This window comes from Cellulomonas sp. NPDC057328 (assembly GCF_042667215.1).
Taxonomy (GTDB): Bacteria; Actinomycetota; Actinomycetes; order Actinomycetales; family Cellulomonadaceae; genus Cellulomonas.
The window spans coordinates 1-44,295 of record NZ_JBHUZW010000023.1 but is presented as its reverse complement, the minus strand read 5'-3'; the positions used below and the strand labels follow the sequence as shown (position 1 = coordinate 44,295).

The following is a 44,295-nucleotide window of genomic DNA, read 5'->3' as shown; positions in this document are numbered from 1 at the left end:
ACAGTCCGCACACCGCGGACGGGCGCCGGCGGCGTCCGGGCCACGTCAGCCGATCTCCAGGGTGGTGACACGCCAGCCGCCACGGTGCGCCTCCAGGCGCAGCGCCACCGCCCGCACGCGTGCGCCGTCGTCGACGACGAGGCACGCCTCGGCGGTGCGGGCGTTCACCGCGCACACGCGGACGCGGCGCACCTGCGGGCGGCGCGGCGGTGTCGGGACGCCCGCACGCCGGGCGAGCGCCGCGCGTTCCTGCACGGCGACGAGGACCCCGGGCGCGAGCCACCGGGCGAGCTGACCCCACGGGCGGCGGCCGAGCACCACCTCGACGCACGCCAGCCCGACCCCGTGCGCGAAGCGGCCGGCGTCCACGGCGGGCTCCGGCCCGGGCTCCTCGTCGGCAGCGTCCGCCACCAGTGCCCGGTCGCTGACGACCAGCCGCACGCGCTCCGCGAGGCTCGGCGGCGCCCCGAGGGGCCGCTCGGCGCGGGGGCGCGGCTCCGGCGGGACGGCGGGCACGAGCCGCAGGCGCGGGGCGCGGAGGATCGGCGCCGGTGTCGGCGCCGGCGCCGGCACCGATGCCGGCGCGGGGGTCGGCGTCGGGGCGGGGTCAGCCGCGTCCCGGGCCGCGTCGGTCGCCGCGGGCACGGGGGTCAGGGTCGTGCGGGCGGGACGCAGGCGGTGGAGCACCGCCTCCACCCCGGTCGGCTCGGCGTCGTGCAGCAGCGTGGTCATCGGGAGCTCCCGTCGGCGTCGGCCGGCACGACGAGCACCTGGCCGGGGCGGATGAGGTCGGGGTCGGGGCCCACGGTCGCGGCGTTCGCCGCGTACCAGGCGGGCCAGGCCGCGGCGACGGCGGCGTCGGACGCGTCCGGCCCGAGGTGGCGCGCCGCGACCGCCCAGAGGGTGTCGCCCGGCTGGACGACGACCGTGCCGGTCGACGTGCCGGCGGCCACCTCGGCGGCCTGACCCGCGCCTGCCGGCTCCGCGGCGGCCGGCTCCGCGGCGGCCGGCGTGCCGACCGGGGAGGACGTCGCCGACGCGGCGGCGTGGGCAGCGGGCACGGAGGACCCGCGCCCGGCGGCGGGTGCGGCGTGCGAGGCGTCCGTCGGTGGCGGGACGGGCGACGCGGCGTCGTCGGCGGCCGGCGTCGCCGGGAGCGACGTGGCCGGGGCCGCTGCGCCGGCGTGGTCGGGTCCGGCGTCGTCGGCGCCGCCATCAGCACGCGCGGTCGCGGCGGCGGGCGCGTCGTGCGCGCCCTGCGGACCGGGGGTGGCCCCCGTCGCCGGACCGTCGGCCGCGGGCGCCGCGGAGGTGGGTGCCCAGCCGAGGTCCGTGACGTCCAGGACGACGCCGCCCTCGGCGACCGCGGTGCCGGCGCCGCCGGCCGGCGCGGCGTGGGCGCCGGTCGCGGTGCCCACCCCCACGGCGGCGACGACCGCGACGGTGAGGGCCCTGCGGACCACCGCCGGGGCGCACCGGCGCACGACGGCCTCGCCGCGGCTCCAGGCGCGTCCGCCCGCCCGCACCAGGGCGCACGCCCCGGCGAGGACGGCGGTCGCGCCGATCCACGCGGCGGCGAGGGCGCCGACGAGGAGCACGGCCGCCGCGACGGTCCCGTCCACGCGCCGCAGCGGCGGCGCGAGGAGGGCAGGCAGGGCGTGGGTGGCGGCGAGCACGGCGACGGCGGTCGCGAGGAGCCCGCCCACCAGCAGCATCGTCGCGAGCACGGTGGTCCGGCCGGACGAGCCGGTGGGCGGACGGGACGTGGGGCGGGTCATCGGCATCCTCGTGATCGTGCAGTTTGATGTCGTTTGATGCAGGAAGAGTGCCCTAGGTGTACCGATGTGCGCGTCGTCTGTCCACAGATGTCCGATCTGTGGCGCTCGCGCGGGCCCTCGTCGACGGGGCGTTACCGTCCGCGCATGCGGTGGGAGCGGCTGTTCGCCGACCTCGAGGGCCAGCTGGCCGCCGGCGCGGCCGAGCAGGGGCGCTGGGACGTCGCGGACCTCGTCCGCGCGGAGCGGGCGCAGGTCGGGCTCGTGGACCGGCTGCGCGCCGCCGTGGGTGCGCGCGTGCGGGTACGTCTCGCCGACGGCGGAGAGCCGCTCGAGGGTGAGGTCGTCGACGCCGGGACGGACTGGCTGCTGCTCGGCGTGGCCGGCCACCGCCGTGCCGTCGTCCCCCTGACTGCGCTCGACGTCGTGTCAGGTCTGCCGGTCGCGGTCGCGCCGCCGGCCGGGCGCGTGGAGAGCAGGCTGGGGCTGGCTCACGTGCTGCGCGCGCTCGCCCGAGACCGCGCCACGGTGACCGTGCGGACCCGCGGCGGGATGCTCACCGGGCGCGTCGAGCGCGTGGGGGCGGACCACGTCGACGTGACGCCCGACGCCGCCGGGTCGGGGTGGTCGACGGTCACGTTCGGCGCCCTCTGCGCGGTCGTGTCCGCATGAGCCGGCGAGGCGGCCGCCCGCGCGGCGGCCGGCGGGGGACGGAGCCGTCCGCGGGACAGGGTCAGCCGGGCGCGTCGCCGGGGGTGCTCGCGTGCGCGTTGCGTGCGCGGGTCTGCTCGTACATGCGCTCGATGTACCTCTCCAGCTCCGTCGCCTCGACGCGCCACTGCAGACGTCCGCCGATCTGGATCGCCGGCAGCTCGCCGGAGCGCACCAGGGCGTACGCCTGGGGCGCCGAGACGTTGAGGATCTCGGACACGTCGGCGAGCGTCAGGAACCGCGGGGCCATGGCGGCAGTCTGGCACGCAGGGCAGCGCCCGCCCCGTCGTCCACAGGCCCCGCCCGGCGCCCGCCGCGCCGGTCCCGCGGTGCGCCACACTCGGCTCGCCCGCACCGCCGCCGACCCGTACCGCCGCTGACCCGTACCGCCGCTGACCCGTAGCGCCGCTGACCCGTACCGCCCGCCCCGTCCTCCCGTGGAGACCCCGTGGACACCACCGTGCTCGACCTCCCCGCACCGACCGCGGTGCGGCTGCGCCGCCCCGGCTGGCGAGACCCGCGCCTGCTCGTCGGCCTCGTGCTGATCGCCGGGTCGGTCGCGCTCGGCAGCTGGGCCGTCGGCGCCGCCCAGCGGACGGTGCCCGTGTGGGTCGCGCGCGACGTGCTCGCACCGGGTGACGCGCTGGGTCCGGACGACCTCGTGCTCGCGGACGTGCGCCTGGGCGCCGCGGCGGACCGCTACCTGCGCGCCGACGCGGACCTGCCGCCGGACCGCGTGGTGCTCCGGACGGTCGACGCGGGCGAGCTCGTGCCGCTGGCCGCCGTCGGCTCGGCGGACGCGCTCGCGGTGCGGCCGGTGGCGGTGCCCCTGGCCGGTCCGGCGTCGCGCGGCCTCGTCGCGGGTGCGTCGGTCGACGTCTGGTGGACGCCGTCCGGTGCGGACGCGGCCACCGACGCCGCGCCGGCCGACGCCGCGCCCCGCCAGCTCTCCTCGGCGCTGACGGTCGCGGAGGTCAGCGCGCCCGACGGCGCGTTCGGCACGGGCGGCAGCCGCACGGTCCACGTGCTGGTGCCGACCGACGACCTGCCCGCGGTGCTGGCCGCGCTCGCCGGCGACGGCGTGGTCGACGTCGTGCCCGTGCCGGGCAGCGGGGGCTGACGTGGGCGTCGGTGTGCTGTGCGCGGTCCAGGGCGCCGCGGAGTCGGCGATCGTGCAGGCGGTGGAGGGGTCGGGCGGCCGCCTGTCCGTCACCCGCCGCTGCGCCGACCTCACCGAGCTGCTCGCCGCCGCCGAGGCGGGCCTCGGGGGCCTCGCGGTCGTGTCGGCGGACCTCGAACGGCTCGACCGGGAGGCGGTGGCGGTCCTGCACCGCTGCGGCGTGCGCGTCGTCGGTCTGGGCGACCCGACGCGCCCGTGGCTCGCCGAGCGCCTCGCGGCGCACGGCGCGGACCTGGTGGTCGACGTGCCGGCCGACGCCGACGCGGTCGTGCGGGACGCCCTCGGCGTGCTCGCGGGCGACGCGCCGGCGCGCCCCGCCGCGGCCCCCGACCCGGTACCCGTGAGCCGACCCGGCGCGACCGTGGCGGTGTGGGGGCCGACCGGGGCGCCGGGGCGCACGTTCGTCGCGGTCAACGTCGCCGCGGAACTCGCCGCGCTGGGCCTCGACGTCCTGCTCGTCGACGCCGACACCTACGGCGGCGTCGTCGCGCAGGTCCTCGGCGTGCTGGACGAGTCGCCGGGGCTCGCCGCCGCGGCGCGCGCCGCCGGTCAGGGGGCGCTCGACCTCCCGACGCTCGCGCGGCTGGCTCCCGTCGTGCTGCCGCGACTGCGGCTGCTCTCGGGCGTCGCGCGCGCGGACCGGTGGCCCGAGCTGCCCGGGTCGTCGCTGGAGGAGGTCCTGCGCGTCGCCCGCGGCCTCGCCGACGTCACCGTGGTGGACACCGGCTTCGCGATCGAGCAGGACGAGGTGCTCAGCTACGACACGCGCGCGCCCGTGCGCAACGCGGCCACCCTGACGGCGCTCGAGCAGGCGGACCTCGTGCTCGTCGTCGGCGCCGCCGACCCGGTGGGCGTCCAGCGGCTCGTCCGTGCGCTGGGGGACGCGTCCGAGAAGGGCCTCGCGGTGACGCGGCGCGTCGTCGTCAACCGGCTGCGGCCCACCGTGGCGGGTCCCCGCCCGGCGGAGTCGGTCGCCGCCGCGCTGGCACGGTACGCCGGGGTGCACGACGTGGCGCTCGTCCCCGACGACCGTGCGGCGGCCGACGCGGCGCTGCTCGAGGGGCGGGCGCTGCGGGAGGTCGCGCCGGGCTCGCCGGCGCGTCGCGGCCTGGCCGCGCTGGCCGCGGAGGTCGCGACGACGGTCGGTGCGGAGGCGCGCACGACCGTCGCGTGACGCCCGTGGACGGCACACTGTGTGCGTGCGCGTCTACCTTCCCGTGACCCTCGACGAGCTGCAGGACACCGCCCCGGTCCTCCTCGCCCCCCGCCCGGCCCACGCCGTCACCGCCGCCCTGCGCTCCGCGTGGGCGGAGGAGGAAGAGGAGGGCTGGGAGTACGCCGCGCAGGCGAGCGCCGCCGACGGGAGCCTCGTGCTGCTCGCGGGTCGCCCGGCCGCGCCGCGCCTGCGGGTCGTCGTCGCCGCCGACGTCCCCGACGCGTGCGTCACCGCCCCGTCGACCACCACCGTGCCGTCGGCGGTCGAGGTCGTGTGCGGGGTGGCCCTGGAGCAGGTCGCGAGCATCCACGTCGACGAGCCGGAGGCCGTGCCGGACGTCGCCGCGGCCGCCGACGGCGACGAGGAGGCGCTGGAGCGCCTCGAGGAGCGGGACCTGCTCTGGTACGACGTGACCGAGGTCCTGGACATCCCGCGCGGGTGAGGTCGGTCACGAACGGCCGTCCCGCACCGCCCGGAGCCGTGACCGGTTGGACCGACCGGCCGTCGCTCGGGTAGTGTCCACTGCCGGTGCGGCACCCACGGGTGCGGCACCGGAACTCTGCGACAGCACCCGTCCCGATGTCCGCATCGGGGCCCGGAGACGGTATCGGTGCAGGTCACAGGCCATGGGGTATGGTGTAATTGGCAGCACGACTGATTCTGGTTCAGTTAGTCTAGGTTCGAGTCCTGGTACCCCAGCGCAGCTCACGGAGTCATCCGCGAGCGGCTCGGACACCCGTCGTACGCGGCGGACCCGGCTCCGGCCCGAGTTTTCGACTCGGACGGGATGTCGGGTAGAGTGTTCACTCGGCACACAGCCCACGGGTTGTGCGCAAGGCCCCCGTTGTGTAGCGGCCTAGCACGCCGCCCTCTCACGGCGGTAGCGCCGGTTCGAATCCGGTCGGGGGTACAGACGAGGCCCGGTCACCATCAGGTGGCCGGGCCTCGCTGCGTCGTGCCCGCCTGCGTCGTGCCCGCCTGCGTCGTGCCCGCCTGCATCGTCGCGGCGTGCGTCGTCGAGGTGCGGTGTCGTCGGGGCGGTGTCGTCGGGGTGCTGCGTCGTCCGCGACGGCCGGTGCCGTCCGCGGGCAGCACGACGCCCCGGTCGCGCGGACCGGGGCGTCGAGGGGAGCGGCGACGGTGCTGCGGCGGTGCCGCTGCGTCAGTCCGCGGTGCGGCGCAGCACCTCGGTGAGGCGGTTCGCGGCGGACACGACGGCGGCCGCGTGCAGCCGGCCGGGCTGGCGCGACAGGCGCTCGAGCGGCCCGGACACGGAGACGGCCGCGACGACGCGGCCGGACGGGCCCCGGACGGGCGCGGAGACCGACGCCACGCCGACCTCGCGCTCGGAGACCGACTGCGCCCACCCGCGGCGCCGCACGCCGGAGAGGATGGTGGCGGTGAACTTCGCACCCTGCAGCCCGCGGTGCAGCCGGTCGGGCTCCTCCCACGCGAGCAGCACCTGGGCGGCGGAACCGGCCTGCATCGTCAGCGTCGCGCCGACCGGGATCGAGTCGCGCAGCCCGATGGGACGCTCGGCGGCGGCGACGCAGATGCGCTGGTCGCCCTGCCGGCGGTACAGCTGCGCGCTCTCGCCGGTGTGGTCGCGCAGCAGCGCGAGGACGGGGCCCGCGGCAGCCAGCAGGCGGTCCTCGCCGGCGGCCGTCGAGAGCTCGGACAGGCGCGGTCCGAGGATGAAACGGCCCTGCAGGTCGCGTGCCACGAGCCGGTGGTGCTCGAGTGCGACGGCGAGGCGGTGGGCGGTGGGGCGCGCCAGATGGGTCGCCGCGACGAGCTGTGCGAGGGTCGCCGGACCGGCCTCGAGAGCGCTCAGCACCGACGCGGCCTTGTCCAGGACGCCGACTCCGCTAGAGTTGTCCATAGGTCGATATTGACGTCTCGCAGGCTGAGATGCAAGACGGCGCGCGAGACAGGGCCCGAACGCCGGGCCACGACGAACCGGGACCCCCGCCCGGAGGAGAGGAACTGACGAGATGGCCGGCACGCTGGCGGAGAAGGTCTGGGACGCGCACGTCGTGCGCCGCGGCACGGACGGTGCGCCCGACCTGCTGTACATCGACCTCCACCTGGTCCACGAGGTGACGAGCCCGCAGGCCTTCGAGGGGCTGCGGCTCGCGGGCCGCCCGCTGCGCCGCCCGGACCTCACGATCGCGACCGAGGACCACAACACCCCGACGCTCGACATCGACCGCCCCATCGCGGACACGACGAGCCGCACGCAGATCGAGACGCTGCGCCGCAACGCCGCGGAGTTCGGCGTCCGCATCCACTCCCTGGGCGACGCGGACCAGGGCATCGTGCACCAGGTCGGCCCGCAGCTCGGGCTCACGCAGCCGGGCCTGACGGTCGTCTGCGGCGACTCGCACACCTCGACGCACGGCGCGTTCGGCGCACTGGCGTTCGGCATCGGGACGAGCGAGGTCGAGCACGTGCTGGCGACGCAGACGCTGCCGCTCGCGCCGTTCAGGACCATGGCGATCACCGTCGACGGTCAGCTGCCGCCGGGGGCGACGGCGAAGGACATCATCCTCGCCATCATCGCGAAGATCGGCACGGGCGGCGGGCAGGGCTACGTGCTCGAGTACCGCGGCGAGGCGATCCGGTCCCTCTCGATGGAGGGCCGCATGACGATCTGCAACATGTCGATCGAGGCCGGCGCCCGCGCCGGCATGATCGCGCCCGACGAGACGACGTTCGAGTACCTCAAGGGCCGCCCGCACGCGCCCGAGGGGGCCGACTGGGACGCCGCCGTCGAGTACTGGCGCACGCTGCGCACCGACGACGACGCGGTGTTCGACGCCGAGGTCGTGCTCGAGGCGGCCGACCTGGAGCCGTTCGTCACGTGGGGCACCAACCCCGGGCAGGGTCTGCCGCTGTCGGGCTCGGTCCCGGTGCCGGAGGAGATCGCCGACGAGAACGAGCGCGTGGCCGCCGAGCGCGCGATCGAGTACATGGGCCTCACGCCGGGCCAGCCGCTGCGCTCCATCCCCGTCGACACGGTCTTCATCGGCTCCTGCACGAACGGCCGCATCGAGGACCTGCGCGCGGTCGCCAAGGTCGTCGAGGGCCGCAGGAAGGCCGACGACGTGCGCGTGCTCGTCGTGCCGTCCTCGGCGCGCGTGCGCCTGCAGGCCGAGGCCGAGGGGCTCGACCGGATCTTCCTCGACTTCGGCGCCGAGTGGCGCAACGCCGGCTGCTCGATGTGCCTGGGCATGAACCCCGACCAGCTCGCGCCGGGGGAGCGCTCGGCGTCGACGTCGAACCGCAACTTCGAGGGTCGGCAGGGCAAGGGCGGCCGCACGCACCTCGTCTCGCCGCTCGTCGCCGCCGCGACCGCCATCCGCGGCACGCTGTCGTCCGTCGCGGACCTCGGCCCCGACGTCCCCGTGCCCGACGGCAGCCCGCTCGTGCGCACCGACGCCGCCCTCCAGTCCGCCTGACGCCCCGCACCGAACAGGACCACCGTCATGGAGAAGTTCACCCAGCACACCGGCGTCGGCGTCCCGCTGCGGCGCAGCAACGTCGACACGGACCAGATCATCCCGGCCGTCTACCTGAAGCGCGTCACCCGCACGGGCTTCGAGGACGCGCTGTTCGCGGCCTGGCGCGGCGACCCGGCCTTCGTCCTCAACCAGGACGCGTACCGCGCCGGCTCGGTGCTCGTGGCCGGCCCGGACTTCGGCACGGGCTCGTCGCGCGAGCACGCCGTGTGGGCGCTCAAGGACTACGGGTTCCGGGTCGTGATCGCGTCGCGGTTCGCGGACATCTTCCGCGGCAACTCGGGCAAGCAGGGCCTGCTCGCGGCGCAGGTCGCGCAGGAGGACGTCGAGCTGCTGTGGAAGGTCCTCGAGACGCGGCCGGGCACCGAGGTGACCGTCGACCTCGAGGCCCGCACCGTCACGGCCGACGACGTCGTGGTGCGCTTCCAGGTCGACGACTACACGCGCTGGCGCCTGATGGAGGGCCTCGACGACATCGGCCTCACGCTGCAGCACGTCGACGAGATCACCGCGTTCGAGGAGCGCCGCGAGCCGTGGCGCCCGCGGACGCTGCCCGCCAAGCACCTGCCGCCCGTCGAGGTGCGCCCCGCGCGCCCCGTGGTCGGTGTGGAGCTCGGCTCGACGCGGCTGGCCTGAGCCGCACGGTCGAACGGCGCGTCCGCGCCCCCTCCCGGACCCGCCCGCTACGGTGGCCACCAGGCGCGCTGAGCGCACGGGTCCGGGAGGAGCGTCGGACATGGCGGGCAAGCACGAGATCGTGGAGCGGGTGGCGGCGCGGACCGCCGACGGCGGCGGCACGCGCACGCGGGCGTCGGAGGCGGTCGAGGCGGTGCTCGCGGAGATCACCGCGGCGCTCGTCGCGGGTGAGCGCGTCACCCTGACCGGCTTCGGGACCTTCGAACCCGTCGCCAGGCCCGAACGGTCCGCCCGGAACCCGCGGACCGGCGAGACGGTCCGCGTGGCCGCCACGACCGTCACGCGGTTCCGGCCGGGCGCCGGCCTGCGCGCCGCGGTCGCCGGGCACGACGCCGGCACGTCCGCCACCGCCGGCGCGTCCGGCGCGTCCCCGGGTGGTGCGCCGTCGTCGACGGCCGGCGCGGCGGGGAGCCCGCGGGCGGTGGCGGTCGTCGACACGCCCGCGACGGTGGGGAAGCAGGGCAAGAAGGAGCGGAAGGCGGCCGCGAAGGCCGGCACGAGGGCCGACAGCGCGCTGACGACCGGCAAGAAGGCCGAGGTCGCGAAGAGCGGCAAGAAGACCGACTCCGCGAAGACGGGCAAGAAGGCCGAGGTCGTGAAGACCGGCAAGAAGGCCGAGGTCGCGAAGAGCGGCAAGAAGACCGACTCCGCGAAGACGGGCAAGAAGGCCGAGGCCGTGAAGAGCGGCACGAAGGCCGAAGCCGCCAGGGCCGGCAAGAAGCCCGGCTCCGCGAAGCACGGCAAGAAGACCGGCGCCGCGGCGAAGGCCCGCGCCGGGTCCACGACCGCGCGCGCGACGGCCGCGCGCTAGTCCGCAGCTCGCCTGCCACCCGGGCGCCCCGCGTGCCCGACCCGGAGCCCTGCCACGAATGTGAGAGTTTCGCGAGGACCCGGCGCCGCGCCACCGTCGTGGCCGGGCACGGGTCCCGCGTAGGGGAGCATGTGACCATGACCGACCTGCTGTACGTCGACGGTGGCAACCCGCTGCGCGGAGAGATCACCGTCCGCGGAGCCAAGAACTTCGTCTCCAAGGCGATGGTGGCCGCGCTCCTGGGCGAGACCCCGAGCGAGCTGCGCAACGTGCCGCAGATCCGCGACGTGGCCGTCGTCACGGGTCTGCTGGAGCTGCACGGCGTCCGCGTGGACGCCGATGCCGAGGGCGGCGTGCTGCGCCTCGACCCGACGGACGTCGAGCAGGCGCACGTCGCGGACATCGACGCGCACGCGGGATCGAGCCGCATCCCGATCCTGTTCTGCGGCCCGCTGCTGCACCGCCTCGGCGAGGCGTTCATCCCCGACCTGGGCGGCTGCCGGATCGGCGACCGGCCGATCAACTACCACCTCGACATCCTGCGCCAGTTCGGCGCCGTCGTGGACAAGACGGACAACGGCATCCACATCCGCGCGCCGCGCCGGCTGCAGGGCACGAAGATCGCGCTGCCGTACCCGAGCGTGGGTGCCACCGAGCAGCTCCTGCTGACCGCGGTGCGGGCCGAGGGCATCACGGAGCTGTCGAACGCCGCGATCGAGCCCGAGATCATGGATCTCATCAACGTGCTGCAGAAGATGGGCGCGATCATCTCCGTCGCGACGGACCGCGTGATCCGCATCGAGGGCGTGGACCGCCTCGTCGGGTTCCAGCACACCGCGCTGTCCGACCGCATCGAGGCCGCCTCGTGGGCGTCCGCGGCGCTGGCCACGGGCGGCGACGTGTACGTCCGGGGTGCGACGCAGCCCGAGATGACGACGTTCCTCAACACGTTCCGCAAGGTCGGCGGCGAGTTCACGATCGACGACGACGGCATCCGGTTCTTCCACCCGGGCGGCGACCTGAGCTCGATCCAGCTCGAGACCGACGTGCACCCGGGGTTCATGACCGACTGGCAGCAGCCGCTCGTCGTGGCGCTGACGCAGGCCCGCGGCCTGTCGATCGTGCACGAGACGGTGTACGAGAACCGCTTCGGCTTCGTCGACGCGCTCGTCGGCATGGGCGCGACCATCCAGGTCTACAAGGAGTGCCTCGGCGGGCGGCCCTGCCGGTTCGGGCAGCGGAACTTCTACCACTCGGCCGTCATCTCGGGCCCCACGCCGCTGTCCGCGGCGGAGATCGAGGTGCCGGACCTGCGCGGCGGGTTCAGCCACCTCATCGCCGCGCTGACGGCCAAGGGCACGTCGGCCGTCCGCGGCATCAGCCTCATCGACCGCGGCTACGAGCGCTTCACGGAGAAGCTCGACGCGCTGGGCGCGCAGTTCAGCCGGGAGCAGGTCTCCACGCGCTGACGCAGCCCGCACCCGCAGGCACCCACGGGGCCGGTCGCTCGCGCGGCCGGCCCCGCGCGCGTCCGGCGACGGCACGTCCGACCCGGGAGCGCGTGCGACCCCGCGTCCCGGCGCCGCGACGTGGGCGCGTCGGCGGACCCCGTGCGGGCGGCGGCTACGATCTGCCCGTGCCGTCGCCGCTGCGTTCCAACCGTGCCTACCGCACCGTCGCGCGCATCGTGCGGCCCTTCCTCTTCTCCACCACCCGCGCCGACTGGCACGGCGGTGAGCACCTGCCGACGGACCGCGGCTTCATCGCGGCGTCGAACCACATGACCGAGGTCGACCCGCTGACGCTGGCGCACTACCTGTGGGACCACGGGCACGTGCCGCGCATCCTCGCGAAGGCGTCGCTGTTCTCCGTGCCGGTCGTCGGCCCGGCGCTGCGTGCGACCGGCCAGATCCCGGTGCACCGGGAGACGTCGTCGGCGGGGGACTCGCTGCGCGCGGCCGTCGCGGCGCTCGCCGACGGGGAGTGCGTGGCCGTGTTCCCCGAGGGCACGCTGACGCGCGACCCGGACCTGTGGCCGATGGTGGCGCGCACGGGCGTGGCCCGCCTCGCCCTCACCACGCGGGCGCCCGTCATCCCGATCGCGCAGTGGGGCCCGCAGGACCTGCTGGCCCGCTACGGCAAGGTGCTGAGGCCCGTCCCGCGCAAGAAGGTGACGGTCGTCGCGGGACCGCCGGTGGACCTCTCGGACCTGTACGACCGCCCGCAGGACACCGCCACGCTCCGCGAGGCGACGCGCCGCGTGATGGCGGCGATCACCGCGCAGCTCGAGCAGGTCCGCGGCGAGCAGGCGCCCGCCGAGCCGTTCGACATGCGGCGGTCGCGGGGCGGGGACGCCGCGTGACGGCCGTCGACGCGCCGCTGCACGCGGCCGTGCTCGGGTCGGGCAGCTGGGGGACGACCTTCGCGGCCGTCCTGGCCGACGCCGGCTGCACCGTGACGGTGTGGGGCCGCGACGCCGCGACCGTGCGGGAGATCGCCGCCGAGCGCCGCAACAGCCGCTACCTGCCCGGCGTCGAGCTGCCCGCGGGCGTCACCGCCACCGAGGACGCCCGCGCCGCGCTGCGCGGCGCGGACGTCGTGGCGGTCGCCGTGCCGTCGCAGCGGGCGCGCGAGGTGCTGTCCCCGCTCGCCGACGCGATCGGGCCGCGGACCGTCGTGGTCTCGCTCATGAAGGGTGTCGAGCTCGACACCGACCGGCGCATGAGCGAGGTCGTCGCCGAGAGCCTGCGGGTGCCCGCGGACCGGGTGGCGGTGCTCTCGGGCCCCAACCTGGCCCGCGAGATCGCGCTGCGGCAGCCGACGGCCACCGTGGTCGCCTCGACGAGCGACGCGACGGCCCGGCTGGTGGCCCGGGCGTGCGCGTCGTCGTACTTCCGCCCGTACACGAACCCCGACGTCGTCGGGGTCGAGCTGTGCGGCGCCGTCAAGAACGTCATCGCGCTCGCGGTGGGCATCTCGCAGGGCCGCGGCATGGGCTACAACACGATGGCGACGGTCATCACGCGCGGGCTGGTCGAGATCACGCGGCTCGGCCTGGCCCTCGGCGCCGACGCGGACACCTTCCCCGGTCTCGCCGGCATGGGCGACCTCATGGCCACGTGCGCGTCGCCCGACTCGCGCAACCACACCCTCGGCGTGCACATCGGGCGCGGCATGTCGCTCGACGACGCAATCGTGGCGACCGGCGGCACCGCCGAGGGCGTGAAGTCGTGCCGGTCCGTGCTGGAGCTCGCGACGTCGCTGGGCGTCGAGATGCCGATCACCGCGGCGGTCGTGCAGGTGCTGCACGAGGGGCTGCCCGTGGACCAGCTGGCCGGTCTGCTGCTGGCGCGCCCGCACAAGGCGGAGGGCGTCAAGGCGGAGGGGGTCGTGGCGGAGGGCGTGCCCGCGTCCTGACGGCACCGCGCGCCGCCGCGGACCCGACGGCGCGCGACCGCGGTCAGGCGGTGCCGCGCGCGACCTGCTGCGCGGCGTCGAGCGCCGTCCCGAGGTCCGCCCACAGGTCGTCGACGTCCTCGATGCCGACGCTCATGCGCACGAGGTCCTCGGGCACGGTGAGGGACTCGGTCGCGAACCGCCGACGCCGCTCGAGCGTCGACTCGACGCCGCCGAGGCTCGTCGCCGGCACCCACAGGCGCACGGCCGCCACGAACGCGTCGGCACCCGCGGCGCCGCCGACGGGCCGCACCCCCAGGATCGAGCCGTAGCCGTCCATCTGGGCGGTCGCACGGGCGTGCCCCGGGTCGTCGGGCAGGCTCGGGTGGCGGACCTCGACGACCGCGGGGTGCGCGGCGAGGCGGCGGGCCAGCTCGGCCGCGCTGCGCTGCGAGCGCTCGACGCGCAGGGCCAGCGTGCGCAGCCCGCGCAGCGCGAGCCACACCTCGAACGGGCCGGCGATCGCGCCGTGGTTCGTGCGGTGCGCGACGACGCGCGCGTGCAGCGCGGGGTCGTCCGTGACGACGGCGCCGAGCACCACGTCGGAGTGCCCGGCGAGGTACTTGGTCACCGAGTGCACGACGAGGTCCGCGCCGACCGCGAGGGGCCGCTGGCCGAGCGGCGTGGCGAACGTGTTGTCGACGGCGACGAGGGCGGCCACCTCGTGCGCGGCGGCGACGAGGGCCGGCAGGTCGGCGACCTCGAGCATCGGGTTGGTCGGGGACTCCAGCCACAGCATCGCGGCGGGCGGCACGTCGCCGCCGCCGCGGACCGCCGCGGCGACCGCCTCGGTGTCGGCGACGTCGACGAGGTCGACGGTGAGCGCGCCGCGCTCGGCGAGCTCGCGCAGCAGGACGAGCGTCACCTGGTACGCGTGCCGGGGGACGACGACCCGCCCGCCGACGGGCACGAGCGCGAGCACCGCGGCGATCGCGGCCATGCCCGAGGCGAGGACCACCGCGGGCGGCCCGTCGACGTCCCGGCCGGCGGCCGCGTGCCCGGCGCGCTCGAGAGCGGCCAGGGCCTCCTCGAAGGGCTCCCACGTCGGGGTGCCGCTGCGCGCGTACAGGTGGTCGCCGGCGACCGGCTCGCCCTGCGACACGTACGTCGAGGACAGGACGACGGCGGGGTTGACGGCGGCGCCGGGGGTGCGCGCGGGGCGGCCCGCGCTGACGGCGAGCGTGTCGGGGGAGAGGGCGGCGGGGTGCGACGAGGCGTACGGGCGTTCCACCCGCGCAGGGTAGCCCGCGCGGCGCCCCGGTCCGTGCGCGCGCCCGGTAGGGTCGGGCGGCGATGGACGCCACGACAGCCCCCGCGACGGATCCCACGGCCACCGGCCACCCCGACGGGGGAGGTGGCCGGCCCCGGGTCATGGTGCTGTTCGGCGGCCGCTCCGGCGAGCACGCGATCAGCTGTGCCACGGCCGGCGGCGTGCTGCGCGCGATCGACCGCGACCGGTACGACGTCGTCGCCGTCGGCATCACGCGTGCCGGCCAGTGGGTGCTCGCCGACGACGACCCCGACCGGTGGGCCATCCGCGACGGGCGGCTGCCCGAGGTCGAGGACACGGCGACGCGGGTCGTCCTGCCGCAGGGCACCGTCGAGCGCGACGTGCAGGTCGTCGAGGACGGGCGCGTCGCCCGCACGCTCGGCGCCGTCGACGTCGTCTTCCCGCTGCTGCACGGCCCGTTCGGCGAGGACGGCACCCTGCAGGGGCTCCTCGAGCTCGCGGACGTGCGCTACGTGGGCTCGGGGGTGCTCGCGTCGGCGGTCGGCATGGACAAGCACATGATGAAGCTCGTGCTCGCGGGCTCGGGCCTGCGCGTCGGGCCGTTCCGCGTGCTGCCCGGCGGTGCGCCGGCCGACGCGGCCGCGCTCGACGCCGTCGTCGCCGACCTCGGCCTGCCGCTGTTCGTCAAGCCCGCGCGCGCCGGGTCGAGCCTGGGCATCTCGCGCGTCGACGACCGGGCGCAGCTCGAGGCCGCTGTCGCCGAGGCGCGCCGGCACGACCCCAAGGTCGTGCTCGAGGCCGCGATCGTGGGCCGCGAGGTCGAGTGCGGCGTGCTGGGCGGGCGGGGCGGGGCGCCCGCGCGCGCGTCGCTGCCGGGCGAGATCGTCGTCACGGACGCGCGGCACGCCTTCTACGACTTCGAGGCGAAGTACCTCGACGAGGCCGGCGTGCAGCTCTCCTGCCCCGCCGACCTGCCGGACGACGTCGTCGCGCGCGTGCGCGAGGTCGCGGTGCAGGCGTTCGACGCCGTCGGGTGCGAGGGCCTCGCGCGCGTCGACGTCTTCGTCACGGCCGACGACGAGGTCGTGGTCAACGAGATCAACACGATGCCCGGCTTCACGCCCTACTCGATGTACCCGCGCATGTGGGAGGCGACGGGCACGACGTACCCCGAGCTCGTGGACGAGCTCGTCGGGCTCGCGCTCGAGCGGTCGACCGGCCTGCGCTGACCGGCGTCCGTCGGTCGCGTCAGAGGCAGGACCGCTCCTGCCGGGTCAGCGCGACGGCCGGCCCGAGCAGGTCGACGAACGACGTCGTCGCGAACTCCGTGACGGCCTCCGGCACGCGCACCTCGACCGCCGGCACCCGGCCGTACGTGGTGAACGTCCAGTCGCCGTCGTCCTCGACGACGACCCAGTCGGTCGTCGGCCCGTTCGGCGTCTCGACCGACTGGCAGCGGTCCGTCGTCGGGCCCAGCGGCTCCACGCCGCAGCGCAGGACGACGGCCGCGTCGGGGCGTCCCCACGCGGCCGTCGCCTGAGCGTCCGTGTCGAGGCGGGGGAGGTCGTCGGACAGCTGCGGCGGCAGGGCCAGCACGACCGACGCGCACACGGGGTCGGTGGCGTACGGGGCGACGTCGACCGCGACGGTCGGGGCGCACGCCGCGAGGGTGACCACGGCCGCGGCGACGAGGAGCGGGGTGGGGCGGCGTGGCACGGCCCCACGGTACCCGGCGTCGGTGGGCGGGCCCGTCGGCACCGTCGGCCCGTCGCCGCCGCGTCGGCCCGGTCGCCCCACGACCGCGTGCGCGGTGCGGGCGCGCGACCGTCTAGCGTGTGCGCGTGGCCGCCGAGAGCACCCTCGTCCGTGACCTCGCCGAGCAGGACCTGCTCGACCGGATCTTCCCCCACCTGCCCGTCGGGTCGCGCACGCTCGTGCCGCCCGGCGACGACGCGGCCGTGGTCGCCGCGCCCGACGGACGCGTCGTCGTCACCTGCGACGTCCTCGTCGAGGACGTGCACTTCCGGCGCGACTGGTCGACCGGCGCCGACGTCGGCCGCCGCGCCGCCATGCAGAACCTCGCGGACGTCGCCGCCATGGGCGCGCGGCCGACCGCGCTCGTCGTCGGCCTCGTCGTGCCCGGTACGACGCCCGTGACGTGGGTGGAGGGCCTGGCGGCGGGCCTCGGGGACGCGTGCCGGCCGCTGGACGTCGGCGTTGTCGGCGGCGACCTGTCGTCGGGCCCCGTCCTCGTCGTGGCGGTCACCGCGCACGGCGACCTCGAGGGGCGCACGGCCGTGCGCCGCACCGGGGCCCGCCCGGGCGACGTCCTCGCGCTCGCCGGGCGCTGCGGGTGGTCGGGGGCGGGCCTGGCGCTCCTCGCGGCCGGCCGCACGGACGTCGACGCCGGCCTGGTCGCCGCCTACCGGTCGCCGGAGCCCGTCGTCGCGGCGGGACCCGCCGCCGCCCGCGCGGGGGCGACCGCGATGCTCGACGTGTCGGACGGGCTGCTGCGCGACGCACGCCGCCTCGCGCGCGCCAGCGGCGTGACGCTCGACCTCGGTGCGCCGCGCACGGTGCTCGCCGACGACGTCGCGCGCCTCACGCCCGCGGCCGACGTGCTCGACGTGCCGGTCGAGGACTGGCTGCTCGCGGGCGGCGAGGACCACGGCCTGCTGGCCACGTTCCCCCCGGGCGCACCCCTGCCCGACGGCTTCCGGCCGGTCGGCGTGGTGCGGGACCGGGCCGACGAGCTCGTGCTCGTCGACGGCCGGCCGCCGCGGCCCGGCGCCGTGGGCTGGGACCACTTCGGGGACTGAGGCACCCCGGGCCGTGCGGGTGCCGACCCCGCCGGCTCAGCCCCGGCGGTAGCGGATCTCGAGGAGCTCGGCGCCGCCGACGTCGTCGAGCCGCTCGACGCCGTCGGGCTGGAACCCGTGGCGGCGGTAGAAGTGCCGCGCGCGCTCGTTCGCGGACAGCACCCACAGCGTCAGGGGCGTCTGCTCGCCGGCCTCGGCGACGACCGTGCGGATCAGCTCGCGAGCCACCCCGCGGCCCCACGTGCCCGGGTCCAGGTAGATCGAGTAGATCTCGCACTCGCCGCGGCGCGCGTCCTCGTCGCGTGACGGGCCGTAGGAGGCGAAGCCGAGCAGGCGGCCGCCGGCCTCCGCGACGAACGTGCGGACGCGGTCCTCGGGACCGGCCGCCAGCAGCTCGCGCCAGCGGCGCGACCGCGCCTCGGCGTCGAGCGCGCTCAGGTACTCGTCCGGGACGATGCCGGCGTACGCCTCCTGCCAGGAGCGGACGTGCACGTCGGCGATGGCCGGGGCGTCGTCGGGCGTGGCGGGGCGGATGGTGACCTCGTCGATCTGCTCGACCATGACGCCAGCGTGCCACACGGGCCGTCGGCCGCACGAGGGATCGCCAGGTCCGTCACCGGGCCGCCCGCGTGCCGTCCGGGCACAGCACGAGGGCCCGTGAGCGGTGCTCACGGGCCCTCGTCGGGTCCTGCTGTGCGGGTGCGCCGTCGCCCGGGGGCGGCGGCGCGGCACGGAGGCCTCCGCGCGCGTCTCAGACGGCGCGCTGGACCTTGCCGGCCTTGAGGCACGAGGTGCACACGTTGAGGCGCTTCGGGGTACCCGCCACGACGACGCGGACCCGCTGGATGTTCGGGTTCCAGCGGCGCTTCGTGCGCACGTGCGAGTGCGAGATGCTGTGCCCGAAGCTCGGGCCCTTGGCGCAGACGTCGCAGTTGGCAGCCACGATCTTCTCCTGGTTCTGGTCTGTCCCGGGCCGGCGGGCGGTCCGGTTCGTGCACGACCCGCGCACGCGGCCTCGGCCGGGCCCGTCACCAGGGGTCTGATGACAGGCCACGACCGCACGACGATGCGTCGGGAAGTCGGTGGGGATGCCGGACGGGGTCCGGGCAACCGGACAAGGCTAGCCCATCGACGTCCTGGCGCCCAAATGTGGGCGCCGTGCGGCACAGTGCTCCGGTGGACGCGGCGGCGGGGAGCCGCCGGCGGACCCGGTGCGCGGGTCGCACGAGGGGCGTCCCGGGACGACGGCGGAGGGCGGCGACGGATGGCGGTGCGGCCGGGGGACGGCGCCGGGCAGGAGCCCGGGGACGGTGCCGGCGTGCCCGGTGCCGGTGCTGGTGCTGTTGCCGGTCCGGATGCTGCCCCTGCGCGTGCTGCCGGTGGTGACGGCGCCCTCGGCGACCCCGTCGTCCTGCGTGCCTGGGCCGCGGGCGCCCGGACGGCCTGCGCCGCCGCGCGCGAGCGCGTCGACGCCGTCAACGTCTTCCCCGTGCCGGACGCCGACACGGGGTCCAACGTGCTGCTGACCGTCTCGGGCGGGGCGGACGCGGTCGCGGCCCTGCCCGCCGGCGCGGACGCGGTCGCCGTGGCACGTGCGCTCGCGACCGGGGCCGCGACGGCGGCGCGCGGCAGCTCCGGGATCATCCTCAGCCAGTGGCTCGTCGGCCTCGCGGCCGCCGTGGAGGCGGGGGACGACCTCGCGGGGGCGCTCACCCGCGCGGCGGTCGCCGCGCGCGCCGCGGTGCCCGACCCGCAGGAGGGCACCGTCCTCACCGTCGCCGCCGAGGTCGCCGCGCGTGTGGGCCGCGACGCGGCGGTGCCGGTGGGCCGCGACGCGGCGGTGCCGGTGGGCCGCGACGCGGCGGTGCCGGGAGCGGGGGCGCGCACGGCGGCCGACGTCCTCGCGGACGCGCTCGCCGTGGCGCGTGCCGACCTGGGCCGGGTCAGCGCCGGGCACGACGTCCTGCGGGCCGCGCACGTCGTCGACGCGGGGGCGTGCGCCCTGCTCGTCGTGCTCGACGCCCTCGGGCACGCGCTGCGCACGCGGACCCCCGCCGGCGCGGTCGACGTCGACCTCGCGTGGCTGCCGTCCGGCGCACCCGCGCCCGGCACCGGCCGCACCGGTCACGCGGCGCACGCGGCCCACGCGGGGCACGCCCACGAGGGCCACGGCGCGTCGGGCGGCGGCGCGTTCGAGGTGATGCTGCTCGTGCGCAGCGGCGCGGACGCGCGCGAGGCGTCGCGGGCGGACGCCGACGCCCTCGCGGCCGCGCTGCGCACGGTGGGGGACGCCGTCGCGGTCGTCGCCGCCGGCGACCGCTGGCACGCCCACGTGCACACGGACGACCCCGCGGCGGCGCTCGCGCTCGTCCCGGCGGCGGCGCGCGACCGGGTGCTCGTCCGCGCGGTCGAGCCGGGCGTCGTCGCCGGGCCGGGGCTCGTGGTCGTCACGGCGTCGCCCGGGCTCGCGGGATGGTTCGCGACGGCCGGGGCCGTCGCGCTCGTCACGGGGCCGGGGGTGCCGCCGGACCCGGCGCACGTGCGGCGCGCCGCGGTCGACACCGAGGCGGCGACCGTCCTGGTGCTCGACGCGGTCGGCGACGTCCCGGCCGTGGACGTCCCGGCCGCGGCGGCGTCCCCCGACGTCCCCGAGGTGGCGGTGCTGCCGGCGGGGTCGGACGGCGCGGCCGTCGTCGCGTGCCTCGCCGCGCTCGCGGACCCGCCCGCGGCCGGCGACGCGGCCCGCGGCGCGCTCGGGCGCCTGCGCTCCGTGCGGGTCCCCGGCCACCCGCCGGGCGACGTCCCCGCGCTCGTCGCGGCGGTGCGCGACCTCGTGCGCTCGCGCCCCGAGGCGCAGGCCGTGACGCTCGTGCACGACGCCGACGCGGCGCCGGCGGCGGTGGAGGCGGCGTCCGGTGCGCTGCGCGACGCGCTGGCGGAGCAGGAGGTTGTGGTCGTCGGGCCGTCGGCCGCACGGGGGTGGTGGGCGGGTGTCGACTGACCCGCGCCGCGCGCACGGCGGGCCGGACGACGAGGACCACGGAGGGACGGGCACGAGGGTGAGGCGCGGATGCTGACGACGGACCCCCTCGCCGTGCCGCTCGCGCGGGCGACGAACCCGCGGACCGGCAAGGCGCTGGGCAAGCTGGGCCTCGAGACGGCCGAGGACCTGCTGCGGCACTACCCCCGCCGGTACGCCGAGGCGGCGTCGCTGACGGACATGACGCACCTGGCCGTCGGGGAGCACGTCACGGTCGTGGCGGAGGTCGTGCGGACGTCGCTGCGCACGACCGCGCAGGGCAAGGGGCTGCTGCAGTCGACGATCACGGACGGCACGAGCCGGATCGAGCTCACGTTCTTCGCGACGCACCGGCGCAAGCTGGAGTGGCGCGAGAGCCAGCTGCGCACCGGCCGCCGCGGGCTCTTCACCGGCGTCGTGTCGCTGTACCGCGGCACGCTGCAGCTCATGCACCCGGAGTGCCGGCTGTTCGGCGCCGAGGACGACGCGCACGACGAGGAGGAGGCGCTGCTCGACGCGAGCCGCCCGATCCCCGTCTACCCGGCGTTCGCCGGGTTCGAGTCGTGGAAGGTCGCGCAGGCGGTGCGCACGGTCCTCGACCCGCTGCGCGAGGAGGACGTGCCCGACCCCGTGCCGGTGCACCTGCGCGAGCGGCACGGGCTGCCGACCCTGCTCGAGGCCCTGCGGCTCGTGCACGTCCCCGCCGACGAGCAGGAGTGGCGCCGCGGCCGCGACCGGCTGCGCTACGAGGAGGCGCTCGTGCTGCAGGCCGAGCTCGCGCGGCGGCGGGAGCGCGTCGCGCAGGAGGAGGCGGTGGCCCGCCCGCGGCGCGCCGGCGGCCTGCTCGACGCGTTCGACGCGCGGCTGCCGTTCGCGCTCACGGCCGGCCAGCGCACCGTGGGCGAGGAGATCGCGGCGGAGCTCGCCGCGCCGCGTCCCATGCAGCGCCTGCTGCAGGGCGAGGTCGGCTCGGGCAAGACGGTCGTCGCGCTGCGCGCGATGCTGCAGGTCGTCGACGCGGGCGGGCAGGCGGCGCTGCTCGCGCCGACGGAGGTGCTCGCGGCCCAGCACGCGCGGACCCTGCGCACCCTGCTGGGGGACCTCGCGGACGGCGGGTTCCTCGGCGGCGCGGAGGACGCCACGCGCGTCGCGCTGCTCACCGGGTCGCTGCCCGCGGCGGCCCGGCGCGAGGCGCTGCTCGACGCGGCGAGCGGGCGCGCCGGCATCGTCGTCGGCACGCACGCCCTGCTGTCCCAGCAGGTGCAGATCGCGGACCTCGGCCTCGTGGTCGTCGACGAGCAGCACCGGTTCGGCGTCGAGCAGCGGGACGCCCTGCGCGCGAAGGCGGCGCGCACGCCGCACACGCTCGTGATGACGGCGACGCCGATCCCGCGCACGGTCGCGATGACGGTGTTCGGCGACCTGGAGACGTCGGTGCTCGACGAGGTGCCCGCGGGGCGCGCCGGCATCACGACCCACACCGTGCCGGCCGACAACCCGCGCTGGACGGACCGCACGTGGCAGCGCGTGCGCGAGGAGGTCGACCGGGGCGGGCGCGCGTACGTCGTGTGCCCGCGGATCGAGGCGGACGAGGCGCCGGGCGGGCCGTCCGACGACGACGAGGGCGCGGACCTCCTCGCGGAGGCCGTGGAGACGGTCGGCGGGGGTGCGGCGCCGCCGCGCCGTCCTCTGCGGGCCGTCACGGAGGTGGCCGACGAGCTGCGCGCGCGCCCGGACCTCGCGGACGTCGGCGTGGGGGTGCTGCACGGCCGCATGGCGCCCGACGAGAAGGACCGCGCGTTCGCGGCGTTCGCGTCCGGCGCGGCCCCCGTGCTCGTGTCGACGACGGTGATCGAGGTCGGCGTCGACGTCCCCGACGCCACCGTGATGGTCGTGCTCGACGCCGACCGGTTCGGGCTGTCCCAGCTGCACCAGCTCCGCGGCCGCGTGGGTCGCGGCACGCGCCCGGGTCTGTGCCTGCTCGTCAGCGCGGCGGAGCCCGGCACCGACGCGCACACGCGCCTCGAGACGCTCGCGAGCACGACCGACGGGTTCCGCCTCGCCGCGCTCGACCTCGAGCTGCGGCACGAGGGCGACGTGCTGGGGGCGGCGCAGCACGGGCGCGGCAGCTCGCTGCGCCTCCTGCGCGTCACGCGCGACGCGGACGTCATCGACACGGCGCGGGCGGACGCGCGCGGCCTGGTCGCGCAGGACGCCGAGCTCGCGACGTGGCCCGCGCTGCGTGCCGCGATCGAGCAGCAGCTCGCGGGGGAGCGCGAGGAGTACCTCGACCGCACGTGACGCGGCCCGGCCGCCCGCGTCGGCCGCACTACCCTGACCGGCATGGCGACACCCGTGGTCCGCGTGCACGACGTCGAGGTGGGCTACGGGGCGACGCCCGTGTGCCCGCCGGTGACGTTCACGGTCGGGGCCGGCCGCGCCGTCGCGCTCGTCGGCGCCAACGGGTCCGGCAAGTCGACGGTCCTCAAGACCGTGCTGGGGCTGCTCACGCCGCTCGCGGGCCGCGTCGAGGTGCTCGGGCGCCCGGTCGACGAGCGCGAGCCGGAGTTCCGTCGTGAGGTCGCCGGCGTGCTCGACGACGACGCGTACTTCCCGGCGCTGACGGCCGCCGAGCACCTGTACCTGACGGCCCGCGGGCACGGCGTGGTCGCAGCGCGCGACCGCGTCGCGGAGCTGCTCGAGGAGTTCGGCCTCGCGGAGCACGCGCGGGCGCTGCCGGTGGCCCTGTCCTCCGGGCAGCGTCGTCGCCTCCTGCTCGCCGCCGGCTTCGCGCGGCCGCGCTCGCTGCTCGTGCTCGACGAGCCGGAGCAGCGGCTGGACCGCGCCATGCGCGCGCGCCTCGCCGAGCGGCTGCGCGCCGAGACCGCCGCCGGGGGTGCGGTGCTGCTCGCGACGCACGACGCCGAGCTGGTGCGCGAGGTCTGCGACACGGCGGTGCACGTCGACGAGCGTGCCGTCGAGGTGGTCGACGCCGACGAGGCCGCCGCACGGATCGCGCGGGTGGTGCTGTGACGGCCGTGCGCCCGTTCGAGACGGGCCCCGTGCCGGCGGCACGGTCGATCCGGCGCTTCACCGCGGAGGCGGCGCGCGTCCGCGCGGACGCGCACGTCGGCGCCCTGCTCGGCGACGTGTACGCGGCCGTGCTGAGCGTCGCGATCGCGGTCGGCATCGCGCTCGGCGTCGTCCAGCAGCTGCGCGTCGCGCTGCCCCCGCCGCCCGACGTCGCGACCCCCGGCGGGCTGAGCCTGCCCGTGGTGGTCGCCGTCCTGCTCCTGGCCGCGGCCGGTGCGCTCGTGTCGCTCGCGGGCCGGCTCGGGCCGGTCGGGGCGGGCGGCGCCGAGGGTGCGTGGTGGCTCACGCTGCCCGTGGACCGGCGCGGGCTCCTGCGGCCGGCCGCCGTCCGGCTGCCCGTGCTGGCCGCGCTCGCCGGCGCGGTCGTCGTCGTCCTCCTCGAGGCGGGACTGCTCGGACGGTCGGGCGACGCGCTGGTGTGGTCCGTGCTCGTGGGGGCCGCCGGAGGCGCGGCGCTCGTGCTCGCCGCCGCCCTCGTGCAGTCGTCGGGCGTGCCGCGGCGCACGACCGCGCTCGCGGGGGACCTGCTGCTCGTCGCCGCGCCGCTCACCGCGGTCGCGCTCGTGGCGACCGGGGCGGCGCCCGCGAGCCTGCCCGTCCCCCCGTGGGCGCTGGTCGCCGTGGCGGGCGCCGCCGTCGCCGCGCTCGGCTGGCTCGTCGACGCGCGGCTCGGCCGGCTGCCCGCACGCACGGTCCGCGAGAGCGGGTCGGTCGCGACCCAGGCCGTCGGCGCCGTCGTGTCCCTCGACTCGCGCGAGCTCGGGCGTGCGCTCGCGGGCGGGGTCCTGCGGCCGGCGCGGCGCCGGTCGTCGCGCCTGCGGACGGTGCGCGGGCCCGGGTCGGCGCTGGTCACGGCCGACCTCGTGCTGCTGCGCCGCTCGCCGCGCCACCTCGTGCAGCTGGTCGTCGCGGTCCTGGTCCCGGTGCTGACGACGGTCGTGCCGCAGCTCGCGAGCCCGGTCGGCGTCGTGCTCGCCGTCGTCCTGGGCGGCGGCGCGGCGGCCAGCGCGGGCGCGGACGGCGCGCGGTGGGCGGAGATGGCCCCCGTCCTCGACCGGACGCTGCCGCTGCGGCACACGACCGTGCGGCGGCTGCGGATGGTGGTGCCCGGTCTGGTCGCGCTCGTGTGGTCCGCCGCGACGCTCGCGGCCGTGGCGCGCTGGGCCGACGGCCCGCTCGTCGACTGGCTCGTGCTGGCGGTGGCGTCGACGCCCGTGTGGGCGGCCGCCGCGGTGCGCGCCGCCTACCGGCCGGCGCCGGACTGGGGCAAGAACCTCGTCGCGACGCCCGCCGGTGCGGTGCCGACCGGCGCGCTCGCGATCATCGCGCGCGGCCCCGACCTGGTCGCGCTGTGCCTGCTGCCGCTCTGGGTCGCGATCGGGCTCGCGACCGTGACGACGCCGCTGCTGACGGCCCAGCTCGTGCTGTCGGCCGTCGCGGTGGTCGTCGGGTCCTCGACGCACGAGAAGAGCTGGCTGGAGCGGACGATGGAGGGCGCGGGCGACGGCACGTCGGCGCCCCGGGCGGGGGTGCGGGCATGACGCGGATCGTGGCGGGTGCGGCCGGCGGGCGGACGCTCGTGGTGCCCGCCAAGGGCACCCGCCCCACGAGCGAGCGCGTGCGGGAGGCGCTGTTCTCCCGGCTCGAGCACCTCGACGCGGTCGACGGCGCGCGGGTCCTCGACCTGTACGCGGGCTCGGGCGCGCTCGGGCTCGAGGCGGCCAGCCGCGGCGCGGTGCACGTCGTCCTCGTCGACACCGCGCGGGTCGCCGTGGACGCGTGCCGCCGCAACGTCCGGGCGCTGGACCTCGCCGGGCGCGTCGACGTCGTCGCGGACACCGTCGACCGGTACCTCGCGCGGCTCACGGACCCCGCGTTCGACCTCGTGCTGCTCGACCCGCCGTACGACCTCGCGGACGCGGCGCTGGCCACGGCGCTCGACGGCGTCGCCCGGTGCACGGCGCCCGGCGGCGTCGTGGTGGTGGAGCGCTCGACGCGCGCGGGTGCGCCGGTGTGGCCCGCGCCGCTGGTCGCGCTCGACGACCGGCGCTACGGCGAGACGCACGTGTGGTTCGGCGAGCGGCCCGCCTGAGGGCGATCCGCCCGCCCGGGGGACGTGCCGGGCGTCAGCCGCGCCCGTGCATGACCGTCAGCCGCGGCCCGTCCGCGCCGAGCGTGAACGCGCCCGTCGCGGCGAACCCGTGCCGGGCGTAGAACGGCACGTTCGTCGGGTCGCTCGTCGCCAGCCACGGCGTGCCGCGCCACGGCGAGCCGGCCAGCGCGTGCAGCCCGTGGCGCAGCAGGACGCCGCCGAGCCCGCGCCGCTGGTACGCCGGGTGGACCGCGAGGTAGTTGAGGTAGGCGCCGGCGCGGGCGGGCGCGTGCGCGGCCGTGCCGGCGAGGGCCGTGAGGACCTCGTCGGCGCGCGACGGGCCGACGAGCGCCCGCAGCACGCCCGCGGGCCGGGGGAGGCGCGGTGGGGGCTCGGGCGCGTCGTCGGCGTGCCGGGGCCGCCACGCCGCGACGGCGACCACCTCGTCGGCGGGCGCGCCACCGACCCCCGCCGCACCGGCCGTGAGCACGTCGACGTGCCCCACGGCCACGTACCGCTCGAGCGCGGGCCCGAGCCACGCGGCGCACGCGTCCGCGCGCGTCGAGCGGACCGGCAGCACCCAGGCCATGAGCGGGTTCTCGGCGTAGGCCAGCGCGCACACGGTCCGGATGGCGGGCACGTCGTCGGCCCGGGCCGGCCGGGGGTCGTCCATGCGCCCGGACGCTAGCGCCGCCCGCCCCGGCGGGCGACGACCCGGGACGGCGCGGCGCGGCGCCTCACCGGTCCGCGCGTCCGGACGGCGGCACGCGGGGCGTCCGTCGCGTGCCGTCACGGGTCCGTGACGTAGGTTGGCGTGCGTGAGGATCGCGGTGTGCCCCGGGTCGTTCGACCCGCTGACGCTCGGTCACGTGGACGTCGTGCGGCGCGCCCGCGCGCTGTTCGACGAGGTCGTGGTCGCGGTGGCGCACAACTCCACCAAGCAGCCCCTGCTGACCGCCGACGAGCGGGTCGCGCTGGCGGCCGAGGCGCTCGCGGACGTGGACGGCGTGCGCGTCGTCGGGACGCGGGGCCTGCTGGTCGACCTGGTGCGCGATCTCGGCGCGGTCGCGGTGGTCAAGGGCCTGCGGGGCGGCGCGGACGTCGACGCGGAGGTGCCGATGGCGCTGATGAACCGGCACCTGTCCGGGGTGGAGACGGTCTTCGTGCTGGGTGACCCGGCGCTGGCGCACGTCGCGTCGTCGCTGGTGAAGGACGTGGCGCGGCACGGGGGTCGGGTCGACGACCTCGTGCCCGCGCCGGTGGCGGCGGCGGTGCACCGGGCGCTCGGCGCGCGGGCCCGCGAGGGAGGGGACGGACGATGACGGAGCAGACCGGGTCGCAGCAGGGCGCGCACGAGGTCGACGAGGAGCGCACGGGCGGCGTCGCGGGGGTGCTCGACGCCATCGAGCAGGCCGTCGCGGCGGCGCGGGCGATGCCCATGTCGTCGTCGGTGCTGGTGAACCGCGCGGAGATCCTGGAGCTGGTCGAGCAGGTGCGCGACGCCCTGCCGGCGCAGCTGCAGCGCGCCGACGCGGTGCTGGCCGACGCGGACGCCGCCCGGGCGGCGGCGCACGCCGAGGCCGAGGCCCTGCTGGCGCGGGCACGTGCGCGCGCGGCGGAGCTCGTGGAGCAGGAGGCGGTCGTCGCGGAGGCGCAGGCGCGCGCGGCGCGGATCGTCGCGGACGCCGAGGAGACGGCCGACGGCCTGCGCCGCGACGCCGACGACTACTGCGACCGGCGGCTCGCCGACTTCGAGATCGACCTCGGCAAGGTGCTGAGCCAGGTGCAGGCGGGCCGCGCGAAGCTCGCGGGACGGCTGCAGCCGGGCGAGAGCGCCTGACCGCCGGCGACCCTGCGCGACCCGTCGGCCTCGCCCCGCGCGACCGACGGTTTGGGCACCCCGCGACGGTGCCGTACAGTTGTCGGTTGGTCCGGCCGGTCGCGGCGGGGCCGACTCGTCATCACACCGCACCACACCGTCCCGGCGCGCCCGCGCGTCGGACGGGCCACAGGAAACGAGGGGACCGGACCGTGCGTTCTGCCCACCTCGATCCCCGCTCGCCGTTCGTGCTCGACACCCACGAGCTCGGCCGACGTCCGGGATCGACGCGGACGGTCGCGCGGACGGTGCCTGCACCCGACGAGCTCGGCACCGGCATGATCGGCGTCCCGTCCGGGAGCGACCTCGAGCTGGACCTGCGGCTCGAGGCGGTCATGGAGGGTGTGCTGGTCACCGGCTCGATCCGCGGCGAGGCCGTCGGGGAGTGCGTGCGGTGCCTGGAGCGTGTCGTCGAGCCTCTCGACGTGCCGCTGCAGGAGCTGTACGTGTACCCCGAGCGGGCGCAGGCCGCGGTGGCGGAGGGTGACGAGGACGAGGACGTGCGCGAGCTGGAGGACGACCTGGTCGACCTCGAGCCCGCGCTGCGGGACGCGGTCGTGACCGCGCTGCCGTTCCGGCCGCTGTGCGGTCCGGACTGCCCGGGCCTGTGCTCGGAGTGCGGCGCGCGGCTCGCGGACGACCCGGACCACCAGCACGAGACGATCGACCCTCGCTGGGCAGCCCTCGGCGGCCTGACGAGCACTGACGACGAACAGAGAGAGAGCTGACCGTGGCGGTTCCCAAGCGCAAGATGTCGCGCAGCAACACCCGTGCGCGTCGGTCGCAGTGGAAGACCACTGCCACGACGCTCACGACGTGCCCCCAGTGCAAGTCGCACACGCAGCCGCACGTCGCCTGCCCGACCTGCGGTGCCTACAACGGCCGCCGGTACGCGGAGGCCGTGCGCAGCGAGCACGAGGCGAGCTGACCTTCCCGGCCCGATGACCGGCACACCTGACGCCCACCGCGGCGCCCGTGCGGTCTCGGCTGCCGACTCGCTCCTCGAGAAGCTCGGGGTCCGCCTGGACCCCGAGCTTCTCGTGCTCGCGCTGACGCACCGGTCGTTCGCGCACGAGGCGGGTGGCATCCCGACCAACGAGCGCCTCGAGTTCCTCGGCGACACCGTCCTGGGGCTCGTGGTCACCGAGCACCTCTACCGCGCCTACCCGGACCTGTCCGAGGGTGACCTGGCGAAGATGCGGGCCGCGACCGTGTCGCAGCGCGCCCTCGCGCGCGTCGCCCGCACGCTCGAGCTGGGGGCGTACCTGCTCCTCGGCAAGGGCGAGCTCGCGACGGGCGGCGCGGACAAGGACTCGATCCTGTCCGACACGCTCGAGGCGCTGTTCGGCGCGGTCTACCTCTCCCACGGCCTCGAGACGGCGCGCGAGCTCGTCGACCGGCTCGTGCGGCCCACGCTGCAGGCCGCCGCCGACCTCGGCGCCGGCCTCGACTGGAAGACGTCGCTGCAGGAGCTCTCGGCCCTGCTGGGGCTCGGCGCGCCGACGTACGAGGTCACCGGCGAGGGCCCCGACCACGCCCGCACGTTCACGGCGCACGCCGTGGTGGGTGGTGAGGTGCGGGGCAGCGGCACCGGCACGGCGAAGAAGCTCGCCGAGCAGGAGGCCGCCGCGGCCGCGTACACGGCCCTCGCCGCCGCCCGCGACGCCGTGCCGGACGCGCCCGGCACGGGTGCCGCCGGGGCCTGACCGTGCCCGAGCTGCCCGAGGTCGAGACCGTCCGGGACGGCCTCGCCCGGCACGTCCTCGGCCGTACCGTCGTCGACGTGGCGGTGCACCGCGACTACTCGGTGCGTCGCCACGACGGCGGGCCCCGCGACTTCGCGGCGCGGCTCACCGGCCGGCGGCTCGAGGCCGCGGTGCGCCGCGGCAAGTTCCTGTGGCTGCTGCTCGACGAGGGCGCGGGCCGCGGCGACGACGCCCTGATGGCGCACCTCGGCATGAGCGGGCAGCTGCTCGTGCGCGGGCCGGCCGCGGCCACCGCCACGCCCGGGACCGCGGCGGACGCCCCCGACCTCGTCGCCGGCCCCGACCCCGCCGCCGCCCCCGACCCCGCCGCCGCCCCCGACCCCGTCGCGGCCCCCGGCCCGACCGGGTGGGTCGACCACCCGCACCTGCGCGTGCGCCTCGCGCTCGACGACGGGTCCGCGCTCGACTTCGTCGACCAGCGGACGTTCGGGCACCTCTCGGTGCCGGACCTCGTGCCGACGGCCGACGGCCGGCCGGGCGGTCTCGGGTCCGACCGGCCCGTCGTCCCCGGCCCGGTCGCGCACATCGCCCGGGACCTGCTGGACCCCGCGCTGGACCGGACCGCGCTCGTCGACCAGGTGCGCCGGCGCCGCACGGGCCTCAAGCGGGCGCTGCTCGACCAGACGCTCGTGAGCGGGGTCGGCAACATCTACGCCGACGAGGGCCTGTGGCGTGCGCGCCTGCACTACGCGCGGCCGACGGACACGCTGCGCCGCCCCGAGGTGGGGCGGGCGCTCGACGGCGCCGCCGAGGTGATGACGGCCGCGCTCGCGGCGGGCGGCACGAGCTTCGACGCGCTGTACGTCAAGGTCAACGGCGCCTCGGGGTACTTCGACCGGTCGCTCGCCGTGTACGGCCAGGAGGGCCGGCCGTGCCCGCGCTGCGGCACGCCCGTGCGGCGCGACGAGTTCATGAACCGGTCGTCCTACACGTGCCCGCGGTGCCAGCCGCGGCCCCGCAACGGGCGCTGGTAGGCGTCAGGCGCCGGCGTCCTCGCGTTCGACGACGTTGCGCAGCGGCCGTCCGGCCACGAATCGCGCGACGTTGTCCTCGACCAGCGCCGTCCAGCCGACCGGTCGCCCGCCCGCGGCGTGCGGGCTGACGAGCACGCGTCGCTCGTCCCACAGCGGGGACGACGCGGGCAGCGGCTCGGTGGCGACGACGTCGAGCGCGGCCCCGGCGAGCCGGCCGCCGCGGACGGCCGCGAGCAGCGCGTCCTCGTCGAGGGTGCTGCCGCGACCGGCGTTGACGACCCACGCGCGCGCGGGCAGCAGCCCGAGCACGCGGGCGTCCACGGCACCGCGCGTGGTGGGCAGGTCGGGCAGGAGCGCGACGAGGACGTCGGTGCGCGGCAGGACGTCCGGCAGGTCGTCCGGCGTCACGACGGGGAACCCGTGGCGCTCGCCGGCCGTGCGCGCCACGCCGGTCACGTCGGCGCCGAGGCCCCGCAGCAGCGGCGCGAGCCGGGCCGCGATCGAGCCGAAGCCCCACACGGTCACGTGCGCGTCGAGGAGCGTGCGGACCTCGCCGGGCGGGTGCAGCGGCTGCCGCCCGCCCAGCTCGCCGGCCCACCGGTGGGCGTCGTGCGCGCGGACGAGGTCGGGCACGCGCCGCACGCAGGCCAGCACGAGCGCCAGCGCGTGCTCGGCGACCGTGGCGTCGTGCAGCCCGCGCCCGGACGTCACGACGACGTCCTCGCCGAACCCGGCGGCGAGCACCGCGTCGGGCCCGGCGGCGAGGGCCTGCACCCACCGCGCGCGCCGCGCCGCGCGCGCCAGCTCGGCCAGCCGGTCGTCGGGGTTGCCCCAGACGACGACCGCGTCGGCGTCAGCCGCCTCGGGCGGCGGGGGAGCCGTGACGTCGTAGGGCACCGCGCGCACGCCGGCGCGCAGCCGCGGCACGCCGTCGACCGTGGTCGGGAGCAGGATCGTCGTCATGGCTCGCTACGATGCCACCGTGCCCGTCCCCAGCCAGCCGAACGCCAGCCGACCGACGCCGGCGGCCGACGCCGGCGCCCGCCCGGGCCCCGTGACCGTGATGATCGTCGACGACCACGAGGTCGTGCGGCGCGGCATCGCCGAGGTGGTGGAGCGGACCGACGGCATGACCGTCGTCGCGGAGGCGGGCTCGGTGGCGGACGGCGTGCGGCGTGCGGCGCTCGTGCGTCCGCAGGTCCTGCTCGTCGACCTGCAGCTGCCCGACGGCACGGGCATCGACCTGCTGACGGCGGTGCGCGAGCAGCTGCCGTCCGCCCGCGCCATCGTGCTGACGTCGTTCGACGACGACGACGCCCTCGCGGCGGCCCTCGATGCGGGTGCGGCGGCCTACCTGCTCAAGAGCGTGCGCGGGGCCGAGATCACGGACGTCATCCGCGCGGTCGCGGCGGGGCGCACGCTCCTCGACGAGCGCACGGTCGCCCGGCGCCGTGCGGGCCACGAGGACCCGACCGAGGGCCTGACGCCGAGCGAGCTGCGCGTGCTCGACCTCATCGGCGAGGGCATGTCGAACCGGGAGATCGCCGAGCGCCTCGGCGTCGCGGAGAAGACCGTGAAGAACCACATCACGTCGCTGCTCGCGAAGATGGGCCTGCAGCGGCGCACCCAGGTCGCTGCGTGGGTGGCGTCGCGCAAGCACGCCGGCTGGCGGTCCGAGCCCGGGCACTGACGCCCCGGCTGCCCTGCCGCGACCCGCTCTGCCACGGCTTGCCGGGCCGGGCGCCTCAGCCGAGGGGCGCCTGCCACGTCAGGAGCGCGCCGCGGCCGCTCGGAGACGTGTCGAGCGTGAAGGTGCCGCCGTGCCCGCGCGCCCGTGCGGCGAGGTTCCCGGTGCCGGAGCTGCGCTCGCGCACCGCGGGCAGCCCCGCGCCGTCGTCCTCGACCTCGACCGCGACCGACCCGGTGTGCCCACGGCCGCGCACGGCGACCCGGACGACGACGGACGACGCGTGCGCGTGCCGCGCCGCGTTCGCCAGCCCCTCGCGGACGACCGCGACGACGTCGTCGGTGAGGTCGGCGCCCAGCCGCTCGTCGAGCCGGTCCTCCGCCTCGCCGTCGCCGGGCGTCAGCGGCGCGCCGTCGAGCGTGAGCAGGAGGGACGGCGCGAAGCCCAGCCCCGTCCGCGCGAGCGACGCCTCGCGGCGCAGCCGCTCCACCAGGCCCGTCGCGGCGTCCGGGTCGCGCAGCGCGTGCACGATCCGGCGGATCTGGCGGACCGAGCTGTCGACGTTGTCGAGGGCCTGCTCGACGATGTCGGTGAGCTCGGTGGCGTCGACGCCGCGGGCGGCCCGCCGGCGCACGGTCTCGAGCTGCATGCCGGTCGCGAACAGCTGCTGGATGGCGAGGTCGTGCAGGTCGCGCGCGATGCGCTCGCGCTCGTCGAGCAGCGCGGCGACGTCCTGCGCGTGCCGCGCCTCCGCCAGCACGTACGCGAGCGCGGCCTGCGACGCGAACGACTGCGCGGTCGCGAGGTCGCTCTCGTCGAACGGCGTCGACCCGATCCGGCGCAGCAGGACGAGCACGCCGACGCCGCGCCCCGAGGACTGCAGCGGCGCGTACATCGCGGGCCCGAAGGCGCGCATCTGGTCGACCTTGACGGTCCGCGACGTGCTGAGGGACGGCACGAGCAGGCCGATGCCCTCCTCGAGCGCGGTCCACGCCCGCCCGTCGCGCGGCATGACGAGGCCCGTGAGCTCGTCGCCGAGGTAGCCGTCCGCCAGCTCGACGAACAGCTCGCCGCCCAGGCCCGGCAGGGCGAGCGCGGCCGTGTCGGCACCGGCGACCTGCCGGGCGGTGCGGGCGATGTGCGCGAGCGCGTCCTCCTCGTCCACGCCCTCGAGCAGCATCGTCGTGATCTCCTGGCCCGCGCGCAGCCAGTGCTCGCGGCGGGCGGCGCCGGCCCACAGGCGCGCGTTCGCGACGGCCACGCCCGCGGCGGCGGCGAGCGCGACGACCCGCTCCTCGTCCTGCGCGTCGAACGGCCCGCCGCCCTCCTTCTCGGACAGGTACAGCTGCCCGTACACGTGCTCGCCGACCTTGACCGACGCGCCGAGGAAGGACCCCATGGGCGGGTGGTGCGCGGGCCAGCCGCCGAACGCCGGGTGCTGCGTCAGGTCGTCGAGGCGCAGCGCGCCGTCGAGCGGGATCTGCCCGAGGACGCCCTGCGCGAGCGGCGGGTGGTCGAGCATGCGGGCCACCGCGGTGGGGACGCCCGTGTAGACGAAGGTCGTCGACGTCCCCGTCTCGTCCAGGACGTTGATGGCGCCGTAGCGCGCGTGCGTGAGCGCCGCGCTGACCTGCACGAACCGGTCGAGCACCGCGGGCAGCTCGAGCTGGCCCGCGACGGCGAGGACCGCGTCGAGCAGGTCGGTCAGGGCGTCGCCGGTCAGGGGCGCCGGGACGCCCGTCACCTCGGTGAGCACGCCGTCCTCGAACGGCGCGCCGACCGGGTGCGCGGGCGACGCCTGCGGCGTCACGGGCCGCGGCGGCTCGACGGGCCGGGCCGTCACGGGCGGGCGCCCGCGGTCGCGTCGGTGCTGCGCTCGGACTCCACGGCCTCACGGTAGCCCGGCACGTCGGCGAGCAGCCGCGCGTGCGGGCCCCGTGCGGCGACGCGCCCGTGCTCCACCCAGAGCACCTCGTCGGCGGCGGCCAGGGTGGCGAGCCGGTGCGTCACCACGAGCACGCCGCGCGCCGTGCCCGCCCGCGTCGGTGGCAGGTGCCACAGGCGGTCGAGCAGGGCGTCGGCGGTCGCGGGGTCGAGGTGCTCGGCGGGCTCGTCGACGAGGAGCAGGGGAGCGTCGGCCACGACGGCGCGCGCGAGCAGCAGCCGGCGGCGCTCGCCGCCCGAGACGGTGCGTCCGTCGGGGCCGAGCACGGTGCGCAGGCCGGCCGGCAGGGCGGCGAGCCAGTCGCCCAGGCCCGCCCGCGCGAGCGCGTCGGCCGCCTCGGCCTCGGTGACGTCTCCGCGCGCCACGCGCAGGTTCTCCAGCACGGTGGTGCCGAACACGTGGGCGTCCTCGGTGGTCGCGACGACGGCCCGGACGACCCGTGCGCGCGGCAGCGCGGCGACGTCCGCGTCGTCCAGGCGCACGGAGCCGGCCACCGGTGGCAGGAGCCCCGCCAGCGTGAGCAGCAGCGTCGTCTTGCCGGCGCCGCTGGGGCCGACCACCGCGACACAGCGGCCCGGGGCCAGCGTGACGCCGACGTCGGCGAGGGCGGGCGCGCGCGCGGGCCACCCGCACGCGAGGGCGTCCGCGCGCAGGTGCGGACCGGTCGCCCGGGCGCCGCGCGCCGGGTCGTCGGCCGTGCCACCCGACGGCGCCGCGGCCCCGACGTCCCGCGCCGGTGCGGCCGGTCCCGCGTCGTCGAGCAGCGCGAGGACCCGCGCGGCCGCCGCTCGTGCGCGCTGGACCTGCACCGCCGCGGCCGGCAGCACCGAGGTCGCCTCGAACGCCGCGAGCGGCGTGAGGACGACGACGGCGAGCTCGACCGGGGCGAGCAGCCCCGCCGCCACGGCCGGCACGCCGGTGGCGAGGGCGGCCACGACGGCCAGCCCCACCGCGAGCTGCCCGAGGGCGGCGGCGAGCGCGGCGGGACGGGCGCCCGCGTCGGCCGCGGCGGCGAGCCGGCGGTCGGCGTCGCGCAGGGCCGCGAGCTCGGCGTCGAGGCGCCCCGCGACCGCGAGCGGTCCCGCGTCGTCGAGGACGCCGAGCGCCGTGGCCGTCATGTCGGCGCGCGCCTGCACCCCGCGCTCCTCGGCGCGCCGCGCGCCGACCGCGGTCACCCACGGCACGACGACGCCCGCCAGCACGAGGCACGCGGCGAGAGCCAGGCCGGCCGGCGGCCAGAACAGCGCCGTCGCCGCGCTGGAGCCGACCCCGAGCACCAGGGCGACCGCCCCGGGCAGCAGGCCGCGGACCACGACGTCGCCCACGGCGTCGACGTCCGCGCCCACCCGGGCGAGCAGGTCGCCGCGGCGGACCGCGAGCACGGCCTCGCCGCGGCCGGCGGCCAGCCGGGCGTACAGCGTCGTGCGCAGCGCGACCATGCCGCGCAGGGCGACGTCGTGCGACACGAGACGCTCGAGGTAGCGGAGCACCCCGCGGCCGATCCCGAACGTGCGGACGGCCACGGTCGCGACCGACAGCGTGAGCACCGGCGGCATCTGGGACGCGCGGGCGATGAGCCACGCCGACACCGCGGCGAGGGCGACCGCGCAGCCGAGCGCGAGCGTGCCGAGCAGCACCGCGAGCGCGACGCGGCGCGGGTCGGCGTCGAGCAGCTTGACCGCGCGGCGCAGCGTGCCGCGCGGCGGTCGGGCGGGTGCCAGGTCCGCGCCCGGCGTCGTGGCGCCGCGTCGCGGTGCACCGGCCCGCGCGGTCGTCGGCGCGCTCACGGCGTCCCCGCCCCGACGAGGTCGTCCGCCGCGGCGCCGACCGGCACGACGTCGTCCGCCCGCGCCACCAGGCTCGGCCGGTGGGCGACGAGCAGCACCGCGCTGCCGGCCGCGCGCAGGGCGTCGACCGTGTCGAGGACGACGCGCTCGCCCGCCGCGTCGAGGTGCGCGGTGGGCTCGTCGAGGACGACGAGCGCCGTCGGGCGCAGGAGCGCACGTGTGAGGGCCAGGCGCTGCCGCTGGCCGACGCTGAGGCCGGCACCGCCGGTGCCGAGCACGGTGGACCACCCGTCGGGCAGCGTGGCGACGACGGCGTCGAGACCGGTGCACGCGGCCGCCCGTGCGCGGTCGGCGGGGTCGGGGAAGCCCAGCAGGGCGTCGAGCGTGCCCGGCTCGAGCACCGGGCGCTGCGGCAGCCACGTCACCTGCCGCCACCACGTCGCCGGGTCGACGTCCGCGACGTCCACGGCGGTGCCCTCCGCGCCCACCAGCCGCACGGTCCCGGCGTCAGGCGTCAGCAGGCCCAGCAGCGCCTCGACGGTCGTCGTCTTGCCCGCGCCGGACGGCCCGACGAGCGCGACCACCCGCCCGGGCCGCAGCGTGACGTCCACGCCGGCGGGCGCCCAGCCGCCGCGGGCGCGCACGCCGAGCCCGCGGACCTCGACCGCGCCGCGCGACACGTCGGGCGCCGGGACGCGGCCCGGTGCCGGCAGCGGGGCGTCGAGGACGGCGAACGCCCGGTCGGCCGCCGCGACGCCGTCGGTCGACGCGTGGAACTGGGCACCCACCGCGCGCAGCGGCGCGTACACCTCGGGCGCCAGCACGAGGACCGCGAGACCGGTGACGAGGTCGAGCCCGCCGTGCACGAGCCGCAGGCCGACGCCCACGGCGACGACCGCGACGGACAGCGTGGTGAGCAGCTCCAGCACCATGCCGGACAGGAACGCGATCCGCAGCGTCCCGGTGGTGGCGCGGCGGTGCGCGTCACCCAGGGCCCGGACGCGCGCCTCGGGCCCGCGCTCGCGGCCGAACGCGCGGAGCGTCGGCAGGCCGGCGAGCAGGTCGAGCACCTGGGAGCCGAGCCGCTCCATCGTCGCGAGCCCCCGCGCCGACCGGCCCTGCGTCATGACGCCGACGAGCCACATGAACACCGGCACGAGCGGGATCGTGCCGGCCAGCACCGCGAACGACACCCAGTCGAGCCGCAGGGCGACGAGGAGCGTCGCGGGCGTGAGCGTCGCCGCCAGCACGAGCTGGGGCAGGTAGCGCACGAAGTACGGCTCGAGCGCGTCGAGGCCGCGGGTCGCGAGCGTCACGACGCCCGCGCCGTCGTCGCCGGTGCGGCGGGGGCCGGTCGCGGCGGCGTGCGTGACGACGCGCTCGCGCAGCTCCGCGACGGCGCGCGTCGCGGCCCGGTGCGCGTACCGCTCCTGCACGGCGACGACGACCGCGCGGGCCCCGACGACCGCGAGCAGCCCGCCGACGTGCGGCGCGACGGCCGCGAGGGGGGCGCCCTCCGCGACGGCCGAGCCCAGCGCGTGCGCGAGCAGGAGCGCCTGCGCCACCACGAGCCCGCCCGTCAGCACCCCGAGGACGACCGTCAGCGCGAGGTACCCGCGCGCGGCCCGCGCGTACCGCAGCAGCCGCGGGTCCAGCGGCTTCACGGCCGCCCGCCCGCCCGCCGGCCGGCCGCCCGCCGCGCGCCGCCTCACGACCGCCTCACGACCGCGCGGTGACGCGGGCGAACGTGAGCCCGGTCGACTCGGGGATGTGCTCGAGCGTCAGGCGCTTGCGGAACACCCAGTACGTCCAGCCCTGGTACAGCAGGACGACGGGCGTGAGGATCGCCGCGACCCACGTCATCACGGTGAGGGTGTAGTCCGTCGACGCGGCGTTCTCGACCGTGAGCGAGTTCGCCGGGTCGAGCGCCGGCATCACGGCGGGGAACATCGACCCGAAGATCAGCACGACGGCGGCGACGATCGCGACGGCGGACGCCGTGAATGCGACGCCCTCGCGGCGGGCCCGCGTCGCGCCGACGACCACGACCAGCGACGCCGCGGCCACGAGCACGGCCGCCCACGTCCACGGCACCGAGTACGCCACCTGCGCCCACACGGCCCACACGCCGGCCAGCGCCAGCGTGACCATCGAGCTGCGCGCCGCGAACGCCGCCGCGCGCCCGCGCATCTCCCCGTCGACCTTCATCGCCAGGAACACGGCGCCGTGCGTGAGGAACAGGCTCAGGGTGACGAGCCCCCCGAGCAGGGCGAACGGGGACAGCAGCGCGAGGAACCCGCCGACGTACTGGTGGTCCGCGTCGAGCTCGACGCCGCGCACGAGGTTGGCGAACGCCACGCCCCACAGCAGCGACGGCACGAACGAGCCCACCACGAGCGCCCGGTCGGCCCAGCCGCGCCAGCGGTCGTCGTCGATCTTGCCGCGCCACTCGAACGCCACCACGCGCACGATGAGCGCGAGCAGGATGAGGAAGAGCGGCACGTAGAAGCCGGAGAAGAGGGTGGCGTACCACTCGGGGAACGCCGCGAACGTCGCGCCGCCGGCGGTGAGCAGCCACACCTCGTTGCCGTCCCACACCGGGCCCACGGTGTTGATGAGCAGGCGCCGCTCCTTCTCGCGGCGCGCACGGTCACCCCGCGGCAGCACCGCGAGCAGCATCCCGACGCCGAAGTCGAAGCCCTCGAGCACGAGGTAGCCGGTCCACAGGACCGCGATCAGGAGGAACCAGATGACGGGGAGGTCCATGGCCGGGTCTCCTCAGTAGGCGAAGGACAGCGGACGGGCGGTGCCGTCGGCGTCGTCGTCGTCGGGACGGGGGGCGGCGTCGGGGCTGGGGTCGCGCTCGCGGGGGGCGACGCCCTCGACGGCGTACCGCTTCATGAGCCGGAACCACACGACCATGAGCGCGCCGTACAGGAGCGTGAACCCGACCATCGAGAAGACGACCATCCCCGGGCTGACGACCTCGCTCACGCCGCGGGCGGTGAGCAGCCACACGCCGTCGACGCCCGACGCGTCGGGGTTGGGCGCGACGACCCACGGCTGCCGGCCCATCTCGGTGAAGACCCAGCCGAACGCGGACGCGAGGAACGGCGTGGGGATCGCGATCAGCCCGAGCCGCCCGAACCACGGCAGCCCGGTCACGGAGCCCTTGCGCCGCAGCAGCCACAGGGCGGCGAGCGACAGCGCGGCCGAGCCCGCGCCGAAGCCGATCATGAGCCGGAACGACCAGTAGGTCACCGCGAGGTTCGGGTAGAACCGCGTGTCCTCGTCGAACGTCGGCGGGACGCCGTTCTCGTCCTCCCAGTCGCTGATCCAGGACGCGTAGTGCTCCTGCAGCTCGTCGACGCCGCGGATCGGCGCGTCGAAGTCGCCGGTCGCGAGGTACGACGTGACGCCCGGGAGCTCGATGAGGTGGCGGACGCCTTCGCAGTCGTTCGTCAGGTCGCCGATCGCGAGGATCGAGAACGGTGCGCCCTCCTCGGACGCGCACAGCCCCTCGGCCGCCGCCATCTTGGCCGGCTGCTGCTGGAACATGAGCTTGGCCTGCCAGTCGCCGCTCACGGCCACACCCGCGCCGGAGACGAGCATCGTGACGAGCCCCAGCACCACCGCGGGGCGGTAGACGTCGCGGGCCGTCGCCGTGTCGCCCGCCCGGACCAGCCGCACCATCCACCAGGCGGCGATGCCGGCGACGAAGGTGCCCGCCGTGAGGAGCGCCGCGGCGACCGTGTGCGGGAAGGCGGCGAGCACGGTGGGGTTGGTGAGCACGGCGACGACGTCCGTCATCTCCGCGCGGCCGGTCTCGACGTTGAACGTCGTGCCGACCGGGTGCTGCATCCACGAGTTCGCCGACAGGATGAAGTAGGCGGACAGCGTCGTCGCGATCGCGACCGCCCAGATGCACGCCAGGTGGATGCGCCTGGGCAGCTTGTCCCAGCCGAAGATCCACAGGCCGAGGAACGTCGACTCGACGAAGAACGCGGCGAGCGCCTCCATCGCGAGCGGGGCGCCGAAGACGTCGCCGACGAACCGCGAGTACTCGGACCAGTTCATGCCGAACTGGAACTCCTGCACGATGCCCGTGGCCACGCCGATCGCGAAGTTGATGAGCAGCAGCTTGCCGAAGAACTTCGTCAGCCGGAGCCAGCGCTCGTCCCCCGTGCGGTACCAGGCGGTCTGCATGATCGCGACGAGCGGTGACAGGCCGATCGTCAGCGGCACGAACACGAAGTGGTAGACGGTCGTGATGCCGAACTGCCAGCGGGCCAGGTCGAGGGCGTCCACTCAGGTCTCCGGTGCGGGAAGGGCGGCTCGGACGGTGCGAGCGGGCGGGCGGCGACCGCCGGTCCGACCGTAGGAAGGGGCCCGGTGCGCGGTGGGGGACCAAGGTCCCGGGTGCTGACGCGACGTCGTCACGTCGCCGCCGCGGCGCCCCGCGGACGGTCGGACGCGCCGACGCCGGACCGTCGCCGGGCGGCGGCGCGCCGTTGTGCGATACTCGTCCCGGTCCTGGCGCCACACCGCCGGGACCGACGGCCGCACCGGCCGTCCGTGCAGCCTCACCGCCGCCCTCCTCGGCGCCGCTCCGTAGCGGAGCGCCGAGACGGCCCGGCCGGCGATGGCGCCGGACACCCGCGCGGCGGCCGCGACCAGCGACTTCCGTCGCCGTACCGGGCAGCCCCGGGCGAGCGACGACGACCTACCCGGGACCGCACGACGTGTGGACGGTGGTCCCGGGTGCACAGGAGCACCGCGCGTGAGCCCCGAGAACACCCCCGACACCGCGACCGACGCCACGACGGCCGGGGGTGAGGCGCCGCCCCGGCGCCGCCGCCGCGTCACACGCGACGTCGTGACGCCGCCCGTCGCCGAGCCGACCGGCACCACCGCCGAGCCCGCCGCGCCCGCGCCGACCGCCGCCGAGGCGGCCGCCACGTCGCCGGCCGGCGCCGTCGGCACCCCGCCCGCGGAGGCCCCCGCGGCCCCCGCCCGTCCGCGGCGCTCGCGTCGCGTGACCCGCACCGTGGTCCTCGCCGACACGCCGCAGGACGCCCCGGCGCCCGCGGCCGCCGACGCCCCGGTCGACGAGGCCGTCGAGGAGGCCGAGGAGCCGACCGACGAGGCCGCCGCCACCGAGGTCGACGAGGCGGCCCTCGCCCCGGAGCCCGAGGTCCTGCCCGCGCCCGTCGAGGCGCCCGCCCCCAAGGCGCGCCGCAGCCGCCGCACGACCGCCGCACCGGTCGAGGCCCCGCCCGCCGACGACGTCGCCGATGCGCCGGCACCCGCCGCGGCCGCTGCGCCGGACGCTCCGGTCGACGCCCCCACGGACGCCCCGGTCGCCGAGCAGCCGGCGAAGAAGGCCCCCCGTCGTCGTGCGTCGCGGCGTGCCGCCGCGTCGGTCGACGACGCCAGCATCGACGCCGCGCTCGAGACCACCGCCGCGCGTCCCGCGCCGTCCGCGGAGGCGGGCACGGAGGACCGGCCGGCCCCGCAGCTCGACGTGCTGGCCGAGCTCGGCCAGCCGCGCGCCGACCGGACGGGCACCGGCCAGACGAGCGCCGGCCAGACAAGCGCCGGGCAGACGGGCGCCGAGCCGGCGCCCACGACGAGCGCGCCCCCGCGGGCCCGCCTCGCGACCACGGCCGTGCTGTTCCAGGCGCCCGACCCGTCCGCCCGGCCGCGCCGCCGGCGCGCGCAGGTCGCCGCCGGCTCGCCGGAGGAGATCTCGCAGGCGGCGCAGACGGCGGAGCAGGAGGCCGCCGACCAGGAGGCCGCCGAGGCCGCCGAGGCGCCCTCGGGCGCGCCCGCCGCCGAGGAGTCCGAGGCGGGCGGCCGCTCGCGTCGCCGCGGTCGCGGCGGGCGGGGGCGCAGCCGTCGCGCGGCGGACGACGCCGCCGAGCAGGACGCCGCGCAGGACGTCGTGCAGGACGCCGCGCAGGACGTCGTCCAGGACGCGCAGGACGACACCGCCGGGCAGCAGGACGCCGACACGGCGGACGACGAGGACGCGACGGCCGTCGCCGGCGACGTCGACGCGGACGCCGAGGCGGACCTCGACGAGGCCGACGGCGACCAGGACGACGAGGGCGCGCCGCGCCGTCGCCGCCGTCGCGGTGGCCGTGGCCGCCGGGGCCGCGCGGAGACGACCGGTGCCGAGGGCGACGAGGACGGCGACGCCGCCGACGGCGAGGCCGACGCCGACGCCGACACGGGCGCCGAGCAGGAGGCCGACACCGCCGACGACGCGGGGGACGACGAGCAGGGCGGCTCCAGCCGTCGCCGCCGCCGGCGCCGTCGCGGTGCCCGGGGCGAGGCCGTGGAGGAGCCCCGTCGCGCGCGCACCGCGGGCGACGAGGTCACCGCGCTGCGCGGGTCGACGCGGCTGGAGGCGAAGCGCCAGCGCCGCCGCGAGGGCCGCGACGCCGGCCGCCGGCGCCAGATCATCACCGAGGCGGAGTTCCTCGCCCGGCGCGAGTCCGTCGAGCGGTCGATGATCGTGCGCGAGCGGCACGGCCGCACGCAGATCGCGGTGCTCGAGGACGGCGTGCTCGTCGAGCACTACGTGTCCAACCAGGCGCAGTCGTCGATGGTGGGCAACGTCTACCTCGGCCGCGTGCAGAACGTGCTGCCGAGCATGGAGGCCGCGTTCGTCGACGTCGGCAAGGGCCGCAACGCCGTGCTGTACGCCGGCGAGGTCAACTGGGACGCCGCCGGCCTCGAGGGCCAGCCGCGCCGCATCGAGCAGGCGCTGAAGTCGGGCGACTCGGTGCTCGTCCAGGTGACGAAGGACCCGATCGGCCACAAGGGCGCACGCCTGACGAGCCAGATCACGCTGGCCGGCCGCTACCTCGTGTACGTGCCGGGCGGCGGCATGACCGGCATCAGCCGCAAGCTGCCCGACACCGAGCGCTCGCGCCTCAAGAAGATCCTGCGCGACGTCGTCCCGGACTCGGCGGGCGTCATCGTGCGCACCGCGGCCGAGGGCGCCAGCGAGGAGGAGCTGCGCGCCGACGTCGTGCGCCTGCAGGGGCAGTGGGAGGCCATCGAGAAGAAGGCCCGCACGGCGTCCGCGCCGGCGCTGCTGCAGGGCGAGCCGGACATGGCCATCCGCGTCGTGCGCGACATCTTCAACGACGACTTCTCCTCGCTCGTGGTCGAGGGCGACGAGGCGTGGACGACGATCTCGACGTACATCGGCGAGCTCGCGCCCGACCTGGCGGCGCGCATCTCGAAGTGGACGGGCACGCAGGACGTGTTCTCCGTGCACCGCGTCGACGAGCAGCTCGCGAAGGGCATGGACCGCAAGGTCTGGCTCCCGTCGGGCGGCTCGCTCGTCATCGACCGCACCGAGGCGATGACGGTCGTCGACGTCAACACCGGCAAGTTCACCGGCGCGGGCGGCACGCTCGAGGAGACGGTGACGCGCAACAACCTCGAGGCGGCGGAGGAGATCGTCCGCCAGCTGAGGCTGCGCGACATCGGCGGCATCATCGTCATCGACTTCATCGACATGGTGCTCGAGTCCAACCGCGACCTCGTGCTGCGCCGCCTGGTCGAGTGCCTCGGCCGCGACCGGACCAAGCACCAGGTCGCCGAGGTCACGTCGCTGGGCCTGGTGCAGATGACCCGCAAGCGGGTCGGGCAGGGCCTCGTCGAGGCGTTCAGCGAGACGTGCGAGCACTGCCACGGGCGCGGCTTCGTCGTGCACACGGACCCGGTCGAGAAGAACGGCCGACCGGACGCCGGTGCGCCGCAGGCCGTCGAGGGCGAGTCGAAGCGCGCGCGCCGCAAGCGCGGCAACGGCGGCGGCACGGCCGAGCCCGCGCCGGCGACGGCGAGCGTGCCGGTGCTGCCGGAGGCGCGGGAGGCCGTCAAGGCCACGCTCGCGACGATCGCGGCTGCCGCGGCTCACGCCCACGAGCACGAGCACGAGGCCGGCCACGAGCAGGGCCACGAGCACGAGGCCGGCACCGCCGGGACGACGACGCGCACGGTCGTGACCGAGCGCCACGTCGCGGACGCGGCCGTCGGTGCGGTGCAGGCCGAGGGTGCGGGGGAGGGCGGCGCGCCCGAGGGTGCGGTGCCGGCCGAGACGGTGCGCGAGGAGACGGTGCTCGAGGAGACGGTGCTCGAGGAGACGGTGCTCGACGTCACGACCGAGGTCGTGGTCGAGGCCGGTCCCGACGCGCCCGCCGGCGCCCAGCCCGCGCTCGACGTGCTGGCCGAGCTGGCCGCCGCGGGCGTGGCGGCGTCGCCGCGGCGCCGCGCGTCCCGGCGGGCGGGCCGGGCGGCCGGTGCCGCGGACACGGACGCCGGCGCGTCCGCCGCGGCCGAGGTGCCGCAGGCGGTCGGTGCGGCGGAGACGGTCGGCGCGCCGGAGACGGTCGGTGCGCCGGAGACGGTCGCCGTCCCCGAGGTCGCGGCCGAGGCGGGTGACGACGCCGTGCTGGAGCTGCACGCCGTCGCGCCGGAGGTCTTCGACGCCCCGGCGGACGACGCGGCCGACGACGACGCGCCCGACGCGGCGGTGGCCGACGCGGACGCGCCGGCCGCCGACGCGCCCGACGCCCCGGCGGCCGACGCCGAGTGACGTCCGCCGCGGACGTGCGGCAG

Annotated in this window: 40 protein-coding genes and 2 tRNA genes; 27 read left to right on the top strand and 15 right to left on the bottom strand. The window is 77.3% G+C overall.

Annotation, left to right across the window (positions count from 1 at the left end):
• Positions 1 to 45: 45 nt before the first annotated feature.
• Together ACFUMH_RS06645 and ACFUMH_RS06640 are read right to left on the bottom strand one after the other, a co-directional pair.
• Positions 46 to 732 carry an Rv3235 family protein gene (locus ACFUMH_RS06645; RefSeq protein ID WP_378202275.1) on the bottom strand — a complete coding sequence of 229 codons (687 nt, stop codon included), beginning with the start codon at positions 730 to 732 and terminating at the stop codon, positions 46 to 48.
• Positions 729 to 1,784: a LysM peptidoglycan-binding domain-containing protein gene (locus ACFUMH_RS06640; protein WP_378202272.1), complete on the bottom strand. Its 1,056-nt coding sequence runs from the start codon at positions 1,782 to 1,784 to the stop codon at positions 729 to 731. Before ACFUMH_RS06640 ends, ACFUMH_RS06645 begins: the two co-directional genes overlap by 4 nt.
• Before the next feature lie 138 nt (positions 1,785 to 1,922).
• Here ACFUMH_RS06640 and ACFUMH_RS06635 point away from each other — a divergent pair, with 138 nt between their 5' ends.
• Positions 1,923 to 2,447, top strand: coding sequence for a hypothetical protein (locus ACFUMH_RS06635; RefSeq protein ID WP_378202271.1), 525 nt, complete (start codon positions 1,923 to 1,925; stop codon positions 2,445 to 2,447).
• Between the two features lie 61 nt (positions 2,448 to 2,508).
• Here ACFUMH_RS06635 and ACFUMH_RS06630 read toward each other — a convergent pair whose 3' ends face one another.
• Entirely contained in the window at positions 2,509 to 2,736 is a 228-nt protein-coding gene (locus ACFUMH_RS06630; protein ID WP_378202268.1) for a helix-turn-helix domain-containing protein, read from the bottom strand.
• A 198-nt stretch (positions 2,737 to 2,934) separates the two neighbouring features.
• Between ACFUMH_RS06630 and ACFUMH_RS06625 the strand changes: the two genes are divergently transcribed.
• From ACFUMH_RS06625 to ACFUMH_RS06605, 5 genes are all read left to right on the top strand, one after another.
• On the top strand, positions 2,935 to 3,606 hold the full coding sequence (locus ACFUMH_RS06625) for a hypothetical protein (RefSeq protein ID WP_378202265.1): 672 nt from the start codon (positions 2,935 to 2,937) through the stop codon (positions 3,604 to 3,606).
• A 1-nt stretch (position 3,607) separates the two neighbouring features.
• Positions 3,608 to 4,840, top strand: a complete 1,233-nt coding sequence (locus ACFUMH_RS06620) for a CpaE family protein (RefSeq protein ID WP_378202262.1) — start codon at positions 3,608 to 3,610, stop codon at positions 4,838 to 4,840.
• A gap of 25 nt (positions 4,841 to 4,865) precedes the next feature.
• On the top strand, positions 4,866 to 5,324 hold the full coding sequence (locus ACFUMH_RS06615; RefSeq protein ID WP_378202259.1) for a DUF6912 family protein: 459 nt from the start codon (positions 4,866 to 4,868) through the stop codon (positions 5,322 to 5,324).
• Between the two features lie 185 nt (positions 5,325 to 5,509).
• Positions 5,510 to 5,581: transfer RNA gene (locus ACFUMH_RS06610), tRNA-Gln, on the top strand.
• Positions 5,582 to 5,719: 138 nt separating this feature from the next.
• Positions 5,720 to 5,792, top strand: a tRNA-Glu gene (locus ACFUMH_RS06605).
• 252 nt (positions 5,793 to 6,044) lie between these two features.
• Here ACFUMH_RS06605 and ACFUMH_RS06600 read toward each other — a convergent pair.
• Positions 6,045 to 6,764: an IclR family transcriptional regulator gene (locus ACFUMH_RS06600; protein WP_155376907.1), complete on the bottom strand. Its 720-nt coding sequence runs from the start codon at positions 6,762 to 6,764 to the stop codon at positions 6,045 to 6,047.
• 112 nt (positions 6,765 to 6,876) lie between these two features.
• Here ACFUMH_RS06600 and leuC point away from each other — a divergent pair, with 112 nt between their 5' ends.
• The 6 genes from leuC (at position 6,877) to ACFUMH_RS06570 (ending at position 13,327) form a co-directional block, all read left to right on the top strand.
• Positions 6,877 to 8,343 carry a 3-isopropylmalate dehydratase large subunit gene (gene leuC / locus ACFUMH_RS06595; RefSeq protein WP_378202255.1) on the top strand — a complete coding sequence of 489 codons (1,467 nt, stop codon included), beginning with the start codon at positions 6,877 to 6,879 and terminating at the stop codon, positions 8,341 to 8,343.
• A 27-nt stretch (positions 8,344 to 8,370) separates the two neighbouring features.
• The gene (gene leuD, locus ACFUMH_RS06590) at positions 8,371 to 9,039 is read left to right on the top strand and encodes a 3-isopropylmalate dehydratase small subunit (RefSeq protein WP_378202251.1); all 669 of its coding nucleotides are present in this window, start codon (positions 8,371 to 8,373) and stop codon (positions 9,037 to 9,039) included.
• Positions 9,040 to 9,139: 100 nt separating this feature from the next.
• Complete coding sequence (locus tag ACFUMH_RS06585; RefSeq protein WP_378202248.1) at positions 9,140 to 9,910, top strand: HU family DNA-binding protein; 771 nt, start codon at positions 9,140 to 9,142, stop codon at positions 9,908 to 9,910.
• A 137-nt stretch (positions 9,911 to 10,047) separates the two neighbouring features.
• Entirely contained in the window at positions 10,048 to 11,379 is a 1,332-nt protein-coding gene (murA, locus tag ACFUMH_RS06580) for a UDP-N-acetylglucosamine 1-carboxyvinyltransferase (protein WP_378202245.1), read from the top strand.
• A gap of 167 nt (positions 11,380 to 11,546) precedes the next feature.
• On the top strand, positions 11,547 to 12,272 hold the full coding sequence (locus ACFUMH_RS06575; RefSeq protein WP_378202242.1) for a lysophospholipid acyltransferase family protein: 726 nt from the start codon (positions 11,547 to 11,549) through the stop codon (positions 12,270 to 12,272).
• Positions 12,269 to 13,327, top strand: coding sequence for an NAD(P)H-dependent glycerol-3-phosphate dehydrogenase (locus ACFUMH_RS06570; protein ID WP_378202240.1), 1,059 nt, complete (start codon positions 12,269 to 12,271; stop codon positions 13,325 to 13,327). Before ACFUMH_RS06575 ends, ACFUMH_RS06570 begins: the two co-directional genes overlap by 4 nt.
• 43 nt (positions 13,328 to 13,370) lie before the next feature.
• On the opposite strand, the gene ACFUMH_RS06565 is transcribed toward ACFUMH_RS06570, so the two are convergent.
• Complete coding sequence (locus ACFUMH_RS06565) at positions 13,371 to 14,597, bottom strand: trans-sulfuration enzyme family protein (protein ID WP_378202237.1); 1,227 nt, start codon at positions 14,595 to 14,597, stop codon at positions 13,371 to 13,373.
• 62 nt (positions 14,598 to 14,659) lie between these two features.
• Here ACFUMH_RS06565 and ACFUMH_RS06560 point away from each other — a divergent pair, with 62 nt between their 5' ends.
• The gene (locus ACFUMH_RS06560) at positions 14,660 to 15,826 is read left to right on the top strand and encodes a D-alanine--D-alanine ligase family protein (RefSeq protein WP_378202234.1); all 1,167 of its coding nucleotides are present in this window, start codon (positions 14,660 to 14,662) and stop codon (positions 15,824 to 15,826) included.
• Between the two features lie 19 nt (positions 15,827 to 15,845).
• On the opposite strand, the gene ACFUMH_RS06555 is transcribed toward ACFUMH_RS06560, so the two are convergent.
• The gene (locus ACFUMH_RS06555) at positions 15,846 to 16,313 is read right to left on the bottom strand and encodes a DUF3515 family protein (protein WP_378202232.1); all 468 of its coding nucleotides are present in this window, start codon (positions 16,311 to 16,313) and stop codon (positions 15,846 to 15,848) included.
• A 125-nt stretch (positions 16,314 to 16,438) separates the two neighbouring features.
• Here ACFUMH_RS06555 and ACFUMH_RS06550 point away from each other — a divergent pair, with 125 nt between their 5' ends.
• Positions 16,439 to 17,416, top strand: a complete 978-nt coding sequence (locus tag ACFUMH_RS06550) for a thiamine-phosphate kinase (protein ID WP_378202229.1) — start codon at positions 16,439 to 16,441, stop codon at positions 17,414 to 17,416.
• Positions 17,417 to 17,452: 36 nt separating this feature from the next.
• Here ACFUMH_RS06550 and ACFUMH_RS06545 read toward each other — a convergent pair whose 3' ends face one another.
• Both ACFUMH_RS06545 and rpmB read right to left on the bottom strand, forming a co-directional pair.
• Positions 17,453 to 17,977 (bottom strand): GNAT family N-acetyltransferase, encoded by a 525-nt coding sequence (locus tag ACFUMH_RS06545; RefSeq protein ID WP_378202226.1) that lies wholly within the window; start codon positions 17,975 to 17,977, stop codon positions 17,453 to 17,455.
• A 190-nt stretch (positions 17,978 to 18,167) separates the two neighbouring features.
• Entirely contained in the window at positions 18,168 to 18,359 is a 192-nt protein-coding gene (gene rpmB / locus ACFUMH_RS06540; protein ID WP_135974635.1) for a 50S ribosomal protein L28, read from the bottom strand.
• Positions 18,360 to 18,734: 375 nt separating this feature from the next.
• On the opposite strand from rpmB, the gene ACFUMH_RS06535 reads away from it, so the two are divergent.
• From ACFUMH_RS06535 to rsmD, 5 genes are all read left to right on the top strand, one after another.
• Positions 18,735 to 20,417, top strand: a complete 1,683-nt coding sequence (locus ACFUMH_RS06535) for a DAK2 domain-containing protein (protein ID WP_378202222.1) — start codon at positions 18,735 to 18,737, stop codon at positions 20,415 to 20,417.
• A gap of 69 nt (positions 20,418 to 20,486) precedes the next feature.
• Complete coding sequence (locus tag ACFUMH_RS06530) at positions 20,487 to 22,736, top strand: ATP-dependent DNA helicase RecG (RefSeq protein WP_378202219.1); 2,250 nt, start codon at positions 20,487 to 20,489, stop codon at positions 22,734 to 22,736.
• A 42-nt stretch (positions 22,737 to 22,778) separates the two neighbouring features.
• Positions 22,779 to 23,468 (top strand): ATP-binding cassette domain-containing protein, encoded by a 690-nt coding sequence (locus ACFUMH_RS06525; RefSeq protein ID WP_378202216.1) that lies wholly within the window; start codon positions 22,779 to 22,781, stop codon positions 23,466 to 23,468.
• Entirely contained in the window at positions 23,465 to 25,069 is a 1,605-nt protein-coding gene (locus ACFUMH_RS06520; protein ID WP_378202213.1) for a DUF6297 family protein, read from the top strand. Before ACFUMH_RS06525 ends, ACFUMH_RS06520 begins: the two co-directional genes overlap by 4 nt.
• Positions 25,066 to 25,620, top strand: coding sequence for a 16S rRNA (guanine(966)-N(2))-methyltransferase RsmD (gene rsmD / locus ACFUMH_RS06515; RefSeq protein ID WP_378202210.1), 555 nt, complete (start codon positions 25,066 to 25,068; stop codon positions 25,618 to 25,620). The genes ACFUMH_RS06520 and rsmD overlap by 4 nt, the downstream gene beginning before the upstream one ends.
• 34 nt (positions 25,621 to 25,654) lie before the next feature.
• Here the strand turns inward: rsmD and ACFUMH_RS06510 are convergent, their stop codons facing one another.
• Positions 25,655 to 26,293: a GNAT family N-acetyltransferase gene (locus ACFUMH_RS06510; RefSeq protein WP_378202207.1), complete on the bottom strand. Its 639-nt coding sequence runs from the start codon at positions 26,291 to 26,293 to the stop codon at positions 25,655 to 25,657.
• 145 nt (positions 26,294 to 26,438) lie between these two features.
• Between ACFUMH_RS06510 and coaD the strand changes: the two genes are divergently transcribed.
• The 6 genes from coaD (at position 26,439) to mutM (ending at position 30,239) form a co-directional block, all read left to right on the top strand.
• Positions 26,439 to 26,942 carry a pantetheine-phosphate adenylyltransferase gene (coaD, locus tag ACFUMH_RS06505; RefSeq protein ID WP_378202204.1) on the top strand — a complete coding sequence of 168 codons (504 nt, stop codon included), beginning with the start codon at positions 26,439 to 26,441 and terminating at the stop codon, positions 26,940 to 26,942.
• On the top strand, positions 26,939 to 27,460 hold the full coding sequence (locus ACFUMH_RS06500; RefSeq protein ID WP_378202201.1) for a hypothetical protein: 522 nt from the start codon (positions 26,939 to 26,941) through the stop codon (positions 27,458 to 27,460). The genes coaD and ACFUMH_RS06500 overlap by 4 nt, the downstream gene beginning before the upstream one ends.
• A 227-nt stretch (positions 27,461 to 27,687) precedes the next feature.
• Positions 27,688 to 28,227, top strand: a complete 540-nt coding sequence (locus tag ACFUMH_RS06495) for a YceD family protein (RefSeq protein WP_378202281.1) — start codon at positions 27,688 to 27,690, stop codon at positions 28,225 to 28,227.
• 2 nt (positions 28,228 to 28,229) lie between these two features.
• Positions 28,230 to 28,427: a 50S ribosomal protein L32 gene (gene rpmF, locus ACFUMH_RS06490; protein ID WP_378202198.1), complete on the top strand. Its 198-nt coding sequence runs from the start codon at positions 28,230 to 28,232 to the stop codon at positions 28,425 to 28,427.
• A gap of 13 nt (positions 28,428 to 28,440) precedes the next feature.
• Positions 28,441 to 29,205, top strand: a complete 765-nt coding sequence (rnc, locus tag ACFUMH_RS06485) for a ribonuclease III (protein WP_378202195.1) — start codon at positions 28,441 to 28,443, stop codon at positions 29,203 to 29,205.
• 2 nt (positions 29,206 to 29,207) lie between these two features.
• Positions 29,208 to 30,239, top strand: a complete 1,032-nt coding sequence (gene mutM / locus ACFUMH_RS06480) for a bifunctional DNA-formamidopyrimidine glycosylase/DNA-(apurinic or apyrimidinic site) lyase (RefSeq protein ID WP_378202192.1) — start codon at positions 29,208 to 29,210, stop codon at positions 30,237 to 30,239.
• Positions 30,240 to 30,242: 3 nt separating this feature from the next.
• On the opposite strand, the gene ACFUMH_RS06475 is transcribed toward mutM, so the two are convergent.
• Positions 30,243 to 31,202: an NAD(P)-dependent oxidoreductase gene (locus ACFUMH_RS06475; RefSeq protein ID WP_378202190.1), complete on the bottom strand. Its 960-nt coding sequence runs from the start codon at positions 31,200 to 31,202 to the stop codon at positions 30,243 to 30,245.
• A gap of 100 nt (positions 31,203 to 31,302) precedes the next feature.
• Here ACFUMH_RS06475 and ACFUMH_RS06470 point away from each other — a divergent pair, with 100 nt between their 5' ends.
• Positions 31,303 to 31,929, top strand: coding sequence for a response regulator (locus tag ACFUMH_RS06470; RefSeq protein WP_378202278.1), 627 nt, complete (start codon positions 31,303 to 31,305; stop codon positions 31,927 to 31,929).
• A gap of 55 nt (positions 31,930 to 31,984) precedes the next feature.
• Here ACFUMH_RS06470 and ACFUMH_RS06465 read toward each other — a convergent pair whose 3' ends face one another.
• From ACFUMH_RS06465 to ACFUMH_RS06445, 5 genes are read right to left on the bottom strand one after another with little or no spacing between them, the layout of a single operon-like run.
• Positions 31,985 to 33,769, bottom strand: a complete 1,785-nt coding sequence (locus tag ACFUMH_RS06465) for a GAF domain-containing protein (RefSeq protein WP_378202187.1) — start codon at positions 33,767 to 33,769, stop codon at positions 31,985 to 31,987.
• On the bottom strand, positions 33,766 to 35,658 hold the full coding sequence (gene cydC, locus ACFUMH_RS06460; protein ID WP_378202184.1) for a thiol reductant ABC exporter subunit CydC: 1,893 nt from the start codon (positions 35,656 to 35,658) through the stop codon (positions 33,766 to 33,768). Before cydC ends, ACFUMH_RS06465 begins: the two co-directional genes overlap by 4 nt.
• Complete coding sequence (gene cydD / locus ACFUMH_RS06455; protein WP_378202181.1) at positions 35,655 to 37,322, bottom strand: thiol reductant ABC exporter subunit CydD; 1,668 nt, start codon at positions 37,320 to 37,322, stop codon at positions 35,655 to 35,657. Before cydD ends, cydC begins: the two co-directional genes overlap by 4 nt.
• Positions 37,323 to 37,377: 55 nt before the next feature.
• The gene (cydB, locus tag ACFUMH_RS06450) at positions 37,378 to 38,424 is read right to left on the bottom strand and encodes a cytochrome d ubiquinol oxidase subunit II (RefSeq protein WP_378202178.1); all 1,047 of its coding nucleotides are present in this window, start codon (positions 38,422 to 38,424) and stop codon (positions 37,378 to 37,380) included.
• A 12-nt stretch (positions 38,425 to 38,436) separates the two neighbouring features.
• Entirely contained in the window at positions 38,437 to 39,966 is a 1,530-nt protein-coding gene (locus ACFUMH_RS06445; protein ID WP_378202175.1) for a cytochrome ubiquinol oxidase subunit I, read from the bottom strand.
• Positions 39,967 to 40,438: 472 nt separating this feature from the next.
• Between ACFUMH_RS06445 and ACFUMH_RS06440 the strand changes: the two genes are divergently transcribed.
• On the top strand, positions 40,439 to 44,272 hold the full coding sequence (locus tag ACFUMH_RS06440) for an Rne/Rng family ribonuclease (protein ID WP_378202172.1): 3,834 nt from the start codon (positions 40,439 to 40,441) through the stop codon (positions 44,270 to 44,272).
• Positions 44,273 to 44,295 lie beyond the last annotated feature (23 nt).

What these genes read in the sequence shown, in the direction of transcription:
- ACFUMH_RS06640 (WP_378202272.1), bottom strand. Translation starts at nt 1,784, where the DNA reads ATGCCGATGACCCGCCCCACGTCCCGTCCGCCCACCGGCTCGTCCGGC.
- ACFUMH_RS06470 (WP_378202278.1), top strand. Translation starts at nt 31,303, where the DNA reads ATGATCGTCGACGACCACGAGGTCGTGCGGCGCGGCATCGCCGAGGTG.
- ACFUMH_RS06475 (WP_378202190.1), bottom strand. Translation starts at nt 31,202, where the DNA reads ATGACGACGATCCTGCTCCCGACCACGGTCGACGGCGTGCCGCGGCTG.
- ACFUMH_RS06545 (WP_378202226.1), bottom strand. Translation starts at nt 17,977, where the DNA reads ATGGTCGAGCAGATCGACGAGGTCACCATCCGCCCCGCCACGCCCGAC.
- murA (WP_378202245.1), top strand. Translation starts at nt 10,048, where the DNA reads ATGACCGACCTGCTGTACGTCGACGGTGGCAACCCGCTGCGCGGAGAG.
- ACFUMH_RS06510 (WP_378202207.1), bottom strand. Translation starts at nt 26,293, where the DNA reads ATGGACGACCCCCGGCCGGCCCGGGCCGACGACGTGCCCGCCATCCGG.
- ACFUMH_RS06500 (WP_378202201.1), top strand. Translation starts at nt 26,939, where the DNA reads ATGACGGAGCAGACCGGGTCGCAGCAGGGCGCGCACGAGGTCGACGAG.
- ACFUMH_RS06525 (WP_378202216.1), top strand. Translation starts at nt 22,779, where the DNA reads ATGGCGACACCCGTGGTCCGCGTGCACGACGTCGAGGTGGGCTACGGG.
- ACFUMH_RS06585 (WP_378202248.1), top strand. Translation starts at nt 9,140, where the DNA reads ATGGCGGGCAAGCACGAGATCGTGGAGCGGGTGGCGGCGCGGACCGCC.
- ACFUMH_RS06560 (WP_378202234.1), top strand. Translation starts at nt 14,660, where the DNA reads ATGGACGCCACGACAGCCCCCGCGACGGATCCCACGGCCACCGGCCAC.
- leuD (WP_378202251.1), top strand. Translation starts at nt 8,371, where the DNA reads ATGGAGAAGTTCACCCAGCACACCGGCGTCGGCGTCCCGCTGCGGCGC.
- cydB (WP_378202178.1), bottom strand. Translation starts at nt 38,424, where the DNA reads ATGGACCTCCCCGTCATCTGGTTCCTCCTGATCGCGGTCCTGTGGACC.
- ACFUMH_RS06630 (WP_378202268.1), bottom strand. Translation starts at nt 2,736, where the DNA reads ATGGCCCCGCGGTTCCTGACGCTCGCCGACGTGTCCGAGATCCTCAAC.
- ACFUMH_RS06600 (WP_155376907.1), bottom strand. Translation starts at nt 6,764, where the DNA reads ATGGACAACTCTAGCGGAGTCGGCGTCCTGGACAAGGCCGCGTCGGTG.
- rsmD (WP_378202210.1), top strand. Translation starts at nt 25,066, where the DNA reads ATGACGCGGATCGTGGCGGGTGCGGCCGGCGGGCGGACGCTCGTGGTG.
- ACFUMH_RS06645 (WP_378202275.1), bottom strand. Translation starts at nt 732, where the DNA reads ATGACCACGCTGCTGCACGACGCCGAGCCGACCGGGGTGGAGGCGGTG.
- ACFUMH_RS06635 (WP_378202271.1), top strand. Translation starts at nt 1,923, where the DNA reads ATGCGGTGGGAGCGGCTGTTCGCCGACCTCGAGGGCCAGCTGGCCGCC.
- ACFUMH_RS06530 (WP_378202219.1), top strand. Translation starts at nt 20,487, where the DNA reads ATGCTGACGACGGACCCCCTCGCCGTGCCGCTCGCGCGGGCGACGAAC.
- leuC (WP_378202255.1), top strand. Translation starts at nt 6,877, where the DNA reads ATGGCCGGCACGCTGGCGGAGAAGGTCTGGGACGCGCACGTCGTGCGC.
- rnc (WP_378202195.1), top strand. Translation starts at nt 28,441, where the DNA reads ATGACCGGCACACCTGACGCCCACCGCGGCGCCCGTGCGGTCTCGGCT.